The organism is Mesorhizobium calcicola (assembly GCF_042682105.1).
Taxonomy (GTDB): Bacteria; Pseudomonadota; Alphaproteobacteria; order Rhizobiales; family Rhizobiaceae; genus Mesorhizobium; species Mesorhizobium calcicola.
In genome coordinates this window covers 1-53,990 of sequence record NZ_JBHUGY010000022.1, presented here as the reverse complement: position 1 = coordinate 53,990, position 53,990 = coordinate 1, and the positions used below count along the sequence as shown (strand labels likewise).

Annotated in this window: 56 protein-coding genes, 1 tRNA gene and 1 pseudogene (1 of these 58 running past the window's edge); 31 read left to right on the top strand and 27 right to left on the bottom strand. The window is 63.6% G+C overall.

The genetic code is table 11. The features are described 5' to 3' along the window. The 4 genes from ACFSQT_RS14675 to ACFSQT_RS14660 form a co-directional block, all read right to left on the bottom strand. On the bottom strand, positions 1-893 hold the 5' portion of the coding sequence (locus tag ACFSQT_RS14675; protein ID WP_379019609.1) for an IS701 family transposase. Its footprint begins 322 nt before the window's first position; the window shows 893 of its 1,215 coding nt (coding positions 1-893); it begins with the start codon at positions 891-893; its stop codon lies beyond the left edge, outside the window. A gap of 330 nt (positions 894-1,223) precedes the next feature. Then, positions 1,224-1,300: transfer RNA gene (locus ACFSQT_RS14670), tRNA-Arg, on the bottom strand. Between the two features lie 285 nt (positions 1,301-1,585). Continuing rightward, positions 1,586-2,512: a DUF1003 domain-containing protein gene (locus tag ACFSQT_RS14665; protein ID WP_379019722.1), complete on the bottom strand. Its 927-nt coding sequence runs from the start codon at positions 2,510-2,512 to the stop codon at positions 1,586-1,588. Between the two features lie 838 nt (positions 2,513-3,350). After that, entirely contained in the window at positions 3,351-4,265 is a 915-nt protein-coding gene (locus ACFSQT_RS14660; RefSeq protein ID WP_379019720.1) for a D-alanyl-D-alanine carboxypeptidase family protein, read from the bottom strand. A gap of 383 nt (positions 4,266-4,648) precedes the next feature. Between ACFSQT_RS14660 and ACFSQT_RS14655 the strand changes: the two genes are divergently transcribed. From ACFSQT_RS14655 to ACFSQT_RS14640, 4 genes are all read left to right on the top strand, one after another. Next, entirely contained in the window at positions 4,649-6,463 is a 1,815-nt protein-coding gene (locus tag ACFSQT_RS14655) for a methyl-accepting chemotaxis protein (protein WP_379019718.1), read from the top strand. A 345-nt stretch (positions 6,464-6,808) separates the two neighbouring features. Further along, positions 6,809-7,909, top strand: a complete 1,101-nt coding sequence (locus tag ACFSQT_RS14650) for a hypothetical protein (protein ID WP_379019716.1) — start codon at positions 6,809-6,811, stop codon at positions 7,907-7,909. 114 nt (positions 7,910-8,023) lie between these two features. Further along, the gene (locus tag ACFSQT_RS14645) at positions 8,024-8,644 is read left to right on the top strand and encodes a nucleoside triphosphate hydrolase (protein ID WP_379019714.1); all 621 of its coding nucleotides are present in this window, start codon (positions 8,024-8,026) and stop codon (positions 8,642-8,644) included. An 86-nt stretch (positions 8,645-8,730) separates the two neighbouring features. Continuing rightward, on the top strand, positions 8,731-9,078 hold the full coding sequence (locus ACFSQT_RS14640) for a hypothetical protein (RefSeq protein ID WP_379019712.1): 348 nt from the start codon (positions 8,731-8,733) through the stop codon (positions 9,076-9,078). Between the two features lie 128 nt (positions 9,079-9,206). Here the strand turns inward: ACFSQT_RS14640 and ACFSQT_RS14635 are convergent, their stop codons facing one another. The 3 genes from ACFSQT_RS14635 to ACFSQT_RS14625 all read right to left on the bottom strand — a co-directional run bounded on the left by ACFSQT_RS14635 (position 9,207) and on the right by ACFSQT_RS14625 (position 11,539). Further along, positions 9,207-9,911: a glutathione S-transferase family protein gene (locus ACFSQT_RS14635; protein ID WP_379019710.1), complete on the bottom strand. Its 705-nt coding sequence runs from the start codon at positions 9,909-9,911 to the stop codon at positions 9,207-9,209. A 159-nt stretch (positions 9,912-10,070) separates the two neighbouring features. Then, a complete protein-coding gene (locus ACFSQT_RS14630) occupies positions 10,071-11,279 on the bottom strand; it encodes a beta-ketoacyl-[acyl-carrier-protein] synthase family protein (protein ID WP_379019708.1) in 1,209 nt (402 codons plus the stop codon). 5 nt (positions 11,280-11,284) lie between these two features. Continuing rightward, positions 11,285-11,539 (bottom strand): acyl carrier protein, encoded by a 255-nt coding sequence (locus ACFSQT_RS14625; protein WP_023760236.1) that lies wholly within the window; start codon positions 11,537-11,539, stop codon positions 11,285-11,287. Between the two features lie 216 nt (positions 11,540-11,755). Here ACFSQT_RS14625 and ACFSQT_RS14620 point away from each other — a divergent pair, with 216 nt between their 5' ends. From ACFSQT_RS14620 to ACFSQT_RS14600, 5 genes are read left to right on the top strand one after another with little or no spacing between them, the layout of a single operon-like run. Further along, positions 11,756-12,601, top strand: a complete 846-nt coding sequence (locus tag ACFSQT_RS14620) for an urease accessory protein UreD (protein WP_379019860.1) — start codon at positions 11,756-11,758, stop codon at positions 12,599-12,601. A 28-nt stretch (positions 12,602-12,629) separates the two neighbouring features. Then, a complete protein-coding gene (locus tag ACFSQT_RS14615) occupies positions 12,630-12,932 on the top strand; it encodes an urease subunit gamma (protein WP_023693076.1) in 303 nt (100 codons plus the stop codon). 11 nt (positions 12,933-12,943) lie between these two features. Continuing rightward, positions 12,944-13,198 (top strand): DUF1272 domain-containing protein, encoded by a 255-nt coding sequence (locus ACFSQT_RS14610; protein WP_111545145.1) that lies wholly within the window; start codon positions 12,944-12,946, stop codon positions 13,196-13,198. 29 nt (positions 13,199-13,227) lie between these two features. Continuing rightward, a complete protein-coding gene (locus ACFSQT_RS14605) occupies positions 13,228-13,815 on the top strand; it encodes a HupE/UreJ family protein (RefSeq protein WP_379019706.1) in 588 nt (195 codons plus the stop codon). 6 nt (positions 13,816-13,821) lie between these two features. Further along, positions 13,822-14,127 carry an urease subunit beta gene (locus tag ACFSQT_RS14600; protein WP_379019704.1) on the top strand — a complete coding sequence of 102 codons (306 nt, stop codon included), beginning with the start codon at positions 13,822-13,824 and terminating at the stop codon, positions 14,125-14,127. 7 nt (positions 14,128-14,134) lie between these two features. On the opposite strand, the gene ACFSQT_RS14595 is transcribed toward ACFSQT_RS14600, so the two are convergent. Continuing rightward, positions 14,135-14,629, bottom strand: coding sequence for a hypothetical protein (locus ACFSQT_RS14595; protein ID WP_379019702.1), 495 nt, complete (start codon positions 14,627-14,629; stop codon positions 14,135-14,137). A gap of 129 nt (positions 14,630-14,758) precedes the next feature. Further along, a complete protein-coding gene (locus ACFSQT_RS14590; RefSeq protein WP_379019700.1) occupies positions 14,759-15,139 on the bottom strand; it encodes a hypothetical protein in 381 nt (126 codons plus the stop codon). Positions 15,140-15,336: 197 nt separating this feature from the next. Between ACFSQT_RS14590 and ureC the strand changes: the two genes are divergently transcribed. The 10 genes from ureC to ACFSQT_RS14540 all read left to right on the top strand — a co-directional run bounded on the left by ureC (position 15,337) and on the right by ACFSQT_RS14540 (position 22,579). Continuing rightward, entirely contained in the window at positions 15,337-17,049 is a 1,713-nt protein-coding gene (gene ureC, locus ACFSQT_RS14585; protein WP_379019698.1) for an urease subunit alpha, read from the top strand. Between the two features lie 63 nt (positions 17,050-17,112). After that, complete coding sequence (locus ACFSQT_RS14580; protein WP_379019696.1) at positions 17,113-17,601, top strand: DUF29 domain-containing protein; 489 nt, start codon at positions 17,113-17,115, stop codon at positions 17,599-17,601. A gap of 37 nt (positions 17,602-17,638) precedes the next feature. Then, entirely contained in the window at positions 17,639-18,232 is a 594-nt protein-coding gene (locus tag ACFSQT_RS14575; protein WP_379019694.1) for a hypothetical protein, read from the top strand. 131 nt (positions 18,233-18,363) lie between these two features. Beyond that, positions 18,364-18,969 carry a glutathione S-transferase family protein gene (locus tag ACFSQT_RS14570; protein ID WP_379019692.1) on the top strand — a complete coding sequence of 202 codons (606 nt, stop codon included), beginning with the start codon at positions 18,364-18,366 and terminating at the stop codon, positions 18,967-18,969. Continuing rightward, positions 18,966-19,568 carry an urease accessory protein UreE gene (ureE, locus tag ACFSQT_RS14565; protein WP_379019690.1) on the top strand — a complete coding sequence of 201 codons (603 nt, stop codon included), beginning with the start codon at positions 18,966-18,968 and terminating at the stop codon, positions 19,566-19,568. The genes ACFSQT_RS14570 and ureE overlap by 4 nt, the downstream gene beginning before the upstream one ends. Beyond that, on the top strand, positions 19,561-20,232 hold the full coding sequence (locus ACFSQT_RS14560; protein ID WP_379019688.1) for an urease accessory protein UreF: 672 nt from the start codon (positions 19,561-19,563) through the stop codon (positions 20,230-20,232). The genes ureE and ACFSQT_RS14560 overlap by 8 nt, the downstream gene beginning before the upstream one ends. Further along, a complete protein-coding gene (locus ACFSQT_RS14555; RefSeq protein ID WP_379019686.1) occupies positions 20,229-20,669 on the top strand; it encodes a DUF3995 domain-containing protein in 441 nt (146 codons plus the stop codon). The genes ACFSQT_RS14560 and ACFSQT_RS14555 overlap by 4 nt, the downstream gene beginning before the upstream one ends. After that, the gene (gene ureG, locus ACFSQT_RS14550; protein ID WP_379019684.1) at positions 20,666-21,307 is read left to right on the top strand and encodes an urease accessory protein UreG; all 642 of its coding nucleotides are present in this window, start codon (positions 20,666-20,668) and stop codon (positions 21,305-21,307) included. Before ACFSQT_RS14555 ends, ureG begins: the two co-directional genes overlap by 4 nt. Before the next feature lie 91 nt (positions 21,308-21,398). Then, positions 21,399-22,166 carry a class II aldolase and adducin N-terminal domain-containing protein gene (locus ACFSQT_RS14545; protein ID WP_379019682.1) on the top strand — a complete coding sequence of 256 codons (768 nt, stop codon included), beginning with the start codon at positions 21,399-21,401 and terminating at the stop codon, positions 22,164-22,166. An 80-nt stretch (positions 22,167-22,246) separates the two neighbouring features. After that, positions 22,247-22,579: a hypothetical protein gene (locus ACFSQT_RS14540; RefSeq protein ID WP_379019680.1), complete on the top strand. Its 333-nt coding sequence runs from the start codon at positions 22,247-22,249 to the stop codon at positions 22,577-22,579. A gap of 30 nt (positions 22,580-22,609) precedes the next feature. Here the strand turns inward: ACFSQT_RS14540 and ACFSQT_RS14535 are convergent, their stop codons facing one another. Next, positions 22,610-23,242, bottom strand: a complete 633-nt coding sequence (locus tag ACFSQT_RS14535; RefSeq protein WP_379019678.1) for an HAD family hydrolase — start codon at positions 23,240-23,242, stop codon at positions 22,610-22,612. Between the two features lie 256 nt (positions 23,243-23,498). Here ACFSQT_RS14535 and ACFSQT_RS14530 point away from each other — a divergent pair, with 256 nt between their 5' ends. Next, the gene (locus tag ACFSQT_RS14530) at positions 23,499-24,461 is read left to right on the top strand and encodes a sugar-binding transcriptional regulator (protein WP_379019676.1); all 963 of its coding nucleotides are present in this window, start codon (positions 23,499-23,501) and stop codon (positions 24,459-24,461) included. A 64-nt stretch (positions 24,462-24,525) separates the two neighbouring features. Here the strand turns inward: ACFSQT_RS14530 and ACFSQT_RS14525 are convergent, their stop codons facing one another. After that, entirely contained in the window at positions 24,526-24,711 is a 186-nt protein-coding gene (locus tag ACFSQT_RS14525) for a hypothetical protein (protein ID WP_379019858.1), read from the bottom strand. A gap of 110 nt (positions 24,712-24,821) precedes the next feature. Here ACFSQT_RS14525 and gcvA point away from each other — a divergent pair, with 110 nt between their 5' ends. The 9 genes from gcvA to ACFSQT_RS14480 all read left to right on the top strand — a co-directional run bounded on the left by gcvA (position 24,822) and on the right by ACFSQT_RS14480 (position 34,862). Beyond that, the gene (gene gcvA / locus ACFSQT_RS14520; RefSeq protein WP_379019674.1) at positions 24,822-25,727 is read left to right on the top strand and encodes a transcriptional regulator GcvA; all 906 of its coding nucleotides are present in this window, start codon (positions 24,822-24,824) and stop codon (positions 25,725-25,727) included. A gap of 225 nt (positions 25,728-25,952) precedes the next feature. Continuing rightward, positions 25,953-27,263 carry an ABC transporter substrate-binding protein gene (locus ACFSQT_RS14515; RefSeq protein ID WP_379019672.1) on the top strand — a complete coding sequence of 437 codons (1,311 nt, stop codon included), beginning with the start codon at positions 25,953-25,955 and terminating at the stop codon, positions 27,261-27,263. Between the two features lie 121 nt (positions 27,264-27,384). Continuing rightward, entirely contained in the window at positions 27,385-28,257 is an 873-nt protein-coding gene (locus tag ACFSQT_RS14510) for a carbohydrate ABC transporter permease (protein ID WP_379019670.1), read from the top strand. A gap of 12 nt (positions 28,258-28,269) precedes the next feature. Continuing rightward, entirely contained in the window at positions 28,270-29,094 is an 825-nt protein-coding gene (locus ACFSQT_RS14505; RefSeq protein WP_379019668.1) for a carbohydrate ABC transporter permease, read from the top strand. Positions 29,095-29,164: 70 nt separating this feature from the next. Beyond that, positions 29,165-30,163 carry an ABC transporter ATP-binding protein gene (locus ACFSQT_RS14500; RefSeq protein WP_379019666.1) on the top strand — a complete coding sequence of 333 codons (999 nt, stop codon included), beginning with the start codon at positions 29,165-29,167 and terminating at the stop codon, positions 30,161-30,163. A gap of 2 nt (positions 30,164-30,165) precedes the next feature. Continuing rightward, positions 30,166-30,936, top strand: coding sequence for an L-iditol 2-dehydrogenase (locus ACFSQT_RS14495; RefSeq protein ID WP_379019856.1), 771 nt, complete (start codon positions 30,166-30,168; stop codon positions 30,934-30,936). A 166-nt stretch (positions 30,937-31,102) separates the two neighbouring features. Continuing rightward, positions 31,103-32,581 carry a mannitol dehydrogenase family protein gene (locus tag ACFSQT_RS14490; protein ID WP_379019664.1) on the top strand — a complete coding sequence of 493 codons (1,479 nt, stop codon included), beginning with the start codon at positions 31,103-31,105 and terminating at the stop codon, positions 32,579-32,581. A gap of 14 nt (positions 32,582-32,595) precedes the next feature. After that, positions 32,596-33,279 (top strand): HAD family hydrolase, encoded by a 684-nt coding sequence (locus ACFSQT_RS14485; RefSeq protein WP_379019662.1) that lies wholly within the window; start codon positions 32,596-32,598, stop codon positions 33,277-33,279. Beyond that, positions 33,276-34,862, top strand: coding sequence for an FGGY-family carbohydrate kinase (locus ACFSQT_RS14480; protein ID WP_379019660.1), 1,587 nt, complete (start codon positions 33,276-33,278; stop codon positions 34,860-34,862). The genes ACFSQT_RS14485 and ACFSQT_RS14480 overlap by 4 nt, the downstream gene beginning before the upstream one ends. 2 nt (positions 34,863-34,864) lie before the next feature. Here ACFSQT_RS14480 and ACFSQT_RS14475 read toward each other — a convergent pair whose 3' ends face one another. From ACFSQT_RS14475 to ACFSQT_RS14450, 6 genes are all read right to left on the bottom strand, one after another. Next, positions 34,865-35,950, bottom strand: coding sequence for an ABC transporter ATP-binding protein (locus ACFSQT_RS14475; protein ID WP_379019658.1), 1,086 nt, complete (start codon positions 35,948-35,950; stop codon positions 34,865-34,867). A 2-nt stretch (positions 35,951-35,952) separates the two neighbouring features. Continuing rightward, positions 35,953-36,999 carry an NAD(P)-dependent alcohol dehydrogenase gene (locus tag ACFSQT_RS14470; RefSeq protein WP_379019656.1) on the bottom strand — a complete coding sequence of 349 codons (1,047 nt, stop codon included), beginning with the start codon at positions 36,997-36,999 and terminating at the stop codon, positions 35,953-35,955. Between the two features lie 15 nt (positions 37,000-37,014). Further along, a complete protein-coding gene (locus ACFSQT_RS14465) occupies positions 37,015-37,827 on the bottom strand; it encodes a carbohydrate ABC transporter permease (RefSeq protein WP_379019654.1) in 813 nt (270 codons plus the stop codon). Further along, positions 37,824-38,690: a carbohydrate ABC transporter permease gene (locus ACFSQT_RS14460; protein WP_379019652.1), complete on the bottom strand. Its 867-nt coding sequence runs from the start codon at positions 38,688-38,690 to the stop codon at positions 37,824-37,826. The genes ACFSQT_RS14465 and ACFSQT_RS14460 overlap by 4 nt, the downstream gene beginning before the upstream one ends. Before the next feature lie 142 nt (positions 38,691-38,832). Beyond that, positions 38,833-40,104 carry an ABC transporter substrate-binding protein gene (locus ACFSQT_RS14455; protein ID WP_379019650.1) on the bottom strand — a complete coding sequence of 424 codons (1,272 nt, stop codon included), beginning with the start codon at positions 40,102-40,104 and terminating at the stop codon, positions 38,833-38,835. A gap of 242 nt (positions 40,105-40,346) precedes the next feature. Continuing rightward, positions 40,347-41,264 (bottom strand): AraC family transcriptional regulator, encoded by a 918-nt coding sequence (locus tag ACFSQT_RS14450; RefSeq protein ID WP_379019648.1) that lies wholly within the window; start codon positions 41,262-41,264, stop codon positions 40,347-40,349. 270 nt (positions 41,265-41,534) lie between these two features. On the opposite strand from ACFSQT_RS14450, the gene ACFSQT_RS14445 reads away from it, so the two are divergent. Both ACFSQT_RS14445 and ACFSQT_RS14440 read left to right on the top strand, forming a co-directional pair. After that, positions 41,535-42,938 (top strand): MATE family efflux transporter, encoded by a 1,404-nt coding sequence (locus ACFSQT_RS14445; protein ID WP_379019646.1) that lies wholly within the window; start codon positions 41,535-41,537, stop codon positions 42,936-42,938. A gap of 243 nt (positions 42,939-43,181) precedes the next feature. Further along, on the top strand, positions 43,182-44,204 hold the full coding sequence (locus tag ACFSQT_RS14440) for an aminopeptidase (RefSeq protein ID WP_379019854.1): 1,023 nt from the start codon (positions 43,182-43,184) through the stop codon (positions 44,202-44,204). 143 nt (positions 44,205-44,347) lie between these two features. On the opposite strand, the gene ACFSQT_RS14435 is transcribed toward ACFSQT_RS14440, so the two are convergent. The 10 genes and pseudogenes from ACFSQT_RS14435 to ACFSQT_RS14390 all read right to left on the bottom strand — a co-directional run. Further along, positions 44,348-44,962, bottom strand: a complete 615-nt coding sequence (locus ACFSQT_RS14435) for a GNAT family N-acetyltransferase (RefSeq protein WP_379019644.1) — start codon at positions 44,960-44,962, stop codon at positions 44,348-44,350. A 50-nt stretch (positions 44,963-45,012) separates the two neighbouring features. Beyond that, positions 45,013-45,999, bottom strand: coding sequence for a methyltransferase (locus tag ACFSQT_RS14430; RefSeq protein ID WP_379019642.1), 987 nt, complete (start codon positions 45,997-45,999; stop codon positions 45,013-45,015). 110 nt (positions 46,000-46,109) lie between these two features. Next, positions 46,110-46,913, bottom strand: coding sequence for an ABC transporter permease (locus tag ACFSQT_RS14425; RefSeq protein WP_379019640.1), 804 nt, complete (start codon positions 46,911-46,913; stop codon positions 46,110-46,112). Next, positions 46,910-47,764, bottom strand: coding sequence for an ABC transporter permease (locus tag ACFSQT_RS14420; protein WP_379019638.1), 855 nt, complete (start codon positions 47,762-47,764; stop codon positions 46,910-46,912). Before ACFSQT_RS14420 ends, ACFSQT_RS14425 begins: the two co-directional genes overlap by 4 nt. After that, a complete protein-coding gene (locus ACFSQT_RS14415; protein ID WP_379019636.1) occupies positions 47,761-48,798 on the bottom strand; it encodes an ABC transporter ATP-binding protein in 1,038 nt (345 codons plus the stop codon). The genes ACFSQT_RS14420 and ACFSQT_RS14415 overlap by 4 nt, the downstream gene beginning before the upstream one ends. Before the next feature lie 193 nt (positions 48,799-48,991). Next, positions 48,992-50,080 (bottom strand): ABC transporter substrate-binding protein, encoded by a 1,089-nt coding sequence (locus tag ACFSQT_RS14410; protein WP_379019634.1) that lies wholly within the window; start codon positions 50,078-50,080, stop codon positions 48,992-48,994. Positions 50,081-50,153: 73 nt separating this feature from the next. Next, on the bottom strand, positions 50,154-50,798 hold the full coding sequence (locus tag ACFSQT_RS14405; RefSeq protein WP_379019632.1) for an amino acid ABC transporter permease: 645 nt from the start codon (positions 50,796-50,798) through the stop codon (positions 50,154-50,156). After that, complete coding sequence (locus tag ACFSQT_RS14400) at positions 50,795-51,451, bottom strand: amino acid ABC transporter permease (RefSeq protein ID WP_379019630.1); 657 nt, start codon at positions 51,449-51,451, stop codon at positions 50,795-50,797. The genes ACFSQT_RS14405 and ACFSQT_RS14400 overlap by 4 nt, the downstream gene beginning before the upstream one ends. 6 nt (positions 51,452-51,457) lie before the next feature. Further along, positions 51,458-52,267: a transporter substrate-binding domain-containing protein gene (locus ACFSQT_RS14395; protein WP_379019628.1), complete on the bottom strand. Its 810-nt coding sequence runs from the start codon at positions 52,265-52,267 to the stop codon at positions 51,458-51,460. Between the two features lie 76 nt (positions 52,268-52,343). Then, positions 52,344-53,045 (bottom strand): annotated as a pseudogene (locus ACFSQT_RS14390) (arginase family protein); the annotation flags it as partial. Between the last annotated feature and the right edge of the window lie 945 nt (positions 53,046-53,990).

The following is a 53,990-nucleotide window of genomic DNA, read 5'->3' as shown; positions in this document are numbered from 1 at the left end:
TTCGTCTCGTTATATTCGTCGGCATCGAGATCGGCGAGTTCGCAGTAGGCCCAGTCATGAAGCCGCGCGCCTTTGGTGCCCTCACCGGCGGAAAGACGCTGCCATGCACTTGGATCGAGATCACGGGCGATCTCCTGAGCTGTGCCGGCGACCGGAGGCTTCCCCGACCAAGAGCCGAAATGGTGGTCCGACTTGACCCCAAGAACGTAGCCTTTGCAGGCTCGCCGCAGGGTTCCTTCGACGTCCCCGACGCCATACACCGCATCTGCGGCCACCCATGAAAACGGCACATCGGCTGCCAGCGCACGCCGTATCATATCGACAGCCAAGCCTGGCTTGGTAGCGAAGGCTATAGCCTCAGGAACATGGGTTGCTGCAAGCCTTACCGGATCTCCGGTCCAGCTTTTGGGCAAGTACAGGGCCCGATCGACAAAGGCATGACCGCGAGCGGACACATAGGCGGCGAACACACCGATCTGGCAGTTCGTTATCTTGCCTGCAGAACCTGTATATTGACGCGCAACACCGCACGATGTCTTGCCCTGCTTGAGGAAGCCCGTCTCATCGATGACCAGGACCGCATCATCTGTGGCGAGGTTTTCTACAACATACTCTCGCACGATGTCGCGAAGTGCGTCCGCGTCCCAACGCCCGCGACCCAGAATGGCTTGTTGCCGCCACGGGCCGGGATCACCGGCCGCCTCAGCGCGCATCCAACCTGTCTTACGCCGCTCGTCACCCAGCAAGCCGTCCAGGAAAAGGTTCGCAGATGCTGCAACTCGCTCCTGCGTAAACAGTCCGCGCATACGCGCTTTCACGTCACGCAGCGATGATGCCCAAAGCTCAAGCGTAGTTTCGATTGATGCACCTGTCATCCATGACCTCCGAATCATGGAGACCCATAGATTCAGACCATAGATAAATATGCAACTGTAATGCTAGGCTGTGAACCCATAAATCGGCGAACGGTCGCTATTGATGGAGTGGTAACGGCCTAGCGCTACCATCATCAACCACCATGATCCGGTGCATGCTATCTGCCCCAGAAAGGGCAGCCATTGGTCACGGCGTCATCTTCGAGCAGACTTCAAAAGCACTTTTCCACAGGGGGAGACGCCGAAACTGGCGCGATCTCTTGTGCTTCCGTAGTGCTTCCGCGCAAAAAAGTGTGACGACACTCCCCAAATCACCAAGAGCTAACTATCTGATTTTTATCATTAAACTGGCGCACCCGACAGGATTCGAACCTGTGACCTCTGCCTTCGGAGGGCAGCGCTCTATCCAGCTGAGCTACGGGTGCTTCCCGGCGATCCGGAAAACGAACCAGCCGGTGAACCGGCAAGTCAGGGCTTCTTAGCGGAAGCAGGCGCGGGCTTCAACGGGCAATTGGCGATTGTCCCTTGATGGGGATGGGTTGGTCCGCTCACGGGTGTGAGCTTCTCGGATATGGCGCTCCCCCTCTCCGTCTCGGCTTCGCCGAGCCACCTCTCCCCCATTCCATGGGGGCGAGGAACCAAGCCTTCCCGGGGACGCGCGTTGTGACCGTAGCTCGCCCTTTCCGTTCAACGCCACCGGTGCCGACCCCTCACTCCCCGGCCTCACCCCTCACCGCCCGCGCCCTCCGTGGCGCCCGCTTCGCCTTCTTTGCGCCGGTCAGTTCGTGCATCGCATCCAGCTGCATCTGCTGCATTTCGGCCAGGCGGGTCCATTGGCGCGAGATCAGGTAGTCGAGCTTTTCGTGCAGATGGCGCACTTCCAGCTCGGCCTTGAGGTTGACGCGGTATTCGTTGAACGAGCGCAGGCGGTCCTTGGTCTCCTGCCGCTTCTGGCTCATCATGATGATCGGCGCCTGGATGGCGGCAATGCAGGAGAGCAGAAGGTTGAGCAGGATGAAGGGGTAGGGATCGAAGGCGCCCGACGTGCCCTCGAGCAGGTTGAGGCCGATCCACAGCAGAAGCACGCTGCCGAACGAGATCAGGAACCACCAGCTGCCGCCGAAGGCGGCCATGTTGTCTGAGACGCGGTCGGCAAATGTCCGGTGCTCCTCGAACTCCTCCTCGCTGTTTTCCGAAATGGTGTCTTGCCTGGCGATGCTCTCGACCACCTGGCGGTCGAGCTCGGAGAATTCGCCGTGCTCCTGCTGGAGAAGCTCCTCCATGTAGCGCATGCGGTAGCGGCCGAGCTCGGCGCGGCTGATGCGGGCGCCGGGCGGCAGGTCCGGATGGTCGGCATGGATGCGGTCGGCGAGGCTCGGGCGCAGCGTGTCGATGCGGACAAGATCGCGCTTGCGGAATTTCCGGCCTGAGATCGCCGACGGCTTTTTCTTCGGCTTGGCGTGCGATGCGCCTGGAGCCGATGGCTCCGAGTCCGGCACCTCAGGCACCTCGAAGTGCTCCTCCGAACCATGTTCGGCCTCGTGCTCGCCTGTCGTCGGCGCCTCGAAATATTCGCCGCCGCTGTCGTGCTGGTTGTCTTCCGCCTGTTCGGACGGCGTCTTGGGGGCGGTGCTCATGATGCGGGCTCCTGCGGTGGTGCTCAGCTATACGGTATGCCTATGCCGCAACATCGCCAGCATCGCGACGGATTTCGCAGCACTACAAGTGTTTTTGATCGATGCGGGGCGGCAGCGGGCTCGATGTTGCTGGCGGCGGTTCGAAGGCTCATCGCGGCGGAGAGACATTCGAGATTGGCCGAAGCCGCCCCACCTTCGTCATCCACGGGCGAAGCGGACGCTCAGACCCAAGGATCCGGAAATGCAGCGGCGCAGGATAGAAACTCGTTCCGTCGCGATCCTTCTCACCCCCCTCTGTCCTGCCGGATATCTCCCCCGCAAGGGGGGAGATTAGCAGTTTGTCTGACGGCGCTTTTTCTTCGACGTTGGGTATCGGCGAAAGCAATCGTGACATCCAATCTCCCCCCTTGCGGGGGAGATGTCCGGCAGGACAGAGGGGGGTGCTGTCCCGCCGACATCAACCTTCTGCACCGCTGCAACGCTCAAACATCGCGGCATGGATCATCGGGTCTGCGCTGCGTCGCTTCGCTCCTTGCTCCGCCCGTGGATGACGAAGCGATGGGCGTCTTCGCCAATCGCCAAGGCATGCGGGAACCACGGCGTACAGGTTTGCGGGAGGATGGCTTGCGTGGACAGTTGGCGACGGAAACAAAAAACCCGCCTGGCGGCGGGTCGATTGGCGCAAATCAGCACCATGTCCGAATCTATAGCATAATTGCCCTCACCGGACAATCCGTCACCGGGCAGCCGGGGGGACAGTCGCGCTGCGGCCCTTCGCAGGCGTTCGTCGCTCAAAAAGCCAAGCAATTGGCTTTTTGCCCGCTGCGCGGACCCCTCCTCACTGCTGTTCGGCGAACATCAGCCTTGTCTTGGTGTCGGCCATCGCAGGCGATAGGCTGCGCTGGATCAGCGCTTCGACATGGTCGTTGCGCTGGCGGGCGCTGTCGGCGCCCATCACCACGACGATCAGCTGGCGGCCGTCGGCGTCGTAGGAGGTGACGATGTTGAAGCCGGAGGCCCTGATGTAGCCGGTCTTGATGCCGTCGACGCCGCGCACGCGGCCGAGCATGTCGTTGTGGCCGCGCACCAGCCGGCCGCGGAACATGAAATCGCTTGCGGAGAAATAGTGGAACTGCTGCGGGAAGCGGGAATGCAGCGCCATGCCGAGCACCGCCATGTCGCGCGCCGAGGTGTGCTGGTCGTCGTCGGGCAGGCCCGACGCGTTGCGGAACACGGTGCTGGTCATGCCGAGCTGGCGCGCCTTGGCGGTCATCATGCCGGCGAACTGTTCCTCCGAGCCGCCGAGATATTCGCCGACCGCCACCGCCACGTCATTGGCCGATTTGACGACGATGGCGCGGATCGCCGAATCGACGTCGATGGTCTCTCCGCGCCTGAAGCGCATCTTGGTCGGCGGCTGCGAGGCGGCATGGTCCGACACCGGGATCTGTGTTTCCTTGGTGACGCGGCCGGCATCCAGCGCCTCGAACAGCAAATACAGCGTCATCATCTTGGTCAGCGACGCCGGATAGCGCGGCGCCGTCGAGTTGACCTCGAACAGCTGCTTGCCGGTCTTGGCGTCGACGACGATGGCGGCATATTTCTGCGGCGGCGCCGGCACCGCCAGCACGGCATCCGGCGGCGTCGCGGTGGTGCAGCCGGCGAGCAGCAGCAACAGGCCAAGGGCCGCGAAAAGTCTCTGGATGAGCGGCAGGGGACGCGGGCTGGACAAGGGCAAGTCTGTTCTGGTCATGCTGTTGCTGAGATGAGGCGAAGCTAACGTAACCCGCCGGCTGCGTCCATTTGGTTAATGCCGGTCTCAGGGCAATTCCCCTGGGTTTTGAACGGCGCGAACGGATCTAGCCCCATCTTCCGGATGTCTGCGCTGCCCCTCACCCTTACCCTCTCCCCGTGAAGGACGGGGAGAGGGGGTCGCTGGCGCTGGAGTTTCTCCCTTCTCCCCGTTCTTCACGGGGAGAAGGTGCCGGCAGGCGGATGAGGGGCAGCGCCGACTTAGGATATGGTGGCGCCCTATCGAGCAGCCGCCCCGAAATCGCCTGTTTCCTGTCTTCCCTTGCCAAAGCCGCGTTTCCCGTGGGAAGGGGCGTGGCATCGGCTGACTTGGGGGGCTTGGGAATGACGAATATCGGGGCCGGGGGCGCTGCGCCCTCGCTTATCAAGGCATCACTCAGCCGCACCGGCAAATGGGCCGGCAGCATCGCCTTTGTCGGGGGTGCGGCTTCCGACATCCTCAATCCGCTGGCGCCGTTCGCCGCCTATATCGCGCTGGTCGCCTCGGTGGCGGCGGTCATCATCGCCATCGCCATCGTGCTCAGGCTGGTGCTGGCGGCCAAGGCGCTGCCGGCCTTGATTTTCGCCACCAGCGCGGCCGCCGTCGCCGGCGGCGTCTACGGCCTGCAACAGCAGACCAATTCGCAGAACGGGGTGATCGCCAGCCTGGTGCCGGCCATCGCCGGGCTGCAGCAGTCGATGGGCATCGTCTCGCAGAAGGTGGCCAAGATCGAGCAGACGGTCACGCAAACGCAAAAGACGGTCGAAGAGGTCAAGCAGTCGACCGACACGGTGGCGAAGAAGACCGAGGAGATCGCCTCCACCCAGCAGCAGCAGACGCAGCAGACCGCACTTGTGCAAAAGACCGCCGAGGCGGTGAAGAAACAGACCGAGACGCTGGCCGCCGGCCAGGCGCAGCAGCAGGCCCAGACCGAGAAGCTGCAGGCGACAACCGAGCAGATCGCCGCCTCGATCGATACCATCGCCAAGGGCTTTGCCGCGCTTGCCGCGCAAGGCGGGGCGATCGCCGAGCCGAAGCGGCCGGACGAGTTTTATCACAACGCCCGCGTCTACGAATTGTCGGGCGACATGCTCAATGCGCGGCGCTCCTATCTCGCCTTTGCCGGCTTCGATGTCGATGCCATCGATCCCTACACGCGCTTTGCCACGCTGCTCAGGGTCCAGGACGGCAAGGCCGGCGCCCGCGAGGTGTTCGGCGCGCTTTCCGACAAGAGCAAGGCGCTGTCGATCAAGCTCGTGCATATCCTGCAGTTCGACGACGCCCAGCGCCTCGACAAGCTCAACGCCTTCATCGCGGCCAATGCGGATTTCGCACCGGCCTATTTCCTGTTGGCGCAGGAGTTTTCGGAAGACCGCCTCGGCGCCCAGACGCTGGCCGACAAGCGCAACGAGGCCAAGGCGCTGACCAGGTTCGTGGCTTACGAAAAGGACGGCGGGCTGCTCAAATATTTCGTCGACCAGACGCAGCTCGCCGACTGGCTGGACCGCAGCCGCAGCCGGCTGGCGGCCCTTGGCGACGTGCTCGATCCCGCGCGCTTCGTCCCGACGCTGACGCCGATGCGCTCGAACCAGGGCTGGTCGATGACCATCTCGCTGCCGGAGCCGGCGACCGCCATTTCCTGGCGCATGGGCGACAGCGGCCCGTTCACCGACACCGGCTTCCTGGCGCTCAACGACCAGACCACCGGCAAGCCGATGCCCAATCCGAGTTTCGAGCTGCCCGGCAGCACCGTGGCCGGCACCATCGCCGTCAAGTACCTCGACATCAGGGGGCGCGAGACCGGCCCGTTCGACATCCGCTTCGACCCGGAGGCAGCACTCCAGCAAGGCGACAAGCAGATCCTCGACCAGTTCTGGACCTCGTGGATCGCTTTCGATTCCGGCGGCAATCACGGCCTGGTCTATTTCACCCAGATGCTGTCCTACCGCTGCGCCATCAAGGAGGTGCATTACAGCCTGAACGGTGCCACGCTCGACAAGTCGTTCGAGATACCGCCCTGCGACAAGAAGGACCCTTACGCCATCCCTTACGACGCCAAGGGCTACATCAAGGTTGCCGACAGAGTGACGTCGATGTCGGTGCAGGTCACCTATACCGACGGTACCAAGTCGCCGGTGCGGGAATACAAGCGGCAGTAGGCCTGAGGGCGCTGGTCATGGCGATGGCTTCAGTTTGGCCCTCGTCTTTCCCTCGTTTGCGCCGCCCCTCACCTGCCTGCCGGCATCCTCTCCCCGTATAGGGACGGGGAGAGGGGCGCTGTCGTCAACGGTTTCGCCAATCACCAGCGTTGCAGAGAAGGCGCCAGCGCGCGGCCAGTTCCCTTCTCCCCGTCACTATACGGGGAGAAGGTGCCGGCAGGCGGATGAGGGGCAGCGCCGACCCGACGGTTTCCATTGTGCCTGATGCAAAATGCCTTACGCGGTGCTTGCGCAATCAGCACTGAACGGGTTCTGTTTGTGCCTTCAGAATCGGGTGAGAGCGCAATGGATATCAGCACGATCAAGGCAAAAGGCATTTCCGTCTCGCTCGATCTCACGGTCGGCCACATCGCCGACATGGTCGTCGACAGTGGTGGGCGGCAGCTGAGACCGCTGCATCGCGCACCGTGGATCGACGAGCCGCGCGAGACGCTGCCGAACGACCTGCCCGAGGGCACTGTCCGCCTGTCCGGCGACTTCCTCTGCGCGCCGTTTTCGCGCAGCGATGTCGAGGACGCGCCGCTGCATGGCTGGCCGGCCAACAGCGCCTGGGATGCCGTCGACAGCGCCGCGACGGACGATGGCTGGCGGGCTGGCTTCCGCTTGCGGCACAAGGTGATGGGCGCGACGGTCGACAAGATCCTGACGCTGCGCGACGACCATCCCTTCCTCTACCAGGAGCATGTGTTTTCCGGCGGCCATGGTGCGATCTCGGTCGCCCATCACCCGATGACGGCGATGACGGGCGGCGGCAGGCTGGCCTTTTCGCCGAAGCGTTTTGCCGCGACGCTCGACGATCCGCTGGAGCCGGATCCCGCACGCGGCCGCTTCATGCTGGCCTATCCGGCGCGATCCGCCGATCTCGGCCATTTTCCCGCCGCCGCCGGCGGCACGGTCGACCTGACGGAGTACCGCATGGGCGACCGTCGCGAGGATTTCGTCACGCTGGTTGAGGCCGATCATGGCGGGCCGGGCTGGACGGCACTGGCGCGCCAGGCCGAAGGCGATCTGGTGCTGGTGCTGAAGAACCCGGCCGAACTGCCGATCACCATGCTGTGGCTCAGCAATGGCGGACGCGACTACGCGCCCTGGAACGGGCGCCATCGCGGCGTGCTCGGCATCGAGGACGCTCGCGCTTGCGTCGGCCATGCCGCGTCGATCGGCGACAACTGGCTGAAGCGCGAAGGCGTAGTGACCGCCTTTGCGCTCGGCGAAGGCCGCAGCGTCTCCTTCCGCCATGTCATCGGCGCCATGCCGCTCTCCGGCGGCGAGCCGCCGCGGGAGGTCACCACGGCGAACGGCCGCATGCGGCTGGCCGGCAGCTCGACCTGGGAGGTTCCCTTCGACAGCGATTTCCTGCGCATCGGCGACACGGTGGCTGCCTGAAGCGAGATTGCGCGGCCGTAGGGTTTGAAATTTCCGCCAACTGCCGCCAAGATGTGGCCGAAATCATCATGCGGAACATGGTGGATTTGAAGCTCCTGCCAGAGAGAGGCTCTCATGTCCGAAATCGCCCATCTCGCCGCCACCATCTTCAAGCGAGCCGGCAAGGCGCGGCGCTTCATCGTCGCCATTGCCGGCCCGCCCGGTGCCGGCAAGTCGACGCTGTCGGCAAGCCTGCATGATCTGTTGCCGGAAGGTGCCGTGGAAGTCGTGCCGATGGACGGCTTCCACTATGACGACATCGTGCTCGAACGGCGCGGCCTGCGCGCGCGCAAAGGGGCGCCGGAAACCTTCGATTTTGCCGGTTTTGAGGCCCTGCTGAAGCGCATCCGGGCCGGCGAACCCGATATCGCCATCCCGGTCTTCGACCGCAACATGGAACTGTCGCGCGCCGCCGCCTCGATCATCGCCACCGAGACCAAGTTCATCCTGGTCGAAGGCAATTACCTGCTGCTCGACGAGGAACCGTGGTCGCGGCTGGCGCCGCTGTTCGATTTCTCGATCTTCGTCGACGTGCCGCGCGACCAACTCGAGCGCCGCCTGCTCGAGCGCTGGCACGGCCATGGGCGCTCCGACGCGGATGCGCGCGCCTGGATCGCCTCCAACGACATGCCGAACATCGACCGCGTGCTTGCCCGTCGCCGGACCGCCGACCTGGTGATCGGCCAATCCGCTTGATTCTAAGGATTCTTCAAGGGGAACCTTAAGACTTTCAGGCCGTTATCGCCGACAAGGCAATCCTGCCAGAAGAGGGATTCCATCCGATGGCACAAAAGGCAAGAAAGCCTGCGCCCGCCAAGGGCAAGGCAACCCAGTCGAAGACAGGCGCCGGTCCGGCGATCGCCGAGCGTTCGAAGGATGCCAAGCCGTCCTTCGGCAAGGCAGCGCCCAAGAAGGTGGTGCCGGCTGCGGCGAAAGCCGCGCCCAAAGCCGCAAAGCCGAAAAAACCGGCGAACGCCAACGACTCGCTGGCCGGCAGCGCCATGCGCACCGTCAAGGCCACGGCCAATGTAGCAGCCGGGGCCGTCGTTGTGGCGGCGAGAGGTGCTGCATCGTTTGCCGCTTCCGTCGTGGGCAAGGGCGGCTCGAAAGCCAAGGCGAAGGCAAAGTAGTCGCGTTTTGTCGAGGGCCTGGCCGGCTTTGATTTAGAGCAGTTCACCGTCCTACGGAAACTGCTCTGATTCTTTGTTTTGACGCAATTCCGGACGGACGACCGCTTCCGCACTTTTCCTGGAATTGCTCAGCCCTTCGCCGGGATGGTCAGGCCTTTCTGCACGGCCGGCCTGGCGAGGCCGCGTTCCAGCCATGTCCCGACATTGGCGAAATCATCGAAGCCGACGAGTTCGCGCGCTTCGTAGAAGCCGATCAAATTGCGCACCCAGCCGAGCAGCGAGATGTCGGCGATGGTGAAGTCATTGTCCATGATCCACTTGCGGCCCTTCAGCCTGCCGTCGAGCACGCCGATCAGCCGCCGCGATTCATCACGATAGCGCTCCAGCGGGCGCTTGTCGGCGATTTCGCGGCCGGCGAATTTGTGGAAGAAGCCTACCTGGCCGAACATCGGCCCGACCGAGGCCATCTGGAAGAACACCCATTGGATGGTCTCGTAGCGTCGCGCCGCGTCCACCGGGATGAGCAGGCCGGTCTTTTCGGCGAGGTAGAGCAGGATGGCGCCGGATTCGAAGAGGCCGATCGGCTTGCCGTCCGGACCGTTCGGATCGATGATCGCGGGTATCTTGCCGTTGGGGTTGAGCGACAGGAATTCCGGTGTCCAGCTCTCGTTCTTGCCGATGTTGACCCAGTGCGCTTCGTAGGGCAGGCCGAGCTCTTCCAGGGCGATCGATATCTTCACCCCGTTGGGCGTCGTGGCCGAATAGAGCTGGATCTGGTCCGGATGCTTGGCCGGCCAGCGCGTTGTGATTGGAAAGGCGGACAGGTCGGCCATGGAAACTCCTGAACGGGGATTGGCGCCGAGCGGCGCTGGTTTTGGCGGGTTCGCCAAGGATTAGGCGGACGGCCTATTCTGATCAATATGGCAGCGACTGTTTCGCAATGCACCGCCCGGGCAGGTGTGACCGCCCGGCAGACCTGGATCGCCCCGGGATCAGACGGCCTTGAAGGCCAGCACCGCATTGGTGCCGCCGAACGCGAAGCCATTGCTGATCGCGGTGCGCACCTTGCGTTCACGCGCCACGTTCGGCGTGACGTCGAGGTCGCAATCGGGGTCGGCTTCGCGAAAATTGGCTGTCGGCGGCACGATGCCTTCGCGGATCGCCATCACGCAGGCGATCATCTCCAGCGCGCCGGATGCGCCAAGGCAATGGGCATGCATCGATTTGGTCGACGACACCGACAGCCTGTAGGCGTGGTCGCCGAAAACGCGCTTGATCGCCGCCGTCTCGATCTGGTCGTTGGCCTTGGTGCCGGTGCCATGGGCATTGAGATAGTCGACATCCTCGGGATTGAACCCGGCGTCGGCCAGGCAGGCGCGCATCGCGGCCGTCGGTCCTTCGACGGTCGGCGCGACGATATCGGACGCATCGGCGGAAAGACCGGCGCCGGCAATTTCGGCAAGGATTGTGGCGCCGCGCGCCATGGCATGCTCGTAGCTTTCCAGCACCGCCATGCCGGCGCCTTCACCGAGCGACAGGCCCTGGCGATCGGCCGAAAATGGCCGGCACGTATCGGGCGCCAGCACCCGCAACGCTTCCCAGCCCTTCAGGATACCCCAGACCAGCGGCGCATCGGTGCCGCCGGCGACCATGACGTCGGCGCGACCGAGCCTGATCTGGTCGACCGCCGAGGCGATGGCGTGATTGGACGATGAACAGGCCGACGTGACGCCGAAGACCGGCCCGCGCAGGCCGAGATTCATGCTGACATGGCCGGAGGCCGCACTGGGCATCACTTTCGGCACTGTGAAGATGCCGGCGCGGTTCCTGCCCTCGCTCAGGATGGCGCGATAATTCTCCTCGATCGCCTCCCAGCCGCAAACGCCCACGCCGACAATGGTGCCCATCCGGTAGGTGGTGGCTTCGTTCGAGACCAGGCCGGACTGATGCATGGCCTCCCGCGCCGCGATGGTTGCCAGCAGGCTGAAGCGATCCATCGACACGGTCTGCTTGCGATCGATGCCGTGATCGGGAAGCGTCTTGATTTCGCAGCCGACCTTGACCTTCAGGTCATGCAGCTGCGGACTGGTGATCTGGCCGATCGCCGAGCGGCCGGCGCGCATCTCGTTCCAGATCGCGGACGCGTTGGTGCCGAGCCCGCAAATGCCGCCCATGCCGGTGATGACGACGCGCCTGTGCATTCAGGTCAGGCTTTTTTCGCGATCAGCGCGCGAACAGCTTCGACCATGTCGCCGACATTCTTCAGATTGCTCCAGGCATCGACCGTGTTCATCTCGATCTCGATGCCATATTCTTCCTCGAGATCGAAGATGATCTCGGTCAGCTCGAGCGAATGGATACCAAGCGAGGTCAATTCAGTGTTGGTGGTGATTTCTTCGCCGCCCGGCTCGGCATGAGCCTTGATCTTCGCGATGATATCCGTTGCCAGCTGGTCGGCCATTCGGTTTCTTCCCCACTATGTCGCGTTTCCCGACGCCAATTGAGCAGCGCCCCTTTTTCTCCTGGTATCAAGCCGCCGTCTTCGCTTTATACCCCCGCCAAGCGCTGCATGACCGTACCAAGGTGGTTCCCTCTATAGAAACCGAAACGTTGTCAAGCAACAAGCTATATCGAGCCATATATCGACAAAGCCGCAGGAGTGCTTAACGTGGCTCGCATGGATATGAGCGAATATGGGGGCGAACATGGCGGGATTTCGACGCAGCGCGTTGCGGGCGTGGCGCGGCTTTCCTGCGCCCTCGGTGACCGTCGCACGCGCCTGCGGCGCCTCTATCAGGATGGTGCCGCCAAGATAAGGATGCCGGCTGTCTCGGCCGACCCGCTCGAAGCGGTGCTGATCAACACCGCCGGCGGGATGACAGGCGGCGACCGTATCGCCTGGCACGTGGATGTCGGCGCGGCCGGATCGGCGTCGATCACGACCCAGGCTTGCGAGAAAATCTATCGGGCGGCATCCGACCGTGCCGAGGTGCGGGTCAAACTGTCGGTCGGCGAAAACGGCCGCATCGCCTGGTTGCCGCAGGAAACCATCGTCTTCGACCGGGCGGCCTTTGCCCGCACGCTCGACGTCGAGCTTGCTACCGGGGCCGAGGCGCTGGTGCTGGAGGCCGCCGTCTTCGGCCGCCTTGCCATGGGCGAACGTGCCACGCAGGGCCATTTCCATGACCGCTGGCGTGTCCGCCAGAATGGCAAACTCATTCATGCCGAGGATTTCCGCATCGGACCCGATATCGCGGCCACGCTCGACCGCCCGGCGATTGCCGGCGGCGCCATCGCGATGGCGACGTTGCTGTTGGTGTCGCCGCGGGCCGAGGACCTGCTCGATCCTGTTCTTGAGATCGTCTCCGGCCAGGGCAGCGCCAGCGTCTGGAGCGTGAAGGAATCTGGCAAGCTTCTTGCGAGGCTTTACGCCGGGGACGGCTACCGGCTGCGCCAGCGGCTGGTTCCTCTCGTCGAATTGCTCAACGGAAGGGCGGGATTGCCCAAATTATGGTCACTGTAGGTCTGTCTATGCCAGTCCAGGGAAACGCATGAACCTGACGCCGAGGGAAAAGGACAAGCTGCTGATCGCCATGGCGGCGATCGTGGCGCGCAAGCGGCTCGAACGCGGCGTCAAGCTCAATCATCCGGAAGCGATCGCGCTGATCACCGATTTCGTCGTCGAGGGCGCCCGCGATGGCCGCCCGGTCGCCGAATTGATGGAGGCCGGCGCCCATGTCGTCACCCGCGCGCAGGTGATGGAAGGCATCGCCGAGATGATCCACGACGTGCAGGTCGAGGCGACGTTCCCCGACGGCACCAAGCTGGTGACCGTGCACGAACCCATCCGGTGAGGAGAGAAAAGATGCTTGAGCTGCGCCCCAACTGCGAATGCTGCGACAAGGACCTGCCACCGGAGGCGGCCGACGCCTTGATCTGCACCTTCGAATGCACCTTTTGCGCCGACTGCGTGGAACATGTGTTGGGCGGCACCTGCCCCAATTGCGGCGGCAATTTTTCGGCGCGGCCGATCCGCCCGGCGGCGATGCTTAAGAAATATCCCGCTTCGACCAGGCGTGTTCTCAAAGCCGAAGGGTGTGGCCCGCGCAAGGCCGCGTGAGCACCACGGCAAAACGAAAGGCAGATAGAATGATCTCAGCCAAACGCCTGTGCCTGTCGGCGATCCTGCTGCTGGCCGCTGCCATGCCGGCCTATGCCCATGTCGGCATCGGCACGACCTCGTCCTTCACGGCCGGCTTCATGCACCCGCTCTCCGGCCTCGATCATACGAGCGTGATGATCGCGGTCGGCCTGTGGGCGGCGCTCAAGGGCGGCAAGGCAATCTGGGCCTGGCCGGCGGCTTTCGTCGGCGTCATGCTGGCCGGCGGCGGGCTCGGCATGCTGCATATGCCGCTGCCCTTGGTCGAACCCGGCATACTGGCGTCGGTCGTGGCGCTCGGGCTGCTGGTGGCGCTGGCGGTCGATCTGCCGGTATCGGCCGGCGTCGCCATCCTCGGCCTTTTCGCGCTCTTCCACGGCCACGCCCATGGCACCGAAGTGCCGGAAAACGCAGGCGGGCTCGACTACATGGCCGGCTTTGCCATCGCCACCGTGCTGCTGCACGCCATCGGCATCGCTGCCGGCCTTGGCCTCGGCGCCAGGTTCCGTGGCTTGGCCCGCGCCGCCGGTGCGGCCTGCGCGGCGGTCGGTGCCGGCCTCGCCTTCGGCGTGTTGTGAGGCACGATGATCCCCGGCGAAATCATCACCAAGGACGGCGATATCGAGCTCAACAAGGGCTTGCCGACCGTCACCCTGAAAGTGGCCAACAGCGGCGACCGGCCGATCCAGGTCGGCAGCCACTATCATTTCTTCGAGACCAATGAGGGGCTGAGATTCGACCGCGAGCGGGCGCGCGGCATGCGCCTCGACATCGCCGCCGGCACGGCCATGCGCTTCGAGCCCGGGCAGGAGCGCGACGTGACGCTGGTGCCGCTCGGCGGCAAGCGCGAGGTCTACGGATTCCAGCAGAAGGTGATGGGCAAGCTGTGAGACCGACTCAGTTCGACGGCTTGGCCGCGGCGTATATGACGATCTTTCCAGGATCGTCGAATTCGACGGCCAGAACATCCTGCGCAAGCACGCGCCGCGACGCGATGGCGTTGAACAGCAGTGCGTTGGCCTCGATCTCCTTGCGCAGCTCGGCAATGTCGTCCTGATGCTGTTTGAGCTTGCTCTCGATCGCTGGCGGCGGGCCGCCTTCGCTGCGCGCGGCGTCGGTGAGCAACACAATATCGACCTTGTCGAGCTTGGACGTCTTGCGCACCGTGCCGATGTTTTCACGCGTGCGATCGATCGCCGTGTTGACGTTGCGGGCTTCGGCGGTGGCGTTGGCCTCTTCCTGCTTGACCTCCGAGCCGATGATGCGGTTGACGGTCTCCGTGCTTTCGACCCCTTGCGCGTTCAGCACGGCAGCCGGACAGGCCGCCGCGAAAAGCGCCATGACGGCGACTGCTTGCAGTCGTCTTGTGGCGGAAAAGGCAGTGATCGCCATCGCTCGATCCTGAGAGAAATCGTTTCGGGACGCGGTTTAGCGCGAAAAGAACAAAACGAATCCCGCCCGACGAAGGTTCCTTTGCCGATGCAGCCGGCGGGCCGGATGCCGGCCCGCCGCAGGGTCCTGTCAGCTTGCCTTCTTGGTGATCAGGGTCAGCGCGCCATTGGGCTCCATGCTGGCGGCGACGACCTGCGCCGAGGAGAGGCCCTTGGCCTCAAGCGCGGACTTCACCTTGGGCGTCGCATCGATCGAGTTGCGCAGTTTCTGCAGGCCGTCGTCGCCGCGCTGGGCGATCACCTGGTTGACCTGCGTCTGGGTGTCCTTTGGCAGCTCCGTAATATCGACGATGTTGACGCTCTGGATCGTAGGCACCGGTTGAGCCCGGGGCTCGGCTGGAGCAGGCGCAGTCGGCGCCGGAGCAGGCTGTTGCGCGGGTTGCTGTTGAGCACTGGCGCCGCCCGCCAGCATCAGGGTGGTGGCGGTGGCGATCAATATCGTTTTGCGCATGGATTTTCCTTCCATCGATTTGGCAAACGGTCGTTTTGGGGTGACGCCCTAACCTCAACCGCCAAATGGGATCAGAAGGTGTCGGCCAGCGGGTCATTGCGTGACCATTGGATGGCGGCAATGTGCAGCCGGGCTTCAATCAAACCACATTTCGGCAAACCACATCTCGGCAAACCGCATTTCGGGAGCAATCGCTGATGGCCAGAATTACCCGCGCCGCCTATGCGCAGATGTATGGTCCGACGGTCGGCGACCGCATGCGGCTCGCCGACACCGAACTGTTCATCGAGGTCGAGAAGGATCTCACCATCCACGGCGAGGAAGTGAAATTCGGCGGCGGCAAGGTGATCCGCGACGGCATGGGCCAGAGCCAGGTTTCCAGAGCGCAAGGCGCGGTCGACACCGTCATCACCAACGCGCTGGTGGTCGATGCCAGCGCCGGCATCTTCAAGGCCGATATCGGCCTGCGCGACGGCCGCATCACGGCCATCGGCAAGGCCGGCAATCCGGATACCCAGGATGGCGTCACCATCATCATCGGCCCCGGCACCGAGATCATCGCCGGCGAAGGCAAGATCCTGACCGCTGGCGGCTTTGACGCGCATATCCATTTCATCTGCCCGCAGCAGATCGAGGAAGCGCTGATGAGCGGCATCACGACCATGCTCGGCGGCGGCACCGGCCCGGCGCACGGCACACTGGCGACAACCTGCACGCCGGGACCATGGCACATGGCCCGCATGATCCAGTCCTTCGACGCCTTCCCGATGAATATCGGCCTGTCGGGCAAGGGCAACGCTTCGCTGCCCGCAGCGCTGGAAGAAATGGTGCTGGGCGGCGCATGTTCGCTGAAGCTGCATGAGGACTGGGGCACGACGCCGGCGGCGATCGACTGCTGCCTGTCGGTCGCCGACGATTACGACGTGCAGGTGATGATCCACACCGACACGCTGAACGAATCCGGCTTCGTCGAGAACACGGTGGCGGCGATCAAGGGCCGCACCATCCACGCCTTCCACACCGAGGGCGCCGGCGGCGGCCATGCGCCTGATATCATCAAGGTCTGCGGGCTGCCCAACGTCATTCCGTCCTCGACCAATCCGACACGGCCCTACACGGTCAACACGCTGGCCGAGCATCTCGACATGCTGATGGTCTGCCATCATCTGTCGCCGTCGATCCCCGAGGACATCGCCTTTGCCGAAAGCCGCATCCGCAAGGAGACGATCGCGGCGGAAGATATCCTGCACGACATCGGCGCCTTCTCGATCATCTCATCCGACAGCCAGGCCATGGGCCGCGTCGGCGAGGTGGCGATCCGTTGTTGGCAGACGGCCGACAAGATGAAGCGCCAGCGCGGCTCGCTGCCGCAGGAAACCGGCAACAACGACAATTTCCGCGTCCGCCGCTACATCGCCAAATACACCATCAACCCGGCCATCGCGCATGGGCTGTCCAGGGACATCGGCTCGATCGCGGTCGGCAAACGCGCCGACCTGGTGCTGTGGAACCCGGCCTTCTTCGGGGTCAAGCCGGATATGGTGCTGATCGGCGGCATGATCGCCGCGGCCCCCATGGGCGACCCCAACGCCTCGATCCCGACGCCGCAGCCGATGCATTACCGGCCGATGTTCGGCGCCTATGGCAAGGCCAGGACCAATTCGTCGGTGACCTTCGTCTCCAAGGCGGCGCTCGAGTCGGGACTGCATGGCAGGCTCGGCGTCGACAAGCAGTTCGTCGCCGTCGAGAATACCCGCGGCGGCATCGGCAAGCGTTCGATGGTGCTCAACGATGCCACGCCTTATGTCGAGGTCGATCCCGAAACCTATGAGGTCCGCGCCGACGGCGAGTTGCTGACCTGCGAGCCGGCGACCGTGCTGCCGATGGCGCAGAGGTATTTTCTGTTTTGAACGTCACCCGCGCCGTCCCAAGAAGCCGTTTAAACGTGACGCGCTTTAGGGCATTATGCGCCTATGAACAGGATTGATCGCTTGAGGGCCCTCACGCCCTACGAAACGGACTTCGCGCAGTGGAGCGCCGAACAGAGCGCACTATTGCGTGAGGGCCGTCTTACCGAGCTTGATCGGGAGAACGTGGCCGAGGAGATCGAGAGCTTGGGGAGGAGCGACAGGCGAGAGATCCGCAGCCGCATGGAAGTGCTGATCGCACATCTCCTGAAATGGGAGTTCCAGCCAGGCCACAGATGCCATAGCTGGCAAGCTTCAATCACCGAACAGCGCATTTGGATCGGGAATATCATCAAGGACAGCCCGAGCCTCCGCCGCTATCCCGCGCAGATTTTCGACGAGGCATACAAAGACGCTTTGCCTGTCGCGGTAAGGGAGACGGGTCTAAGGAAATCCCACTTCACAAGCGAACCTCCCTTTACATCCAAGCAGGCGCTCGATGGACGATTTTGGCCTGGCGGACCGCTTTCGATGGACGAGTTCCTGCGAGACTGACCACATCTCCCGTTATTGCGTCCCTTGTTGATCGCCCATGGCCACCGAAATCGCCTCCGCCCACGACATCTTTCCGCATATCCGCATCGTCATGGGCATGGTGATCGGGCTTGGCGTCGCCCGCCTGCTGTCGGGGGTGGCACGCATCGTCCAGCATCCCGGCCAGTATCGGCTCTATCCCGTGCATCTGGCCTGGGTCGCCTCGGTGCTTCTGATGCTGGTGCATTTCTGGTGGTGGGAATTCGGCCTCTACGCCATCGAGACCTGGACCTTCGGCAAGTACCTGTTCATCATCTTCTATGCGATCACGCTGTTCCTGCTCTGCGCGTTTTTGTTTCCGGATTCGATGCTGGACTACACCAGCTACCAGGATTTCTTCTATTCGCGCCGGGCCTGGTTCTTCGGCCTGCTGGCGGCGACCTATCTGCTCGACGTGGTCGATACGCTTTTGAAGGGCCCGGAGCATTTCGCCCGCTTCGGCAACGAATACCTGTTCCGCACGCCGGTCTTCGTGGCGCTGTGCATCGTCGCGATCCTGGTGCGCGACCGCCGCTTCCACATCGCCTTTGTCGCGGCCGCACTCGTCTACCAGATATCGTTCATCCTGCGGCTCTTCGACACGATCGTATGACGACAGCGCCGCGCGTCTTTCCGGCGCGCAAAGGACGCTGTAGCACTTTGACAGATGCCCATTGGGATGGTGTCAGGGATCATCTAAGCTGCTCGGATCATCCAGGCTGATCGGGAAAGGCAGGTTTGCGCATGTACAAGGCCGTCGGATCGCGTGGATCCCGAGTCAGCCGCGTTCTCTGGATGCTCGAGGAACTCGGGCAGCCCTATGAATTCGTCGAGGTCAAGCTGCGTTCGCCGGAAGCCTATGCACTCAACCCTTCGGGCAAGGTGCCGATCCTCATCGACGGCGAGCTGACGGTGACGGATTCGGCGGCGATCTGCGTCTATCTTGCCGACAAGCATGCGGACAAGGGCATGGGCGCCAGTCCGGGCGTTGCCGGCCGCGCCGAGATGGATTCCTGGATGCATTTTGCCCAGAGCGAGTTTGAAGCGCCACTGTGGAACAAGCTGCGCCATCGCTTCCTGCTGCCGAAGGAAATGCGGGTCGATGTCGGTCCTGCCGCCGCTTACGATTTTGCCTCCGAGCTCAAGGCGCTGGACCGGCGATTGGGTGAGAGGCCGTTTGCATTGGGCGACCGGTTTTCGGCCGTCGACGTGCTGCTCGGCGACATGGGCGGCTGGGCCCGCGCCGGGCGGTTCCCGATCGAGTCCGAGCGCATCAACGCCTATTTCGACCGCGTGCTGGCGCGGCCCGCCCGCGCCCGAGCGCAGGCCAATGGAGGATCCATGAAATGAAGCTCGACATCCGCACCGACTTCACCAAATTTCCCCGCGCCATCTCGGTGCTGACCGCCGGCGATGCCGGAACCAGCGCGCCATCCGGCCGTGCCGTTCTTGCCCATGACGAGCGGCATCTACGCCGCCGGGCGATCGAGCTTGCCGACGGCAGCAAGGTGCTGGTCGACCTGCCCGAGCCCGTCGCCTTGAACGATGGCGACCGGCTGGTGCTGGAGGACGGCGACCAGATCGAGATCGTCGCAGCGCCGGAGGAAGTCCATGATATCCGCGCCCGCGATGGCGTGCATCTGGCCGAGCTCGCCTGGCACATCGGCAACCGCCATCTCGCCGCGAGCATCGAGGCCGGGCGCATCCTCATCCTGCGCGACCATGTCATCAAGGCGATGCTGGAGGGGCTGGGCGCCACGGTGACGGACGTCTCCGAGCCGTTCGAGCCGGTGCGCGGCGCTTACTCCGGCCATGGCGGCGGGCATGGCCACGATCACGGCCATGCGCATGCCGAGGCGCATGCCCACCGCCATGGCGAAGCGCATTCCCACTCGCACAGCGAATCGCATTCTCATTCCCACGCCGGCCACCACCACGATCATGACTGACCAGCCGTCGAACATCGCGCTGCTGCGGCTGATGGCGTGGCTGTCGCCGGCCTTTCCGGTCGGCGGCTTTTCCTACAGCCATGGTCTCGAACGCGCGGTGCATGACGGGCTGATTGCCGATGCGAAAACCCTCGCCGGCTGGCTGGAAACGCTGGTCGAGATGGGCTCGGGCTGGAACGACGCGGTGCTGTTCGCCGAGAGCTGGCGCCGTGCGCGCAACGCCGGTGACCTCGATGAAATCGCCGCACTTGCCGAAGCGCTCGCCGGCTCGCGCGAACGCCACACCGAGACCATGCTGCAAGGCGCCGCCTTCCTGAAGGCGGCGGCGGCGTGGCCCAATCCCGTGCTGGAGCGCCTGCCGGCCGAGTGCGCCTATTGTGTCGCCGTCGGCGCCATTGCCGGCGGCAACGGCATCGCGCTTCAGGACGCGCTGTCCGCCTTCCTGCAAGCCTTCTTCTCCAACCTCGTCCAGGCCGCGATCCGGCTCGGAGTCGTTGGCCAGAGCGGAGCGACCGCGCTGCTTGCCGGCTTCGAGCCGCTGGCGCTGGAAATCGCTGAACGAGCCGCGCGTTCGACATTGGATGATCTCGGTGGCTGCGCCTTTGTCTCCGACGTCATGGCGATGAAACACGAAACCCAGTATTCGCGGCTGTTCCGTTCATGATTTTTCTCGCCTTCGCGCTATCCTTCGTCCTGCTGCTGATCACGGCGCTGCATGTCTATTGGGGCATCGGCGGCATCTGGCCGGGCAAGGATGCGGCCTCCTGTGCCCGCACGGTCGTCGGCTTCCGAGGCGTCGATGAAATGCCGACGCCGTTCGCCAGTTTCGCGGTTGCGGCGTGCCTGGGTCTCGCGACACTGTGGCCGCTGGCGCTGGAAGGCGTCTTTGCCTCGCCCTTTCCCAAAGAAGGCCTCGCCGCCACCTCGCTGCTCATCGGGCTGGTGTTCCTGGGGCGCGGCATTGCCGGCTTCACGCCCTGGTGGCGGCGGCTGGCGCCGGAACAGCCTTTCGCGCGGCTCGACCTGCGCTATTACTCACCGCTGTGCCTGCTGATCGGGCTCGGCTTTGCCATCCTCGCCATCACGGAGTTTCCCGCATGACACAGAAAAATGGCCCGCTGCGCGTCGGTATTGGCGGCCCGGTCGGCTCGGGCAAGACGACGCTGACCGAAAAGCTGTGCAAGGCGCTGCGCGACGAGTTCTCGATTGCCGTGGTGACCAACGACATCTACACCAAGGAAGACGCCATGATGCTGGCGAGGCTTCAGGCACTGCCCGAGGACCGCATCATGGGTGTCGAGACCGGCGGCTGCCCGCATACCGCCATCCGCGAGGACGCCTCGATCAATCTGCAGGCGATCGCCGAGATGAACAAGAAATTCCCCGATCTCGACATCGTCTTCATCGAATCCGGCGGCGACAACCTCGCCGCCACCTTCTCGCCCGATCTTGCCGACCTGACGCTCTATGTCATCTCGGTCTGCCAGGGCGAGGAGATCCCCCGCAAGGGCGGGCCGGCGATCACCCGCTCCGATTTCCTGATCATCAACAAGAGCGACCTGGCGCCCTATGTGAACGTCAATCTCGATGTCATGGAGAGCGACGCCGGCCGCATGCGTGGCAAGCGGCCGTTCGGCTTCACCGACCTGTCGCGCGGCAAGGGGCTGCAGGAGGTGATCGATTTCATCGTCGAGCATGGCGGGCTCAGGGCCAGCACTGCTGCGAGCACGGCGGCGTAGCAAGGACATCGGCGTCGGTCCCTGCACCAAGCGAAACCGGTTGCGAGCCTCGGCTGGTCGCGGCATTCTCGCCAAAACTGGAGGATTTTCGATGAGCATCGCCCGCCTGCAAAAGGAAACGCTGACCAACCTGCCCTTCTACGAAGAGCGCGTGGATCTCGCCTGTGCCTTTCGCTGGACGGCGCGGCTCAACATGCACGAGGCGGTGGCCAATCATTTCTCGCTGGCGGTCAACGACGACGGCACGCAGTTCCTGATCAACCCCAACCAGGTGCATTTCTCGCGCATCAAGGCGAGCGACCTGCTGATGATCGACGCCAACGATCCCGGCACGCTCTCCGGCCCCAACGCGCCCGACCCGACGGCGTGGGGGCTGCATGGCGCCATCCATCGCAATGTCCGCCACGCGCGCTGCGTCATGCATGTGCATTCGATCCACGCCACGGTGCTGGCCTCGCTCGCCGACTCTCGCCTGCCGCCGATCGACCAGAATTCGGCGATGTTCTTCAACCGCCATGTCGTCGATGCCCAGTATGGCGGGCTGGCCTTCGAGGAAGAGGGCGAGCGCTGCTCGCAGCTTCTCGTCGATCCCAAGGTCCAGGTGATGGTGATGGGCAATCACGGCGTGCTGGTCATCGGCGATACGGTCGCCGACGCCTTCAACCGCATGTTCTATTTCGAGCGCGCCGCCGAGACCTACATCAAGGCGCTGTGGACCGGCCGCCCGCTGCGCACGCTGTCCGACGCGATCGCCGAGAAGGCGGCGAGCGAAATGGACGACTATCCCGGCCAGGCCGAACGCCATCTCAGCGAGCTGAAGGCGATCCTCGATGAGCAGGAACCGGTTTACCGGAATTGAGGGCGGAGGCTTCGGCGAGCGAACTAGTTTGCTGGAAGCGAGAGGGGCCGCCCCATTCGACGCGTCGGAAGCAAATTGACATGAAGATAAGAAATAAAGGCCGCAAGAAAGAATACGACGTTTATGCGATTGCGTTTTATACGCCTGACGATTGGGAGTTTAAGGATCGAGTTGTTTTCTATGTAGCCGAAGAAGGTCTTATCGGTTTAAGCGCAGAAGGATTTAAGGATGTCGAAATAATTGACCCAATATTGGGTTCAGATTTTAAGTTTCATAATATGGATCATGACAAGGGGTTCATGATGTTTTGGGACCATTTTACAGATATCAACCATCTTGCCCGCTTGATCGATCTTGACCCGGAGACCGTGGCCGCCTTTGAAAAGGCGCGGGCCGCGCGTAGCATCGGCTAGGATCGGTACTTTCGACCTGTTGCGGCGCGCTCAGAGTCCCAACTGAGCCCGCAATTCCGCGGCGCTGTTGATGACGACTGCGCCCGGCGGTCCTTCCATCGGCTTTTCCGGCCAGAAGATCGTCTTCATGCCTGCAGCCAGCCCCGCCATGGCGCCCGGCCAGCTGTCGTCGATCGCTATCGCTTGCGCCGGATCGACATCGGCGAGATAGGCGGCGCGCAGGAACGGTTCGGCGTGCGGCTTGCCTTCCCGCACGTCGTTGCGGCTGATCGTCTTCATGCCGGGATAGGTCAGCCCGACCATGCGCAGATTGGCGTCGACGATCATCCGGTCCGAATTCGACACCACGGCTTGCGCCACGCCTCTTGCCCGCAACTCGTTGAAGATCTCGATCGCGCCGGGGCGCGGCTGCAAGCGCTCGACCAGCGGCAGGTAGTGCTCGTATTTGCGGATGATCCAGTCGTCGAAAGGCAGGTCGAGGCCGAACTCGTCGCGCATCATCTCATAGACCGGCCAGGCGGCGACACCGAGCACCCGCTCATGCAGGTCGGCCGGCGGCACGAGGCCGACATTGCGCATCGCCGCCACGAGAGCGGCCTCGTGCAGCGGTTCGCTGTCGACCAGCGTGCCGTCCATATCCCAGAAAACCGCCTTCGGTGTCATGCAGCGCTCCTTTTTGCGATCCCTTAAAGGGTTTGCACCGGGAGATAAACCTTCGCGACCGCGGAACGTGCCGCCTTTCGGGACCGCAACCGGGCTTCTTTCCCGACGCGGACATCGCGGGAGGAGAAAAACTTAGCCGCGCATATGTTGCCGGCTGCAAGCAATTGCCCTCGAGATTGACAATTGCGCATCGGGCTGTTCCCTGCAAGAGTAGAAGCGGACCGCTCTCATGACCGGCGGTTTGCGGAGGCAGGACGTGAATACCCGGCAGGATGGCGGCAGCAGCAACAGGCTGGACGACGCGGCGCGTGCCGGCTGGCTTTATTATGTTGCCGGCAACACGCAGGACCAGATCGCCGCCACACTCGGCATTTCGCGGCAGACGGCGCAGCGGCTGGTGTCGCTGGCGGTGTCGGAAGGCTTGATCAAGGTCCGTGTCGACCATCCGATCGCCAACTGCCTCGATCTGGCGGCGCGGTTGAGATCGCGTTTCGCGCTCGATCTGGTCGAGGTGGTGCCGAGCGATCCCAATTCATCCTCCACCACCATTGGCATCGCCGAGGCGGCCGCCGCCGAGATCGAGCGGCGGCTGCGCTCGCCGACGCCGATCGTCATGGCGATCGGCACCGGGCGCACGCTGAAAGCGGCGATCGAGCAGCTGCCGCCGATGGAATGCCCGCAGCACAAGGTGGTGTCCTTGACCGGCAACATCTCGCCGGACGGTTCGGCCGCCTTCTACAACGTCATCTTCACCATGGCCGACAGGGTCAAGGCACGGTCCTTCCCGATGCCGCTGCCGGTCATCGCCTCTTCGCCGGAGGAGCGCGAGATGCTGCTCAACCAGCCGATGATCCAGCCGACGCTGGCGCTGGCCGCCGAGGCCGACGTCACCTTCATCGGCATTGGCGATCTCGGCCCCAAGGCGCCGCTCTACGAGGATGGCTTCATTTCGGAGAGCGAATTGAAGGCGCTGCAGAAGGCCGGCGGCATCGCCGAAATCGTCGGCTGGGTGTTCGACCGCGAAGGCCGGATGATCGAGGGCATCACCAACGACCGGGTGTCGTCGGCTTCGCTGCCATCGCGCGAAAAATCGCTGGTGATCGCACTGGCGATGGGCGAACGAAAACTGCCGGGCATCCTGGCGGCCGCCAACCGGCGGCTGATCAACGGCCTCATCACCGACGAGCGGACCGCCGCCGCCCTGCTGGCCGCCATCTGATCCGAACCCTGTTGCTTGCTGAATGGAGCCGCGTCGCGGCTGATTTGGGATAAAGTCAGACAGGCTATTTGCCCCGCCCGAAGGGGTCGTTGCCATCAAGGAAACCAAGGTCGCGCTGCAGATGCGGCGACAGGTCCCTGATGTCGAGATGTGCCTTCTTTCTTATCGCAAACCAGCCAAATCCGTCCGTGAGCCACGAAATCCAGCGATGATCCGGGGCGGGAGCGCACTTTTGCTGAGCCATGGTCATGATCGTCAACCTCCGTTATCCTGAACCCGAATGACGGGTTGACCCTGAATGTCGGTCTTGCCGGCCGCCTTTGCCAATCGAACATCTGTTATGGCCCATAAGGAGGCCTTATGCCGGACCTCAGCTCTCCACAGCTTTCGCAACTCCCACCGCTGCAGGCGATCCGGGTCTTCGAAGCGGTGGCGCGGCATCTTTCCTTCACCAAGGCCGCCGTGGAGCTCGCCATGACGCAGGCAGCGGTCAGCTATCAGATCAAGGTGCTGGAGGAGCGCGTCGGCTCACCACTGTTCCTGCGCCGGCCACGGCAGATTGTACTGACCGAGGCCGGACAGCGCCTTGCGCCGGCGGTCAGCGAGGCCTTCGCCATTCTTGGCCAGGCCTACGCCGCGGCGCGTGGCGGCGCCGACGGGTTGCTGTGCGTCACAACGGTGCTGACCTTTGCCTCGAACTGGCTGGCGCACCATCTGGGCTCGTTCCAGATCGCTCATCCGGCACTTGCCGTGCGGCTGGAAACGTCGAGCCGCCTGACGGACTTCGCCCGCGAGGATGTCGATCTTGCCATCCGCTCCGGCAGCGGCAAATGGCCGGGCCTGGAAGCCCACAAGCTGCTCGATGCCGATTTCACGCCGATGCTGAGCCCAAAACTCGCGGCGAGCATCGGCGGCGTCAACGAACCGGCCGACCTGTTGCGGCTGCCGATCCTCGATCCCGGCGACATCTGGTGGACGGAGTGGTTTTCGGCGGCCGGCGTACACTCGCACGACCTTGCCAGACGGCCCGGCAGCAGCATGGGGGCGCAGGCCTATGAGGCCAATGCGGCCATCGCCGGCCATGGCGTGGCGATCCTGACCAGGGCGCTGTTCAAGGCTGAACTGGCCGACGGACGGCTGATCCAGCCTTTCGACCTGGTCGGTGACGATGGCCACGCCTATTGGCTGGTCTATCCCCAGGCACGCCGCAACGTGCCGAAGATCCGCGCCTTCCGCGACTGGCTGCTGGCCGAAATCGCCTGCTGAGAGGCAAGCCCTCCGACAACCAATCCTGCCGACTCTCTCGTCCGGTCGCCTGAATATCCGGCGACCGGCGCGGTTTGTCTTGGCAATTTCCGCGCATTTCATTGTCCGCCGACATCACCGATGTGCTGCGCTGCAGCATCGAATCCGGCTTGACATAATTAACGCCAAGTGAGTAATTGCTCATAGCCAAGGCAAATGCTCATCTTGGTTTATGGGAGGAATTTGATGAAACTTCGCACGCTCACCCTGGGCTTGTTGTCGGCCAGCGCTCTTGCGTTCACCGCACATGCCGAATCCATCACCATCGCCACCGTCAACAATGGCGATATGGTCCGCATGCAAAAGCTGACGGAAGACTTCACCAAGGCTAACCCCGACATCCAGCTCAACTGGGTCACGCTTGAAGAGAACGTGCTGCGCGAGCGTGTGACCACCGACATCGCCACCAAGGGCGGCCAGTATGACGTGATGACCATCGGCACCTATGAAGTTCCGATCTGGGCCAAGCAGAGCTGGCTTCTGCCGCTCGACAAGCTCGGCGACGACTACGACGTCAAGGATATCATCCCGGCCATCGCCGGCGGCCTTTCGGTCGACGGCAAGCTCTATGCCGCGCCGTTCTACGGCGAAAGCTCCTTCGTCATGTACCGCAAGGACCTGATGGACAAGGCCGGGCTGAAGATGCCCGATGCGCCGACCTGGGACTTCATCAAGCAGGCCGCCGACAAGATGACCGACCGCGCCAATGGCGTGAACGGCATCTGCCTGCGCGGCAAGGCCGGCTGGGGCGAGAACATGGCCTTCCTGACCGCCATGTCGAACTCCTTCGGCGCGCGCTGGTTCGACGAGAACTGGAAGCCGCAGTTCGACCAGCCGGAATGGAAGAACACGCTGCAGTTCTATGTCGACCTGATGAAGGCCGACGGCCCCGACGGCGCGTCCTCCAACGGCTTCAACGAAAACCTGGCGCTGTTCCAGCAGGGCAAGTGCGGCATGTGGATCGACGCCACCGTCGCCGCATCCTTCGTTTCGGACCCGAAGAACTCGACCGTCGCCGACAAGGTCGGCTATGCGCTGGCGCCCGACAATGGCCTTGGCAAGCGCGGCAACTGGCTGTGGGCCTGGTCGCTGGCCATTCCCGCCGGCACGCAAAAGGCAGATGCCGCCGAGAAGTTCGTTTCCTGGGCAACCAGCAAGCACTATGCCGAACTGGTCGCGTCAAAGGAAGGCTGGGCCAACGTTCCTCCGGGCACGCGTTCCTCGCTCTACGCCAATGCCGAGTACCAGAAGGCGGCTCCGTTCGCCAAGATGACGCTGGACTCGATCAATGCCGCCGACCCGACGCATCCGACCGTCAAGCCGGTGCCCTATGTCGGCGTTCAGTTCGTCGCCATCCCTGAATTCCAGGGGCTTGGCACCACCGTCGGCCAGCTCTTCTCGGCGGCTCTTGCCGGCCAGTCGAGCGTCGACGATGCCTTGAAGCAGGCCCAGGACGCTGCCACCGCGGCAATGACCGAAGGCGGGTATATCAAGTAGGCTCCTCCCGGTGCCGAATGCCGGTCGCCTCCTGACCGGCAACGGCCGCCCGAGTCCCAGTTCGGGCGGCCGCCTTTAACGCCTTTTGAAAATTCAGTCTGACCATTGAAGGGTGACCGTCATGGCTACTCAGCAGACCCGTTCGCTTGCCCGCTTCATGATGGCGCCATCCGTCGTGCTGCTGCTGGTCTGGATGGCTATTCCACTGGCGCTCACACTGTGGTTCTCCTTCCAGCAGTTCAACCCGCTCAATCCGATCCACGACGGTTTCGTTGGTTTCTCGAACTACGCGCTGTTCTGGTCCAATCCAGCCTTCCTGCAATCGATCCTCAACACGCTTACGCTGGTGATCAGCGTGCTGTTGATCACGGTGATCGGCGGCATCCTGCTGGCGCTGCTGATCGATCAGCCGATGTGGGGACAAGGCATTGTCCGCATCCTCGTCATCTCGCCGTTCTTCGTCATGCCGCCGGTGGCCGCATTGGTCTGGAAGAACATGATCATGCATCCGCAATACGGGGTCTTTGCCGACATCGCGCGCTTCTTCGGCGCCCAGCCGATCGACTGGTTCGGGCAGCATCCGATGACGGCGATCATCATCATCGTCGCCTGGCAGTGGCTGCCTTTCGCGACGCTGATCCTCTTGACCGCGCTGCAGTCGCTCGACGGTGAGCAAAAGGAAGCCGCCGAGATGGACGGCGCCGGCTTCATCAGCCGCTTCATCTATCTGACGCTGCCGCACATGTCGCGCGCCATCACCGTCGTCATCCTGATCCAGACGATCTTCCTTCTGTCAGTCTATGCCGAAATCCTCGTCACCACCAATGGTGGCCCTGGATACGCCTCCACCAACCTGCCTTTCCTGGTCTACCAGAAGGCCCTGCTGGAGTTCAAAATCGGCCAGGCATCCGCAGGCGGTGTGATCGCCGTCATTCTCGCCAACATCGTTGCCTTCTTCGCCATGCGCGCCGTCGGCAAGAACCTGGACAAGTAAGGGAGGATTGAGATGGCACGTGCAGTCACCACCCAGCACAAGACAATCGCGACCGTTGCCGCCTGGATCGTCGCGCTGCTGATCTTCTTCCCGATCCTCTATACGATCATCACCTCGTTCAAGTCGGAACAGGAGGCGATCCAGGGCTTCAACCTGTTCCCGTCAGGGACGTTCGAGAGCTATTCCGAGGTTCAGGCGCAGAGCGGCTACTTCAAGTTCTTCTTCAACTCGGTGCTGCTCTCGGTCGGCTCGACCATCCTGGCCCTGCTGGTCGCCGTTCCGGCCGCATGGTCGATGGCATTCTCGCCGACCAAGCGGACCAAGGACATCCTGATGTGGATGCTGTCCACCAAGATGATGCCGGCGGTCGCCGTGCTGTTCCCGATCTACCTGATCTTCCGCAACTTTGGGCTGCTCGACAGCCGCATCGGCCTGATGGTCATGCTGATGCTGATCAACCTGCCGATCGTGGTGTGGATGCTCTACACCTACTTCCGCGAAATCCCGGGCGAGATCCTGGAGGCGGCGCGCATGGACGGCGCTTCGCTGTGGAACGAGATCATCTATGTTCTGACGCCGATGGCGGTGCCGGGCATCGCCTCGACCATGCTGTTGAACATCATCCTGGCCTGGAACGAAGCGTTCTGGACGATCCGGCTGACCACCACGGAAGCAGCCCCCTTGACCGCCTTCATCAGTTCGTTCTCCAGCCCGCAAGGCCTGTTCTGGGCCAAGCTTTCGGCCGCCTCGACGCTGGCCATCGCGCCGATCCTGATCATGGGCTGGTTCAGCCAGAAGCAGCTGGTGCGCGGCCTGACCTTCGGCGCAGTCAAATAATGGGTGGTGCGGTTCAGTAACGGAAATTGCCCGAAGCAATCGGCAGAAGTAACCCCTCGGGGAGGAAACCATGGGAAACATCACGCTCAAGAACGTCTCCAAATCCTTTGGATCGACGTCCATCATCCCCGGCCTCGACCTGGTGATCGAAAATGGCGAGTTCGTCGTCTTCGTCGGCCCATCGGGTTGCGGCAAGTCAACGTTGCTGCGCCTGATCGCCGGGCTGGAGGACACCAGCGGCGGCACCATCAACATCGACGGCCGCGACGTCACCGGTGAAGCGCCGGCCAAGCGCAAGCTGGCCATGGTGTTCCAGTCCTACGCGCTCTATCCGCATATGACGGTGGCCAAGAACATCGCCTTCCCTCTGAAGATGGCAGGCGAAGACCAGGCGACCATCGACAGGAAGGTGAAGGACGCGGCGCGCGTGCTGAACCTGACCAACTATCTCGAACGCCGCCCCGGCCAGCTTTCAGGCGGCCAGCGCCAGCGCGTCGCCATCGGCCGTGCCATCGTGCGCCAGCCCTCGGCCTTCCTGTTCGACGAGCCGCTGTCCAACCTCGACGCCGCCCTGCGCGGCACCATGCGGCTGGAGATCAGCGAGCTGCATCATCAGCTCAAGACGACCATGATCTACGTCACCCACGACCAGGTCGAAGCCATGACCATGGCCGACAAGATCGTCGTGCTGAACGCCGGCAACATCGAGCAGGTCGGTTCGCCGATGGAACTCTACAAGACGCCGCGCAACCTGTTCGTCGCCGGCTTCATCGGCTCGCCGAAGATGAACCTGATCGAAGGGGCGCCGGCATCCAAATACAGCGCCAAGACCATCGGTATCCGCCCCGAGCACATGGAGATCTCGACCACGGCGGGTGAATGGAAAGCCACGGTCGGCGTTGCCGAGCATCTCGGCTCCGACACCTTCCTGCATGTCCAGGCCGATGGCGTAGGTCCGTTGACGGTGCGCGCCGACGGCGAACTCGCCGTCCATCACGGCGATACCATCTATCTGACGCCCGACAAGGCCAAGCTGCATCGCTTCGGCGCCGACGGGAAGGCGATGTGAGCATGCGCCTGGCCGGCAAATCCGCGCTGATCACGGGCTCGGCCCGTGGCATCGGCAGGGCCTTCGCCGAAGCCTATGCCGGCGAAGGCGCCACCGTTGCCATCGCCGACATCAATCTCGAGGCTGCGCACAAGACTGCCGCCGAGATCGGCAGCAAGGCCTATGCGGTCAAGCTCGACGTCACCGACCTCGCCTCCATCGAGGCGGCGGTGAAAGCAGTCGAGACGAAGACCGGTGGCCTCGATATCCTGATCAACAACGCCGCTCTGTTCGATCTGGCACCGATCGTCGAGATCACCAAGGCAAGCTACGACAGGCTGTTTTCCGTCAATGTCGCCGGCACGCTGTTCATGCTGCAGGCCGCCGCCCGCTCGATGATCGCGCGGGGCAAGGGCGGCAGGATCATCAACATGGCGAGCCAGGCCGGGCGGCGCGGCGAGGCGCTGGTCGGCGTCTATTGCGCCACCAAGGCCGCCGTCATCTCGCTGACCCAGTCGGCGGGGCTCGACCTGATCAAGCACCGCATCAACGTCAACGCGATTGCCCCCGGCGTCGTCGACGGCGAGCACTGGGATCACGTCGATTCGCTGTTTGCCAAGTATGAAAACCGGCCGAAGGGCGAGAAGAAGAAACTGGTCGGCGAGGCGGTGCCGTATGGCCGCATGGGCACGGCACAGGACCTCACCGGCATGGCGGTTTTTCTCGCCAGCAGCGATGCCGAATACATCGTCGCCCAGACCTACAATGTCGATGGCGGCCAGTGGATGAGTTGAGGGCGGGGACGGCCTCTGCTCCTCGTCCCTCCGCGGGGAGCAGAGGCCGACATCAAAGGGCGCATCGATCTCGGAAGGATATGTGGTGCCACCCTAACTCTCTCACCGTGAAAGACCGGGAGAGAGGGGAGTAACGAAGGCCGAAGCCCGGCCAAAGGGTAAACAGATGACCGTGAAACTCTCGTCTTCGAACCTCGCCAAGCTGCCCGCCAAGGTCGCCGGTCCAAAATATGATCGCGCGGCACTGAAACCCGGCATCGTGCATTTCGGCGTCGGCAATTTCCACCGCTCGCATCAGGCCGTCTATCTCGACGACCTGTTCAATTCCGGCATCGGCCATGACTGGGCTCTGGTCGGCGCCGGCGTGTTCGAGGGCGAGAAGATCGGCCGCGCCAAACTGGAAGAGCAGGACTGGCTGACCACGGTGGTCGAGCAGGATAGCGGCCATATGAGTGCGCGCGTCACCGGCGCCATGATCGACTTCCTGATGCCGGGCGATGCGGCCGGCATCATCGAACGCCTCGCCGACCCGGCGATCAAGATCGTCTCGCTGACCATCACCGAAGGCGGCTACTTCATCGACCCGGCTTCCGGCGTGTTCAACCCGACCCATCCCGACATCGTCGCCGACGCGCAGCCGGGCGCCACGCCGAAAACGGTGTTCGGCATCATTCTCGCTGGCTTGGTTCGCCGCCGTGACGAGGGCACCGTGCCGTTTACCGTCATGTCCTGCGACAACATTCCTCACAATGGCCATGTCACTTCCGACGGCGTCATCGGCCTTGCCCGGCTGATCGACGAGGATCTGGCGAACTGGGTCAGCGAGCATGTCGCCTTTCCAAATGGCATGGTCGATCGCATCACGCCGGCCACCACGGACCGCGAACGCGGCATTCTGGCCAGCGAGTTCGGGCTGGAGGACAACTGGCCGGTGTTTTGCGAGCCGTTCCGGCAATGGGTGCTGGAGGACCATTTCACCGACGGCCGTCCGCCGCTGGAGAAGGTCGGCGTGCAGTTCGTCAGGGATGTCGCGCCCTACGAGCTGATGAAGATCCGTATCCTCAATGGCGGCCATGCCACGATCGCCTATCCGGCCGGTCTGATGGACATCCATTTCGTCCATGAGGCGATGCACGAGCCGCTGGTGCGCGGCTTTCTCGACAAGCTCGAGCACGACGAGATCATTCCGACCGTGCCGCCGGTGCCGGACACGGTGCTGGAGGATTACTACCAGCTCATCGAGAGCCGCTTCTCCAATCCCAAGATCGGCGACACCGTGCGGCGGCTCTGCCTCGACGGCTCCAACCGCCAGCCCAAATTCATCATCCCGACCATCGCCGACCGGCTGAAGGCCGGAAAAGGCGTCGTCGGCCTGGCGCTGGAATCCGCCCTGTGGTGCCGCTACTGCTTCGGCACCACGGACAGCGGCGCCGTCACCGAGCCCAACGACCCGAGCTGGGACCGGCTGCAGGCGACGGCAAAGGCGGCAAAGGACGCGCCCGCCGCCTGGCTCGCCATGGAGGACATCTATGGCGATGTCGGCCGCGCCACGGCGTTTGTCGGGGCCTTCGCCCATGCGCTCAACGTGCTGTGGGCGAATGGCACGCGCGCGACTTTGACGCGCTACCTCGCCGGCGAGCTCTGAGACCATTCGACGCCATGACGCCTGAACTGGTCATCTTCGACTGCGATGGCGTGCTGGTCGACAGCGAGGCGCTCTCCGTCGCGGCGCTGCTCGGCATGATCAAACTCGCCGGCGGCAGCGTCAGTGAGGACACCGCCTACGAGCACTTCCTCGGCAAAAGCATGAAAAGCGTGCGCGAGATCCTCGGCCGCGACTTCGGACTTGATATCACCGACGGCCATCTGACCGACATGCGCGTCGAGCTGATGCGCAGGTTTCGCGAAGAGCTGAAGCCAATCCCTGGCGTCAAGGAGATGCTGCCGAGGCTTGGGCTGCCGTTCTGTGTCGCGTCCTCGGGCACGCTCGACCGCATCCGCTACGCGCTCGACGTCACCGGATTGCTTGGGCTGATGGAGCCGCATCTGTTCAGCGCCGGCATGGTGACCAGGGGAAAGCCCGCGCCGGATTTGTTCCTGCATGCCGCCGCCAGCATGCGCGCGCATCCGCGCAAATGCCTCGTCGTCGAGGACAGCCCGGCCGGCATCGCCGCTGCGCGGGCAGCGGGCATGCGGGTCTTTGCCTTCACCGGCGGCTCGCATGCCGGCAATCCGACATTGACAGCGCGGCTTGCGTCGAGTGAACCGGACTTTATATTCGCTGACATGCTGCAATTGCCCGATCTGATTGCAGGCCTGGGAGCGAGAGTAAGAGCATCTTGACGAAACAGTTCGTTTGCGCGGTCGATGTCGGCACCGGGAGCGCTCGCGCGGGCATTCTCGATTCCAGCGGCACCTTGCGCGGCCGCGCCGAGCGGCCGATCGCCATGAACCAGCCGAAGCCCGATCACGCCGAGCATGATTCGCTCGATATCTGGTCGGCTGTCTGCGCTGCCGTGCGCGCAGCGCGGGAAAAAGCCGGCGTCGCGGCCGAGGATGTGGTCGGCATCTCCTTCGACGCCACCTGTTCGCTGGTGGTGCGCGACAGGCAAGGTGGCCAGCTCAGCGTCTCGGTCAGCGGCGACGGGCGCTGGGACACCATCGTCTGGCTCGACCACCGCGCCATCGCCGAGGCCGACGAATGCACGGCAAGCGGCCATGCGGTGCTCGACTATATCGGCGGCGTCATGTCGCCGGAAATGGCGACGCCGAAGCTGATGTGGCTGAAGCGCAACCTGCCGAAAAGCTGGAATGAAGCCGGCTACTTATTTGACCTCACCGACTTCCTGACCTGGCAGGCGACCGGCTCGCTGGCCCGTTCGCAATGCACGCTGACCGCCAAATGGACCTATCTGGCCCATGAAGAGACCGGTTGGCGCCGCGATTTCTTCGAACTCGTCGGCCTCGCCGATCTCTTCGAGCACGGCAACCTGCCCGAAAGGGCCAGTCCGGTCGGCGCCGACATTGGCCCGCTGACTGCCCAGGCGGCGTCCGACCTTGGCTTGAGCGAAAAATGCCGGGTCGGCGCCGGCGTCATCGATGCCTATGCGGGCGCGCTTGGCGTGCTCGGCGGCTTTGCCGGCGACGAACAGGACATCGGCCGGCACCTGGCGCTGATCGCCGGCACGTCGAGCTGCGTCATGGCAATGTCGCCCGATCCACAACCTTTCGCCGGCGTCTGGGGCCCCTATTACGGCGCGGCGCTGCCGAGGCTGTGGCTGTCGGAAGGCGGGCAATCGGCCACCGGCGCGCTGCTTGACCATATCATCCGCTGGCACGGCGCCGGCGGCGAGCCGGACGCCGCCATGCATGCCAAGATCGCGCGGCGTGTCGCCGAACTGCGCGCCGCCGAGGGAGAAAATCTGGCCGCGAGGCTGCATGTGCTGCCGGATTTCCACGGCAACCGTTCGCCGCTCGCCGATCCGCACGCCGTCGGCGTGGTCAGCGGGCTGACGCTGGACTCCTCCTTCGACAGCCTGTGCAAGCTCTACTGGCGCACCGCCGTCGGCATCGCGCTCGGCGTGCGCCACGTGCTGGAGGCGCTGAACGAGAATGGCTACCTCATCGACACGCTGCATGTCACCGGCGGCCACACCAAGAACCCGCTGCTGATGGAACTCTATGCCGACGCCACCGGCTGCACGGTGATCGAGCCGCTGGCCGACGAGGCGGTGCTGCTCGGCACCGGCATGGTCGCGGCGACCGCCGCCGGGCTTTTCCCCGACCTCAACGCCGCCTGCGTTGCCATGCAGCAGGGCGGCAGAAAGCGCGCCTCGAACCCGAAATCGGCCGGGCGTTTCGACCGCGATTACAGGATTTTCCTGGAGATGCACCGGCAGCGGCAGATGCTGGACGCGATCCGGTAGAGCTATCGTCTCAGCAGAGACACGCCGGATTTGGCATCGAACAGATGAAGGCTCGGCTCATCGACGGTGTAGCAGACATGGCTGTTGACGGCCGGGCATTCGCGGGTCGGCACCAGCGCGCTGATTTCCTTGCCGCCGGAACCGAAGATCACCAGCGCATCGTTGCCATGAAACTCGATGAGGTCGGCCGTGCCTTTCAGAAGGTTGCCGGCGTCAGGGCCAGCGGTCTTCAGGTCCGGAGGCCGGACGCCAAGCACCGCGCTGTCGACGCCCTGGAGCGCGAAGCGTGAACCGTCGATAGAAAAAACCGCGCCGGCACTCCTGAGCATCCAGCGGTCCTGACTTCGCTCGACGGCGACGTCGATGAAATTCATGTTCGGCGTTCCAATGAACCCGGCGACGAACAGATTGCCTGGCCGCTCGTAGATTTCCGCCGGCGAGCCGATCTGCTCGATCCTGCCGTCGCGCAGCAGCACGATGCGGTCAGCGAGCGTCATCGCCTCCAGCTGGTCGTGGGTGACGTAGACGGTGGTCGTCTTCAACGACTGGTGCAGCCGGGCGATCTCGATGCGCATGTGGTTGCGCAGCTTGGCATCCAGATTGGACAGCGGCTCGTCGAACAGGAAGACCTTCGGCGTCTTGATCATGGCGCGGGCAATCGCCACGCGCTGCTGCTGGCCGCCGGACAGTGCGGACGGCTTGCGGCCGAGATAAGGGTCCAGGCCCAGCGTCTTCGAAACCGCTTCGACGCGCTGTTGTATTTCAGCCATTGGCACCTTCTGCCGCTTCAGGCCGAAGGCGATGTTGTCGAAGATCGTCATATGCGGGTAGAGCGCATAGTTCTGGAACACCATGGCAATGCCGCGATCACCCGGGTCGAGGTCATTGACCACCTTGCCGCCGATCGAGACCTCGCCGCCGCTGATATCCTCCAGCCCCGCCAGCATGCGCAGCAAGGTCGACTTGCCGCAGCCGGAAGGCCCCAGGAAGACGACGAATTCGTGCTCCTCGATGCTCAGATTGAGGTCGCGGATAACGGTCGTGGCGCCATAGGATTTCTCGACATGGGAGCAGGTAATCGCGGACATGGTCAGCCCTTCTCGTCGGAGATCAGGATCTGCAGCTTGACGTCTTCCGGGTGCGCCGCCGCCGCGCGCTCGAAAGCCTCGATGCTGTCGCTGAAAGGATAGGTGCCGGTGATCAGCGGATTGAGGTCAACCTTGCCGGATCCGATCAATTGCAGGGCACGGTCGAAGATATTGGCGTAGCGGAACACCGTCTCGATCCGCACTTCCTTCGATATGGCCGCCGGCACGTTGAGTGCCACCGGCTCCACCGGCAGCCCGACAAGGACCACCGCGCCGCCGGGGCGCACGACATCGAACAGGTTGGTGAACGCCTTCGGGCTGCCGCTGGCCTCGAAGACAATGTCCGCCCCCCAATTGCCGGTGACCGCCGCAACCGCATCGACCAGTGACTGCTCGCCGATATTGACCGGCACGATGCCCGGATAGCGCGCCGCAATTTCGAGCTTGGGGGCGGAGAAGTCGGAAATCAGCACCTTCGAGCAGCCGCCGGCCAGGGCAGCCAGCGCAATCATGATGCCGATCGGGCCGCAGCCGACGACAACCGCCACGTCGCCGGGAACGATGCGGGCGCGGGCGGCGGCCTGCATGCCGATGGCAAAGGGTTCGACCATCGCCCCTTCGGCGAAGGAGACGTTGTCCGGCAGCCTGTAAGTGAACGCGGCGGGATGGACGGCTTGCGGCGCAAGAATGCCGTGAACCGGCGGCGTTGCCCAGAAGCTGACATCCGGGTCGACATTGTAGATGCCGAGTTTTGTCGCGCGTGAGGACAGGTTCGGCACGCCCGGCTCCATGCAGACGCGGTCGCCGACCTTCAGCGTCCTGACATTGGCGCCGATTTCGACGATCGTTCCGGACGCTTCATGGCCAAGCACCATCGGCGCGCGCACGACGTAACTGCCGATGGCGCCATGGGTGTAATAGTGCACGTCGCTGCCGCAGACACCGACCGTGTGGATGGCGATCCTGACGTCGTCCGGCCTGACGTCGAGCGGCAGCGCGATTTCGCGCAGCGCCAGTTCGCCCTTTTTCTCAAGCACCAATGCCCGCATCGTGTCGTCCTCGCTTCAAGTCTTTTTTTGCCGGAAAACGGAATTCAGGAAGCCGCTGAGCACGCCGAGGAACAGCAGCGGCGGCAGCGACAACAGCACGACCGAGGCGTTGAGGATCCCCCACGGCACGTTCATGCCTTGCTGGGACAACTCGGATGCGACGATCGGCAAGGTCTTGGCGTTCGAGCTGGACAGCATCAGCGCGATCAGGAACTCGTTCCAGACCAACACGAAGCTGAAGGCGACCGCACCGATCAGCGACCGCGCCGCGACCGGCAGGGCGATCCGCCAGAACACCGAATAGGCGCCGTAGCCGTCGACGAAGGCGGCCTCCTCGACCTCCTTCGGCACGCTCTGGAAGGCGGGAATGGCCAGCCACATGATCACCGAGATGGTGAGCAGCGAATAGGTGACGATCAGCGCCGCCAGCGTATCGTAGAGCCCGAGCTGCAGCCAGATCACCATCAGCGGGATGGCCACCGCCACCGGCGGCAGGAAGCGCAGCGACAGCACGAAGAACTGGATGTCGCCGGCCCAGCGATTGGGATAGCGCGCCACCGCATAGGCGGCCGGCAGGCCGAGCACCACGCCGATCAGCACCGCGACGCCGCAGGCGATGACCGAGTTGTAGAGGCCGGTCATGACGCTGTCGCGGCCGATGATATAGCTGATGTTGGCAAGTGTCGGCGTGAACACCAGACGCGGCACGCGGGTGATGATGTCGACATTGTTCTTCAGCGAATTGAGCGCCGTCCACAGCAGCGGAAACACGGCCATGAAGCCGGCCAATGCCAGGACGGTCTTGCCGATCAGGCGGCCCAGCCTCATGCCTGCACCCGCTTCCACAGCATGGTGAAGGTGATGACGGTGGCAATCATCATCAGCACGGCCATCGCCGAGGCGTAGGACACCTTGCCCGACTCGATGAAGCCTTGCGAAAACGCATACATGTCGAGCGTCTCGGTCGCCACGCCAGGCCCGCCGCGGGTCATCACATAGATCAGGTCGAAGGAACGCAGCGACTCGATCATCTTGACGAACATCAGGCTGACCAGCGGCGCCTTCAGCATCGGCAAGGTGACATAGGCGTGGATCTGCCAGCGCCTGGCGTGGTCGAGCCGCGCCGCCTCGATCGGCTGCGGCGGCAGCGTTTCCAGGAGCTTCAGCACGATGACGGCGAAGAACAGGCCCCATTGCCAGACATCGACCGAGGCGACGGCGAACAGCGCCGTCGACGGCTTGGACAGCGGGTCGAAGATCAGCCCGCCGGTCAGCAGCCGGTAGGGATAGGTGGCGATGCCGTAGAGCGGGTGGTAGGCGAACTTCCAGACGAAGGCCGCCGAGACGCGCGGCAGCAAAACCGGGATGATGAACAGCAGGCAGTAGATGTTGCGCAGGCGCGGCGACGCGACCTCGAACATCAGCACCCCCAGTCCGATGGCCACGGCCATCGTCGCCGCAACGGTGACGATCTCCCACTTCACCGACACCCAGACGGCGTTGAGAAAGCGGCGGTCGAAGAACAGGTCGTAGAAATTCGAGAGCCAGACATAGGAATAGGTCGCGGAACTCAGCTCGCGGTTCTGCAGGGCGATGACGATCGCGTAGAGCGTCGGCACCATCGACAGGATCAAAAGGATGACGAGCGTCGGCACGACGAAGGCGACCGGCAAGGATGAGCGTCGAGGCATTGGTCAGGCCTCGCTGTATTCGAACATGGCTGGATCCTCGCGTGGAGATGCTTCAGGCGGCGCTAGACTAGGCCTTCCCGCGACGCACGGGTCCCGGCATTCGACCGAATGCCGTGGGCCGTGCGCCGCAAGAGGGAGGCTGCTACTTCTTCGCCAATTCGTTGGCGTAGGCTTCAAGTTCGTTGAGGCCGCCCTTGATGTCGGTGCGGGTGCCGGTGACCAGTTCCTCGAGGATGATGCCCCAGCGGTCGCCGAGGTCCGGCCAGCGCGGATCCTGCCAGAAGTTGACCGCCGTGACCTTGCCGGTCTCGGCCAGAGCCTGGCCAAGATCGGCGCCGTAGATATCGGCGAATTCCTTGCTGGACAGGATGCTGGTGCGGTTCAGCTCACCGAACTGGTGCGCGTCGAGCCGGCGCTTCTCGTTCTCCTTCGACGTCGCCCAGGCGATGAACAGGCCGGCGCATTTCTTCGAAGCGTCGTCGGCATTGGCCTTCGCCGCAATGGCAAGGCCATGGCCGTAGCCACCACCGGTGAGCGGCGCCGGCGGCGGCAGGAAGCCGATCTTGCCGACCACCTGCGAGGTCTTGGGATCGACCGACATGCCCGACAACGGCGTCGATTCGACGAGGATCGCCACCTGGCCCGACAGGAACGCACCGGTCGATTCATCCCAGCTGCCGGTCTGCGTGCCGGGCGCCGAATCCTTGAACAGCTTCAGATAGGTCTCGGTCGCCTTGACCGCGGCGTCCGAATTGAAGACCGGCTTGTCGCCGTCGAACCACTGGCCGCCATAGGCCTTGAAGAAGGGCATCCAGCGCCAGACATTGGCGCCCGAACCGCGTGCGCCGCGCAAGGCGATGCCATACATGCCCTTGTCCGGATTGGTCAGCTTCGGCACGTCGGCGATCAGCTCGTCCAGCGTCTTCGGTGGCTGGATTCCGGCCGCCTCCAGGACATCCTTGCGGTAGACCATCAGGTCGCCGCCGCCGGTCAGCGGCGCAAACCAGACCTTGCCGTCATAGGTCGCGACCTTCTGCCGGCCCGGGTCGAAATCGGCGTAGTCGTAGTCCGCCGGATAGTAATCGGTAAGCGGCACGATCCATTTCGACGACGCAAACAGGGCGACGTTGGCCTCGTCGACATAGTAGACGTTGTAGTTGCCGACGGTGGACGCATCGGCGCGCGATTTCGCCCGGCGGTCGTTCTCGTTCAAATAGTCGATCTGGAAGCTGGCGCCGGCAAGCTTCTGGAACTCGTCCTTGGAGTCCTCCAGAAGCGTCAGGCCGTCGCGTGGCTGCGCCAGCACCTTGACCGGCGCCGAGCAGACCGGCGCCTGCGCCAGGGCAATGGTGGAAACGGCAGTGGAAAGCATAAAAGCTGCGCCAAGGCTGGCAGCGAGCCGAACTGGTTTCATGATCTTTTCTCCTCCAGGGACACTTCGCAGGAAGCGCAAGTCCTCGGGTCACGCGATCCTCACCATCGCCCGAACGACATGCCACCCATCGCCAAAATGCGGAGTTGCGGCGGACCATGCTAGAAGCCCCTTTGCAGCGGACCTGTACTTTTATGCATTGTGCAGCGCAAAAACTGGCGTCCGCTTGCCGAGCCCTTCACACGAGTATCGATCGAGGCCGGAGTGGGATTTTTAGGAGCCGCTTATGCGCGCATCGTCAGCCGCTGCCGCGACAGCCGGCGATAGGATGACGGCGTCATCCGATGCTTGCGCATGAAGGCGCGGTTGAAGTTCGAGATGTTCATGTAGCCGACCTGGAAGCAGATGTCGGTGATCGCAATGTCGGTGTCCGCCAGCAGCTTGCAAGCCTGCCAGAGCCTGAGCTTGGCTAGGTGGTCGCTGAAGCTGTTGCCGGTGTTTTTCTGAAAGAAACGCGAAAACGTGCTCTCGGTCATTCCGGCGAGTTCCGCCACTTCCGGCAGCTTCAGATCTTCGGCGAAATGCTGGAACAGATAGGTCAGCGTGCGCTGGATGATGTCCAGCGAGGCGGCATCGAGAACCGGCGAGAAATCCGGTGACGACAACAATTCGTATTCGTCGGTCCTGGCGAGAAGATCGACCAGGTACAGGAAAAGGCAGAACCTGCTTAGCCCGCTAACCTCGCCCATCCGCTCCATCAGCTCGGCGCCTTCGCGTGCCGTCTGGCCGTGAAAGACCATCCCGCGCAGCGACCGCTCCAGGAACGGTTCCAGCTCGCGCAGTTCCGGCAGCAGGCCCGCCGACCCCCGCAGCCTCTGCGCATCGAATTGCAGGACGATGTCGCGGCCTTCGATCAGCTCGCCCGGCTGCGTGGCGGTGACCCAGTCGTGTGGCAGTCCGCCACCGACGATGGTGAGATAGCCTGGCCCGAACTCGCCGATGTGATCGCCGACCAGCACCACGCCGGAGGATTTTCGCAGCAGGTGGATCTCGTACTCCGGATGGAAGTTCCAGACGTTGCGTTCCCATGGGTAGTCGTCGAGCCGCCACAGGAAACTGTCGCTCGCCTCGGTGACGATGTGCTCGAAGGACGGCGCCGTCCGCGGGATTGCAGCTGTGTTTCTTCTGCGCCTGAACTGCATGCTGCCTCCTGGAAAATCCGGCATCTGTCGTCGCACATCGTCGCCCATCCGTAGCAGCCCATCGCCCGCATGTGAAATGCACCTCGGCGGCGCGCAACGATTGGTCCGGGCGCGTTCCGCTGGCTCAATCTGTTCCCGCCCCTCCTCTCTTGCCTTCATGTCGCGTTTCGTCCAAAAGCTGGCGCAAACGCTGCGAAACCGAAGGTTTTGCCGTTTGAAATGCGGCTTCCGGCTCGATCCCGACGTGCCGCAACTGGAAAGAGCGGAACAATGTCTGCGATCGAAGCCGGCGCTCGCGCGCCGGAAAATCTTTGGCGTCAGGAAATCAGGGCGACGCTGGCGCTGGCCTGGCCGATGGTGCTGACCAATCTCGGCCAGACCGCGATGACGGCCACCGACGTCATGATGATGGGCCGGCTGGGGCCGGATACGCTGGCCAGCGGCGCGCTGGGCGCCAACCTCTATTTCATGCCGCTGATCTTCGGGCTCGGCCTGATGCTGGCAACCTCACCGATGATCGCCACCGAGCTTGGTCGCCGCCGCCATTCGGTGCGCGACCTGCGCCGCACCGTGCGTCAGGGCCTGTGGCTGGCGATCCTGATCTCAACCCCGATCTGGCTGGTGCTTTGGCACGGCGAGGCGATCCTGCTGGCGATGGGCCAGGACCCCGCGCTGGCGCATCAGGCCGGCATCTATCTGCGCTGGCTCGAATGGGCGGTGCTGCCTTTCTACGGCTATATCGTGCTGCGCTCGTTCATCTCGGCGCTGGAGCGGCCGGGCTGGGCGCTGGTCATCGTCTTCGTCGCCGTCGCCTGCAACGCCTTCTTCAACTGGGTGTTCATGTTCGGCAATCTCGGCGTGCCGGCAATGGGCATCGCCGGCTCGGGGCTTGCCACGACGCTGTCCAGCACGCTTATGTTCGTCGGCATGGCTGTCGTGGTGATGCTGGAGAAGAAGTTCCGGCGCTACCATCTGTTCGGGCGTTTCTGGCGCGCCGACTGGCCGCGCTTCAAGGGCCTGTTGCGGCTCGGCCTGCCGATCGCCGGCATCCTCGCCTTCGAGGTGACGATCTTCAACGCCGCGGCGCTGCTGATGGGCCTGATCGACGCGGATTCGCTGGCCGCGCATGCGATCGCCATCCAGATCGCCTCGATCAGCTTCATGGTGCCGCTTGGCCTCAACCAGGCGGTGACGGTGCGCGTCGGGCTCGCGCACGGCGCCGGCAATCCGGAGGGCGTTTCCCGTGCCGGCTGGACCGCCTTTGTCATCGGCGTTTCGTTCATGGCGCTGATGGGGCTGGTGATGATCCTGTGGCCGCATCTGCTGATCAGCGCCTTCATCGACCTCGGCAACCCGTCCAATGCCAGGGTGATCGCGCTTGCCGTGTCGTTCCTGGTCTTCGCCGCGCTGTTCCAGATCTTCGACGGCGCTCAGGCGGTTGCCGCCGGCATGCTGCGCGGCCTGCACGACACCAAGGTGCCGATGATCTACGCCGCGATCGGCTATTGGGGCGTCGGCCTGCCGCTCGGCGTGCTGCTCGCCTTCCATTTCGGCTTCCACGGCGTCGGCATCTGGATCGGCCTGTCGTCGGGTCTGGCCGTGGTGGCGGCGCTGCTCTTGGCGCGCTGGCTGCGCCGGGATCGCCTGGCGCCGCCATTGGTGTTCGGGCACTGAACCAAGCCTTAACGGTCCGCATCTCGCCGACTCCGCCCTGCGGCAGGACAATTCGTAGGCGAAATTGCCGCATTCGCCAAACCTGCCAGAGTCGAAAATCCGACCCGCTGCCCCTCCAGACCTTGACGAAAATTCGTGCGCCTGTTTGAGACCGGGGCCATGGGGACATTTGCTCCATGGGGAGAAGAGCAAGCGGTGGGCAAGCTGGTGAAGCGCGTTTTTCGATTGTTTGCCGCAGTGATCATGGCGTCCGGGATGACCGGTTGCACAAGCATTTCCTACTACGCGCAGTCGTTGGAGGGCCATGTGGAGATAATGGCCGCGCGGAAAAATGTCGGAAGGCTGATCCGTGATCCTTCGACGCCCGAGGCGTTGCGCGCCAGGTTGACGTCGGCGAGCGCCATACGTCGGTTTGCCACAGATGAACTGGCACTGCCCGAAAACAATAGCTACCGCAGCTATGCCGACATCGGCAGGGACGCTGTGACCTGGGCCGTTTTTGCCGCGCCGCAATTCTCCCTGGCGCCACGAACCTGGTGCTTTCCGATTTTCGGCTGCGTTCCGTACCGGGGGTACTTTGCTCGGAAATCCGCGATTGAAAGCGCTGTCGATCTGCATCGACAGGGGTTGGACGTCTATGTCACAGGCGTCACCGCCTATTCCACGCTGGGCTGGTCCAGTGACCCGCTCCTAAGCACCATGCTCCGTCAGGACGACACGTATCTCGCAAGCCTTGTCTTTCACGAACTGGCGCATCAGCGCATCTATGTGGATGACGACTCCGCGTTCAATGAGGCTTTCGCGGTTGCCGTCGAAACCACCGGCGTCAGGAAATGGCTCCGGGCCGCCGGCGACCGCGCCGGATTGCGCCGCTACGAAGCCGATCGCAAGCGCAACGCCGATTTTCTCGGACTGGTGTCGAAAACCCGGGACGAGTTGAGGCAGGTCTATGAAAGTCCCCGTACCCCGGAGCAGATGGCGGCTGCCAAAGCAGCCACGATCGACCAGCTGCGGATGCGCTACCGGCAGGTGCGCGACAAGCGCTGGGCCGGATACCGGGGATACGACGCCTGGTTCAATACTCCGATCAACAACGCAAAGCTCGCCGCGACCGCTGTCTATGGCGAACAGGTTCCGGCGTTTCGTCACTTGTTCGACTTGTGTTCCGGCGATTATCCAAGGTTCTACGCTTCTGTTCGACGGATCGCGGATTTGAACAAACCTTCCCGCGCCGAAGCGCTTAAGGCTGCGCACAAGTGTGATTGACGCGAACAAGCACGGCGTCCCGCAGCGGCGCGGTGCCGTCGCTGATCGGCTCAGGAAGCCGACGTTGACGATCGACGATTTGGCCGGCCCGCCTTTGGAATGCTCCGGTGTCAGATGAGGGCCGCGCGCTGAAGGTCAGCTTCTCAGCACTCTGGCATCGCGTTGGTCGCCGACAGTGGCGATCCGATGTCTGCGTCGAGCGCAAAACGCTGGCAGCGTTCGCCGTCGGACTCATCGATGAAGCTCTCGATATGTTTGAAGCCGAGCTTCGCCAATATCCGCAGCGACGCGAAGTTGCGCGCCGCCGCCTCGGCCGTCACCTGTTCAAGCGCCAGAGTTTCAAAGGCGTAGCGGAGGACTTCGCGCGCCGCCTCGCTGCCCAGTCCGTGCCCCCAATGCGCACGCGCCAGCACAAATCCCAATCCCGCTGCCTTGGCGTCGGTTGCGCCGAAGGACAGGGTTATCGTCCCGATCGCGTCCGATACTCCTGCCTGGTCTATGGACCACTGGATCGCCTTGCCGTCAGCGAACCGCTGACGCGAACGGGCGAACCATCGCTCGCCTGCGCTTGTGTCGTCGGGGACGGGATCGCCGGCAAGGGAGGCGGATTCGACATCCGTCGCGCGCGCAAACCATGCTGGGATATCCCGTTCGCTCGGCGCCCGAAGCACGAGCCTTGGTGTCGTGAGCTTGGGAAATCGGAGTGCTTCCATGAGGGCATTTTCGACCTGAGGCGGCGCCAATGCAACGCCGGGCATACTGCCGTGTGCGCAAGGGTGCCTCGGGGGAGCCAGCCATCCAGCCACGATCAGGCCGTGAGGCGCGCACGAAACAAGGTGCAGCCGTCCGTCAGGCGCGACCTGGAGATATCCCGGAACCCGGCCTCGGTCATCCACGCGCGATACTGACCTTCAGTGTACGATTCGCCGTGGCGATAGAGGTTCAAGAAGGTGAGATTCAGAAAGACACCCTCAGGCGGGCCGAGGCGGTCGTCATCGACGACGCCCCACCCCGCAATTGCGATCTCGCCGCCCGGTGTGAGGCAACGCGCCGCGTTCAGGATCGAACTGCGTGCCTGGTCCGGCGACAGGACCTGGACGACGGCCTTCAGGATCGCCAGATCGTGCCGACCGATCGAGGGCGCGACTGTTATGTCCCCCTCTTCGACAACCACGTCGTCGGCGCCGTATTCTGACAGGATATCCGGCGCGACCGCCGCGACCGTTGGGAGTTCCATCAGCGTCGCCGCAATCTGCGGCCGCTGCTCGCGAAGTCCGACGAGAATGGTCCCTGGGCCCCCGCCGATGTCGATCACCGAACCGATCGCCGAGAGGTCCATCTCCCGGGCCAGATGTCGGCCGAAAATCACCCCACCCGGTGCGAGCATGCGGCTGAAGGCCGCCGCAGCCTCGGGCCCCGCTTCGGAAAAGTCGTGCAGCGCAGCCGGCCGGTTCTGTCGCAGCGACTCTGCGGTCAGCAGGTCGGCTCCCCAGAGCTCGCGCAGGAGCGCATGATCGCCGCCGCGATAGGTCGGCTTGGACGCGTCGAGGAAGGCCGACGCTTCGGCTCCGTTGCGAAATTGACCATCCTTGACTTCGAGGAGACCGATGCTGGCGAGCGCGTAGAGGAGCCGCGACAGACGATCGGGCTCGACTTTGAGCGCGGCCCCAAGGCTGTCGGCAGTCACCGCGCTGCCACCGAGCCGGGTGAAGATGCCAAGGTCCAGCCCGGCTCGAAGCGCCAAGGCGGAGGGCACCGCTGCGATCAGCTTGTCGATCCGATCAGAATCCACCATGTCGCATCCCCTTCCGCGATCCAGGACCGACTAAGATTAGAACTCCGTTCTCAGGAAAGTGAACAGGCACTGGCGAATCGGCGGCCGTTTTTCGTTTTGCACAGGTCCGGTCAGTTGCCCTCGGACGACATCGCGCCGAGCAGCCTGCGGATGTCGCCGAACCTGGCGATCGAGCCGAACACCAGCGCCGCTACCGCGACGAAGAACACCGATACCGACGCCATGGTCGGCGTGTAGCCGTAGCGCAGTGCGTTGAAGATCTTGATCGGCAGCGTCTCGGTGGTGAAGCCGATCGTCATATAGGCGACGATGTATTCGTTGAGCGACAGCACGAAGGCGAAGGCGTAGCCGGAGACGAGATAGGGCAGGATCAGCGGCAGCACCACCGTCTTCAGCACGGCGCGGTCGTCGGCGCCCATGGTCGCGGCGGCCTCGACCAGCGAGCGGTCGATCGAGGCGAAGCCCAGCGACAGCGTCACCAGCGGCAGCGTCACGAAGAAGATGGCGTGGCTGATGATGGCGGTGAAGAACTGGCCGAACAGCCCGACCGTCGCCCAGAAGGTAAGGAAGCCGAGCGCGGTGATGACCGGCGGCAGGATGAAGGGGGCGAGCCCCAGCACCTGAAAAATGTTTGCCCAGGGCGCGATGCGCCGCCACAGGAACCAGGCGAGCGGCAGCGCGATGGCGACCGCGATCGCCGCCGAGCAGACGGCGAGCGTCACCGAATGGATCAGCGCCAGCCGCCATTCCGGATCGGCGAAGATCTGACCATACCAGGCGAGCGAGAAGCCTTTCGGCGGAAAGGTCAGTTCCTGCCGCGCATTGACCGAGACGCCGGCGACGACGATCAGCGGCGCGGCCAGGAACAAAGCAACGATGGTGAAATAGAGCCGGCGAAGGAAGGTCGCGGTCATAGGGCGTTCTCCTTGCGGCCGACAAGCAGCGTCAGCCCGACCAGCGCCAGCGAAATCAGCACCAGGAAGACCGCCATGGCTGCCCCGAACGGCATGTTGGACTGGTAGATCGCCTGGTCGGTGATCAGCACCGACAGCGTCCAGTGGCGCGGCCGGCCAAGGATCTGCGGCAGCAGATAGGAGCCAAGCGCGAAGACGAAGACCATGATCAGGGTCGCCACGATGGTGTTGCGCAGCGCCGGCGTCACCACGTTGAAGAAGGCCTTGACCGGCGAGGCGCCAAGCGTGCGCGCGGCCTCGAGCAGCGTCGGGTCGAGACGGACCAGGGCCGGATAGAGCACCAGGATCGTGTAGGGCAGCGCCTGATAGACCATGCCGGCCAGCACCGCGCCGAAGGTCGGCAGCAATGCCACCGGTCTGTCCATCAGCCCGAGCGCGACGAAGAGATTGGTGATGCCGGCGGTCTGCGAAAACAGCGTCGACCAGGCAAAGCCGATGATGACTTCCGACAGCGACAGCACCGACAACAGGCCGACCAGCCACAGCGTCTGCACCCGGCGCGAGCGCTTGGTCAGCAGATAGGTGAACGGAAAGGCGATTAAGACGCAGCAGACGGCGACCAGCACCGCCAGCATCAGCGAAAAGCCGAGCACGCCGGCAAAGAAGGTGGTCAGGAAACGGGCATAATTGTCGATGACGAAATCCGGCGTGTAGAAACCGGCCGGATTGCGCTTGAAGAAGCTCACCGCGATCATCGTCGAGAACGGCACGACGAAGAACACCACGAGCATCAGCCCGGGGAACAGCAGCGGCGTATAGTCGGCGAGTGATTTCGGCGCTTCGCGTCTCATGAGCCGAGCACCACGCAGCTCTCGGGCGGCAGCGTGACGCCGACCTTGGCGCCGACCGAGACGTTGAGTCTTTCGCGCGGCGTCGCCACCGCGATGATGCTGGTGGTGCCGACCTCGACAAAGGTTTCGATGGTGCCGCCAAGGTCGCGCACGAAGGTCACCTGCCCGGTGATGGCGCGGCCGCCGGGTTCGCCCAGATGTACATCCTCCGGACGGATCGACACCGAGGCCTTGCTGACGCCGGCCGGCATGGCGAGCCCTGGGATGGCGGTGCCGAGGATAGTGGTGCGCCCGGCGCTGTCGACCTCGGCCGGCAGAAGGTTGGTGATGCCGATGAAATCGGCGACGAAGGCGTCGGCCGGCTTGCGGTAGATCTCGATCGGCGGTGCCGCCTGCAGGATCCTGCCCTGCCCCATGACCACGACCAGGTCGGCCATGGTCATCGCCTCGCGCTGGTCGTGGGTGACGACGATGGTGGTGATGCCCAGCCGTTGCTGCAGCTGGCGCAATTCCACCTGCATGGCCTCGCGCAATTTGGCATCGAGCGCCGAGAGCGGCTCGTCGAGCAGGAACAGCTTCGGCGACAGCGCCAGCGCACGGGCGATCGCCACGCGCTGGCGCTGGCCGCCAGACAATTTGGCCACCGGCCGGTCGGCAAAACCGGGCAGATGGATCAGCGTCAGCAACTCGTCGACGCGCTTCTTCTGCTCTTCCTTCGAGGCGCCGCGGATGCGCAGCGCATAGGCGATGTTGTCGCCGACCGAAAGATGCGGAAACAGCGCCAGCGACTGGAACACCATGCCGAGATTGCGCTTGTGTGTCGGCAGCGGCGTGATGTCCTCGCCGTCGAGCACGATGGCGCCGCTGGTCGGCTCCTCCAGCCCGGCGATCATACGCAGCAGCGTGGTCTTGCCGCAGCCCGACGGTCCCAGCAGGCAGACGAAGGTGCCATGCGGCACGTTGAGCCGCACATTGTCGACCGCGGTGAAATTGCCGAAGGTTTTGGTGATGGCGTTGATATCAAGTCCGGACATGGCTGATCCTGTTCACCGGAGGATATGGCGTGCTCCTCGCCGCCTCGTTTCGCGGCGGCCTGTCCTCAGTCGCGAGAGGAAAGGCCCCACGGTTTCGGCGTGTAGCATAGCCTCTCCCATCGGAATGGGAGAGGTGGTTCGCGAAGCGACCCGTCATGAGGAACGCTTCGATGTCAGGCGAGCTGTTTTCGGCTCAGCCGACGATCAGTTCGGTCCACTTCTGGTTGATCCAGTCGGCCTTCGACGTATAGAGGTCGTAGCGCGGAATGATCGGGTCGATCTCCGACGACACCGATGCGAATTCGGCCGGCGTCAGGTCGAGCACCTCTTTCTTCAGCGTCGGCGTGGTGCCGACCTTGCGCGACATCACGCCCTGCATCGACGGCTGGCTCATGTAGTCGATGAAGACATGCGCCTCGTCGACCTTGGTCGAGGCACGCGACAGGACCCAATTGCCGGAGTCCTGGATGCCACCTTCCTTCGGGAAGGTGGTGCGGACATGGAAACCGTCGGCGATCGCGAGGCCGGTGACGTCGTGATAATACTGGCCCATCGGGATTTCGCCCGACTTCAGCGCCTGTTCGAACTGCGCCTCGTCGCGATACCAGAGGCGCACATTCGGCTTGACCTCGGCAAGCTTCTCGAACGCCTTGTTCAGCCCTTCCTCGGTGTCGAGGGCATTGGTGCCGCCCATGAAGGTCTTGGCCGTCACCTCGAGCAGGAACGAGTTGGAGGCGAGCGCCAGCAGGCCGAGCTTGTCCTCGTTCGCCTTGTCCCAGAATGCCGCCCAGGAGGTCGGCGCCTCCTTGTAGACATCGGTGTTGGAGACCAGCGTGATCCACCAGGCCACAGCACCAATGCCGGCGACGCGGCCATCCGGATATTTGTTGATGAAGCGGGGCAAGAGGTCGCCGTAATGCTTGAACCTGGAGGTGTCGAGCGGCGTCCACAGTTCGGTCGACTGGCCCTTCAGCGTCGAGGTCTGCGACATCATCGAAAGATCGGCCGGCGCCTGGCCGGCCTTGGCCGCCTGTTCGAGCTGCACCAGCCACGCCTCGCCGGTCGGCTCGGCGACCGATTCCACGGCGATGCCGGTGGCCTTGGTGAAGTCGGGGAAGACGTGCTCGTCGAAGGATTTCTTGAAGTAGCCGCCATAGACGCCGACCTTGAGCGACTTGTCCTGCGCCCGCAGGATCGACGGCATGGCGAGCACGCCGGCCGTCGCCAGGCCGGCGCCAAGCACGCTGCGCCGGCTGACTTGTGTTGCGATCAATCTGTTCATCTGGTCTCTCCTTTGTTTATGCCGGATCCCCGGCTGGTTCCCGTAATTCCATTGTCCGCCGCTTCTTTGCGGATCAGTGAGCGGCGCGTCGTTCGAGCGTGCGAGCGTATTGCGTCAGCGGAAAACACATGACGAAAAAGATCAGCGCCACCAGCCCGTAGACCTTGAAGGGCTCGAAGGTCGCATTGTTGATGGCGTTGGAGGTCCGCACCAGTTCCTCGAAGCCGATGATCGAGGTGAGCGCCGTCGACTTGATGAGCTGCACCAGGAACCCGACGGTCGGCGCGCGGGTGATCGAAAACGCCTGCGGCAGGATGATCAGCCTCAGCTCCTGCAGATAGTGTAGGCCGAGGCTGGCGCCGGCATCCCACTGGCCGCGCGGCAGCGCGTCGACGCCGCTGCGCCATATCTCGGCGAGATAGGCACTGGCGAAGAAGGTGAGGCCGAACACCGCCGCCGTCCACGGCTCGATGCGAAGCCCAAGCATCGGCAGGCCGAAGAACATCAGGAACAGCTGCATCAACAGCGGCGTCCCCTGGAACAGCGCGATATAGCCTGAGGCGAAACGCCGGCTCCATTTGTTCTTGGCGATCCTGAAGAACAATACGACCATGCCGACCACGCCGCCGCCAACGAAGGCGGCCAGCGACAGCAGCACCGTCCAGCGGGCGGCGAGCAAAAGGTTGCGCAGGATGTCCCAGAAGGTGAATTCGATCATGACACACCAGCCCCCAGGGCGCGGCGTCCGCCCGTGACCAGCAGCCGGCGCAATGCCATCGACAGGGCGAGATAAACCAGCGTCACGACAAGATAGGTCTCGAAGGAGCGGAACGTGCGTGCCTGCAACATGTCGGCCTCATAGGTCAGCTCGCGCACCGCGATCTGCGACACCACGGCCGACTCCAGCATCATGATGACGATCTGGCTGGTCAGCGCCGGATAGATCACCTTGAGCGCCTGCGGCAGCACGATCTTGATGAATACCTGGCGTGGCCTCAAGCCGAGCGCAAGGGCTGCTTCCGTCTGCCCGCCGGGCACGGCGTCAAGCCCGGCGCCGACGATCTCGATAGTGTAGGCCGCCATGTTGAGCGTCATCGCCACGATGGCGGCCAATACCGGGTCAAGCCTGATGCCGAGGCTGGGCAGCCCGAAGAAGATGAAGAACAGCTGCACCAGGAACGGCGTGTTGCGCATCACCTCGACATAGGTGGCGATGGCCCGCTTGAGCAGCACGGGGCCGTTGCGCCGTCCCGCCGCACCCAGGATGCTGAGGAACGTGCCCGCCAGCGTGGTCACCGCGATCAACAGGATCGTCGTGACCGCTCCGCGCGCGATGTCGCCCGCAGCCCCTGGAAGCCAGGCAAAGGCCACCGGACCTCAATCCTTCAGGTTGTCGGGGTTGAGCGGTGTCTTCAGCCAGGCTTGTGAGCTTGCGTCCAGTTTGCCGTCCGCCAGCATCTTGGCGATGGCGTCGTTGACCGCCTTCTTCAGGCTGTCTTCATTCTTGTTGAGACCGATATGCGAAGGCGAGGTCAGAAGCTGGAACTTCTGCTCCGGCTTCAGCACGTCCTGTTTGGCCAGCACCTGCGCGCCGACATCGTTGCCGACGACCATCAGCTGCGTCTGGCCGGAGATGAAGGCCTGGATCACCGAATTGTAGTTGTCGAAACGCTTGATGTCGGCCGACGCCGGTGCTGCCTCGGTGAGCGAGGTGTCTTCGAGCGTGCCGCGGTTGACGGCGATCGACTTGTCGGCAAGGTCTTCCTTGCCTTTGACCGTCAGCGCCGCCGGACCGATCACGGCGATGTAGTAGGGCGCGTAGGCGGCAGCGAAATCGATCACCTGCTCACGTTCCTTCGAATAGCCGACGCTCATCAGGAGGTCGACGCGATGGTCGTTCAGATACGGGATGCGGTTCTGGCCGGTGACGGCGACGGGATTGAGCTTCACCTTGAGGGTGTCGGCAATGTATCGCGCGACATCCATGTCATAGCCCTTGAGGCTCATGTCGGCGCTTGCCGAGGAGAAGGGCGGAAAATCGGCGAAGACGCCGACATTGATGCTACCGGCCTTGGTGATGTCGGCCAGCGCATCGGCGCTGGCTGCCTGTGTGGCGAAGCCGAGACCGGCGGTGCCAAGCATCAGCATGGCGGCGATGGATGATTTGAGTGCGATACGGATCGTCATTTTTATTCCCCTCTGGAAGCTTTGTTTGTTTGGGTCGGCCGCCGGTTCCAGCGCGGCGGCCGCCTTGCTGTTGGGATCAGGCTCCCTTGCGTGTAATTGCCGGGCTGAACACCATGAGGCTCAGGATCTCGAACAACACCTGGGCGCCGGCGTGCGCCGTGTTGGTGGTCGCGTCGTATTGCGGCGCCACCTCGACGACGTCGCCGCCAACGATGTTGAGGCCCTTCAGGCCGCGCAGCAGTTCGAGAACTTCGCGCGTGGTGAGCCCGCCGACTTCCGGCGTGCCGGTGCCGGGTGCGAAGGCCGGATCGACGCTGTCGATGTCGAAGGAGACATAGGTCGGCCCGTCGCCGACTATCTTGCGCGCCTTCTCGATGATGGCGGGAATGCCGAGACCGGTCACCTCCTCGGCGTGGACCACGGTCATGCCGGACTCGTAGGTGAACTCCCACAGATATTCGGCCGAGCCGCGAATGCCGATCTGGATGGTGCGCGTCGGATCGAGCACGCCGTCGAGCACCGCGTTGCGGAACGGCCCGCCATGGTGGAACTTGGTCATGTCGAACAGGCCACTGGTGTCGCAATGGGCGTCGATGTGGATCAGGCCGACAGGCGCTTTCTTGCCGACGGCCTTCAGGATCGGGTGGCTGATCGAATGGTCGCCGCCGACCGACAGCGGGATGACGCCGGCATCGACGATCTGGTTGGTGCGGCGCTCGATGTCCTCATGGCTGATCTCGAGCCGGTAGCGGCTGCGGAACGGCGTGTCGCCGATGTCTGGAGAATCGAGGCGCGCTTACGGTGCCGCGGCACACCGGATATCGAGCACGAGGCAGCTGCGCGTTTCGGCAGCTGCCCTGTAGGACTTGGCTGGCGGAGGCAAACAGCTCGACATGCAGCCCCGACGGATTCTGACAAACAGGCCTTCCTCAGTGGCATCCGCACAGAACTGAATCATCATCGGATCGACATAGTGAACGTGTCGCAGCAAAAGCGTCGACACGGTTCGGCCTGATGATTGGAGCCTCGCTGTCACGATAGCGGAACGCCTCTCACGACTTCCTGCTGCAGAATGGCACAGCAGCCATCTTAGCATATTTATCTGGCAAGGAGGCCGGCCACAGGCGAGACGGTGGTCGCGACTTGTCGCAACGCGAGAGAGATCGCGACCGCTTGCGCGATGTGTCGTTTATCAAGATGCACTGTCGTGTACCACCGATCCCCCTGCCGGCGCAGTTTCATGCGCGCTGGCATGAATGCGCCAGCGGCTGCCAGACAGCGCGATGCACACCGAGAACACTGTGCCTGAAGTCTAACCGCACAGGTTGGCGGCATCTCCCGGAACGAACGCAAATGCCGTGTGATTTGGAGACGGACGCGACTTTGCTCCAAGACCATGGAGGTGGCAGCGCTCGGATCAGCGCACGAAGAGGTCATTCCGGCGTTTGTTTTCGCGCGAGCAGTTCAGGGCACTTGTCGATGCACACCGTATCATGGCGACGGACTGGCGTCCAAAAGGCTCTTTTAGACAGAAGCCTGCCGCCCCCGCAGCAGAGGGCATTTTTTCGCCGGATGCGTTCTTCAGAGCGTGAGGCCGTGGTACTAAAGATCACCGAACGGTGTGGCCACGTGCCGGATAGCAACGTCTGCAGTCCAAACAGTCAATTGCCCCCGGGGCCCCTTCTGGCCCCCCCCCCAAACCACATCGGTAATGAACAGCATG

Excerpts from the sequence above, each read along its gene's own strand:
- ACFSQT_RS14660 (WP_379019720.1), bottom strand. The coding sequence starts at position 4,265 with ATGACCAGAACAGACTTGCCCTTGTCCAGCCCGCGTCCCCTGCCGCTC.
- ACFSQT_RS14560 (WP_379019688.1), top strand. The coding sequence starts at position 19,561 with ATGACTGACCAGCCGTCGAACATCGCGCTGCTGCGGCTGATGGCGTGG.
- ACFSQT_RS14450 (WP_379019648.1), bottom strand. The coding sequence starts at position 41,264 with ATGCAGTTCAGGCGCAGAAGAAACACAGCTGCAATCCCGCGGACGGCG.
- ACFSQT_RS14625 (WP_023760236.1), bottom strand. The coding sequence starts at position 11,539 with ATGGCCGACCAGCTGGCAACGGATATCATCGCGAAGATCAAGGCTCAT.
- ACFSQT_RS14455 (WP_379019650.1), bottom strand. The coding sequence starts at position 40,104 with ATGAAACCAGTTCGGCTCGCTGCCAGCCTTGGCGCAGCTTTTATGCTT.
- ACFSQT_RS14610 (WP_111545145.1), top strand. The coding sequence starts at position 12,944 with ATGCTTGAGCTGCGCCCCAACTGCGAATGCTGCGACAAGGACCTGCCA.
- ACFSQT_RS14505 (WP_379019668.1), top strand. The coding sequence starts at position 28,270 with ATGGCACGTGCAGTCACCACCCAGCACAAGACAATCGCGACCGTTGCC.
- ACFSQT_RS14535 (WP_379019678.1), bottom strand. The coding sequence starts at position 23,242 with ATGACACCGAAGGCGGTTTTCTGGGATATGGACGGCACGCTGGTCGAC.
- ACFSQT_RS14640 (WP_379019712.1), top strand. The coding sequence starts at position 8,731 with ATGGCACAAAAGGCAAGAAAGCCTGCGCCCGCCAAGGGCAAGGCAACC.
- ACFSQT_RS14615 (WP_023693076.1), top strand. The coding sequence starts at position 12,630 with ATGAACCTGACGCCGAGGGAAAAGGACAAGCTGCTGATCGCCATGGCG.
- ACFSQT_RS14595 (WP_379019702.1), bottom strand. The coding sequence starts at position 14,629 with ATGGCGATCACTGCCTTTTCCGCCACAAGACGACTGCAAGCAGTCGCC.
- ACFSQT_RS14540 (WP_379019680.1), top strand. The coding sequence starts at position 22,247 with ATGAAGATAAGAAATAAAGGCCGCAAGAAAGAATACGACGTTTATGCG.
- ACFSQT_RS14430 (WP_379019642.1), bottom strand. The coding sequence starts at position 45,999 with ATGGTGGATTCTGATCGGATCGACAAGCTGATCGCAGCGGTGCCCTCC.
- ACFSQT_RS14545 (WP_379019682.1), top strand. The coding sequence starts at position 21,399 with ATGAGCATCGCCCGCCTGCAAAAGGAAACGCTGACCAACCTGCCCTTC.
- ACFSQT_RS14485 (WP_379019662.1), top strand. The coding sequence starts at position 32,596 with ATGACGCCTGAACTGGTCATCTTCGACTGCGATGGCGTGCTGGTCGAC.
- ACFSQT_RS14655 (WP_379019718.1), top strand. The coding sequence starts at position 4,649 with ATGACGAATATCGGGGCCGGGGGCGCTGCGCCCTCGCTTATCAAGGCA.
- ACFSQT_RS14425 (WP_379019640.1), bottom strand. The coding sequence starts at position 46,913 with ATGACCGCGACCTTCCTTCGCCGGCTCTATTTCACCATCGTTGCTTTG.
- ACFSQT_RS14395 (WP_379019628.1), bottom strand. The coding sequence starts at position 52,267 with ATGACGATCCGTATCGCACTCAAATCATCCATCGCCGCCATGCTGATG.
- ureG (WP_379019684.1), top strand. The coding sequence starts at position 20,666 with ATGACACAGAAAAATGGCCCGCTGCGCGTCGGTATTGGCGGCCCGGTC.
- ACFSQT_RS14460 (WP_379019652.1), bottom strand. The coding sequence starts at position 38,690 with ATGCCTCGACGCTCATCCTTGCCGGTCGCCTTCGTCGTGCCGACGCTC.
- ACFSQT_RS14445 (WP_379019646.1), top strand. The coding sequence starts at position 41,535 with ATGTCTGCGATCGAAGCCGGCGCTCGCGCGCCGGAAAATCTTTGGCGT.
- ureC (WP_379019698.1), top strand. The coding sequence starts at position 15,337 with ATGGCCAGAATTACCCGCGCCGCCTATGCGCAGATGTATGGTCCGACG.
- ACFSQT_RS14605 (WP_379019706.1), top strand. The coding sequence starts at position 13,228 with ATGATCTCAGCCAAACGCCTGTGCCTGTCGGCGATCCTGCTGCTGGCC.
- ACFSQT_RS14465 (WP_379019654.1), bottom strand. The coding sequence starts at position 37,827 with ATGAGGCTGGGCCGCCTGATCGGCAAGACCGTCCTGGCATTGGCCGGC.
- ACFSQT_RS14555 (WP_379019686.1), top strand. The coding sequence starts at position 20,229 with ATGATTTTTCTCGCCTTCGCGCTATCCTTCGTCCTGCTGCTGATCACG.
- gcvA (WP_379019674.1), top strand. The coding sequence starts at position 24,822 with ATGCCGGACCTCAGCTCTCCACAGCTTTCGCAACTCCCACCGCTGCAG.
- ACFSQT_RS14525 (WP_379019858.1), bottom strand. The coding sequence starts at position 24,711 with ATGACCATGGCTCAGCAAAAGTGCGCTCCCGCCCCGGATCATCGCTGG.
- ureE (WP_379019690.1), top strand. The coding sequence starts at position 18,966 with ATGAAGCTCGACATCCGCACCGACTTCACCAAATTTCCCCGCGCCATC.
- ACFSQT_RS14515 (WP_379019672.1), top strand. The coding sequence starts at position 25,953 with ATGAAACTTCGCACGCTCACCCTGGGCTTGTTGTCGGCCAGCGCTCTT.
- ACFSQT_RS14570 (WP_379019692.1), top strand. The coding sequence starts at position 18,364 with ATGTACAAGGCCGTCGGATCGCGTGGATCCCGAGTCAGCCGCGTTCTC.
- ACFSQT_RS14630 (WP_379019708.1), bottom strand. The coding sequence starts at position 11,279 with ATGCACAGGCGCGTCGTCATCACCGGCATGGGCGGCATTTGCGGGCTC.
- ACFSQT_RS14575 (WP_379019694.1), top strand. The coding sequence starts at position 17,639 with ATGGCCACCGAAATCGCCTCCGCCCACGACATCTTTCCGCATATCCGC.
- ACFSQT_RS14435 (WP_379019644.1), bottom strand. The coding sequence starts at position 44,962 with ATGCCCGGCGTTGCATTGGCGCCGCCTCAGGTCGAAAATGCCCTCATG.
- ACFSQT_RS14410 (WP_379019634.1), bottom strand. The coding sequence starts at position 50,080 with ATGAACAGATTGATCGCAACACAAGTCAGCCGGCGCAGCGTGCTTGGC.
- ACFSQT_RS14470 (WP_379019656.1), bottom strand. The coding sequence starts at position 36,999 with ATGCGGGCATTGGTGCTTGAGAAAAAGGGCGAACTGGCGCTGCGCGAA.
- ACFSQT_RS14620 (WP_379019860.1), top strand. The coding sequence starts at position 11,756 with ATGGATATGAGCGAATATGGGGGCGAACATGGCGGGATTTCGACGCAG.
- ACFSQT_RS14590 (WP_379019700.1), bottom strand. The coding sequence starts at position 15,139 with ATGCGCAAAACGATATTGATCGCCACCGCCACCACCCTGATGCTGGCG.
- ACFSQT_RS14415 (WP_379019636.1), bottom strand. The coding sequence starts at position 48,798 with ATGTCCGGACTTGATATCAACGCCATCACCAAAACCTTCGGCAATTTC.
- ACFSQT_RS14405 (WP_379019632.1), bottom strand. The coding sequence starts at position 50,798 with ATGATCGAATTCACCTTCTGGGACATCCTGCGCAACCTTTTGCTCGCC.
- ACFSQT_RS14510 (WP_379019670.1), top strand. The coding sequence starts at position 27,385 with ATGGCTACTCAGCAGACCCGTTCGCTTGCCCGCTTCATGATGGCGCCA.
- ACFSQT_RS14500 (WP_379019666.1), top strand. The coding sequence starts at position 29,165 with ATGGGAAACATCACGCTCAAGAACGTCTCCAAATCCTTTGGATCGACG.
- ACFSQT_RS14495 (WP_379019856.1), top strand. The coding sequence starts at position 30,166 with ATGCGCCTGGCCGGCAAATCCGCGCTGATCACGGGCTCGGCCCGTGGC.
- ACFSQT_RS14580 (WP_379019696.1), top strand. The coding sequence starts at position 17,113 with ATGAACAGGATTGATCGCTTGAGGGCCCTCACGCCCTACGAAACGGAC.
- ACFSQT_RS14475 (WP_379019658.1), bottom strand. The coding sequence starts at position 35,950 with ATGTCCGCGATTACCTGCTCCCATGTCGAGAAATCCTATGGCGCCACG.
- ACFSQT_RS14650 (WP_379019716.1), top strand. The coding sequence starts at position 6,809 with ATGGATATCAGCACGATCAAGGCAAAAGGCATTTCCGTCTCGCTCGAT.
- ACFSQT_RS14665 (WP_379019722.1), bottom strand. The coding sequence starts at position 2,512 with ATGAGCACCGCCCCCAAGACGCCGTCCGAACAGGCGGAAGACAACCAG.
- ACFSQT_RS14490 (WP_379019664.1), top strand. The coding sequence starts at position 31,103 with ATGACCGTGAAACTCTCGTCTTCGAACCTCGCCAAGCTGCCCGCCAAG.
- ACFSQT_RS14600 (WP_379019704.1), top strand. The coding sequence starts at position 13,822 with ATGATCCCCGGCGAAATCATCACCAAGGACGGCGATATCGAGCTCAAC.
- ACFSQT_RS14420 (WP_379019638.1), bottom strand. The coding sequence starts at position 47,764 with ATGAGACGCGAAGCGCCGAAATCACTCGCCGACTATACGCCGCTGCTG.
- ACFSQT_RS14440 (WP_379019854.1), top strand. The coding sequence starts at position 43,182 with ATGGCGTCCGGGATGACCGGTTGCACAAGCATTTCCTACTACGCGCAG.
- ACFSQT_RS14645 (WP_379019714.1), top strand. The coding sequence starts at position 8,024 with ATGTCCGAAATCGCCCATCTCGCCGCCACCATCTTCAAGCGAGCCGGC.
- ACFSQT_RS14635 (WP_379019710.1), bottom strand. The coding sequence starts at position 9,911 with ATGGCCGACCTGTCCGCCTTTCCAATCACAACGCGCTGGCCGGCCAAG.